The 51730-nt window shown below is 58.4% G+C and carries 46 protein-coding genes; 30 read left to right on the top strand and 16 right to left on the bottom strand.

Annotation, left to right across the window (positions count from 1 at the left end; translation table 11 throughout):
• Positions 1-107: 107 nt before the first annotated feature.
• Positions 108-1442, bottom strand: coding sequence for a methylenetetrahydrofolate--tRNA-(uracil(54)-C(5))-methyltransferase (FADH(2)-oxidizing) TrmFO (gene trmFO / locus JAO32_RS12300; RefSeq protein WP_334240772.1), 1335 nt, complete (start codon positions 1440-1442; stop codon positions 108-110).
• 97 nt (positions 1443-1539) lie between these two features.
• Between trmFO and JAO32_RS12295 the strand changes: the two genes are divergently transcribed.
• On the top strand, positions 1540-1740 hold the full coding sequence (locus JAO32_RS12295) for a hypothetical protein (protein WP_083346597.1): 201 nt from the start codon (positions 1540-1542) through the stop codon (positions 1738-1740).
• Here the strand turns inward: JAO32_RS12295 and JAO32_RS12290 are convergent.
• Both JAO32_RS12290 and JAO32_RS12285 read right to left on the bottom strand, forming a co-directional pair.
• Complete coding sequence (locus JAO32_RS12290) at positions 1734-2228, bottom strand: GNAT family N-acetyltransferase (protein ID WP_334240768.1); 495 nt, start codon at positions 2226-2228, stop codon at positions 1734-1736. The two genes, JAO32_RS12295 and JAO32_RS12290, sit on opposite strands and share 7 nt — an antisense overlap.
• 281 nt (positions 2229-2509) lie before the next feature.
• Complete coding sequence (locus JAO32_RS12285) at positions 2510-3334, bottom strand: hypothetical protein (protein ID WP_334240765.1); 825 nt, start codon at positions 3332-3334, stop codon at positions 2510-2512.
• Positions 3335-3397: 63 nt separating this feature from the next.
• Between JAO32_RS12285 and JAO32_RS12280 the strand changes: the two genes are divergently transcribed.
• From JAO32_RS12280 to JAO32_RS12240, 9 genes are all read left to right on the top strand, one after another.
• Positions 3398-4678: a 3-deoxy-D-manno-octulosonic acid transferase gene (locus JAO32_RS12280; RefSeq protein ID WP_334240763.1), complete on the top strand. Its 1281-nt coding sequence runs from the start codon at positions 3398-3400 to the stop codon at positions 4676-4678.
• A complete protein-coding gene (lpxK, locus tag JAO32_RS12275; protein WP_334240761.1) occupies positions 4675-5679 on the top strand; it encodes a tetraacyldisaccharide 4'-kinase in 1005 nt (334 codons plus the stop codon). The genes JAO32_RS12280 and lpxK overlap by 4 nt, the downstream gene beginning before the upstream one ends.
• 75 nt (positions 5680-5754) lie before the next feature.
• The gene (locus JAO32_RS12270) at positions 5755-6831 is read left to right on the top strand and encodes a glycosyltransferase family 9 protein (protein ID WP_334240758.1); all 1077 of its coding nucleotides are present in this window, start codon (positions 5755-5757) and stop codon (positions 6829-6831) included.
• Between the two features lie 37 nt (positions 6832-6868).
• Positions 6869-7450: a methyltransferase family protein gene (locus JAO32_RS12265; protein ID WP_334240756.1), complete on the top strand. Its 582-nt coding sequence runs from the start codon at positions 6869-6871 to the stop codon at positions 7448-7450.
• Positions 7451-7529: 79 nt separating this feature from the next.
• On the top strand, positions 7530-8339 hold the full coding sequence (locus JAO32_RS12260) for a DUF3108 domain-containing protein (RefSeq protein WP_334240754.1): 810 nt from the start codon (positions 7530-7532) through the stop codon (positions 8337-8339).
• Between the two features lie 76 nt (positions 8340-8415).
• The gene (locus JAO32_RS12255) at positions 8416-8760 is read left to right on the top strand and encodes a histidine triad nucleotide-binding protein (RefSeq protein WP_334240752.1); all 345 of its coding nucleotides are present in this window, start codon (positions 8416-8418) and stop codon (positions 8758-8760) included.
• Between the two features lie 73 nt (positions 8761-8833).
• A complete protein-coding gene (locus JAO32_RS12250) occupies positions 8834-11212 on the top strand; it encodes an OPT family oligopeptide transporter (protein ID WP_334240750.1) in 2379 nt (792 codons plus the stop codon).
• 11 nt (positions 11213-11223) lie between these two features.
• Positions 11224-11742, top strand: a complete 519-nt coding sequence (locus JAO32_RS12245) for a DUF2059 domain-containing protein (RefSeq protein ID WP_334240748.1) — start codon at positions 11224-11226, stop codon at positions 11740-11742.
• A gap of 103 nt (positions 11743-11845) precedes the next feature.
• Positions 11846-12589 carry a hypothetical protein gene (locus JAO32_RS12240; RefSeq protein ID WP_334240746.1) on the top strand — a complete coding sequence of 248 codons (744 nt, stop codon included), beginning with the start codon at positions 11846-11848 and terminating at the stop codon, positions 12587-12589.
• Positions 12590-12597: 8 nt separating this feature from the next.
• On the opposite strand, the gene JAO32_RS12235 is transcribed toward JAO32_RS12240, so the two are convergent.
• The gene (locus tag JAO32_RS12235; RefSeq protein ID WP_334240744.1) at positions 12598-12765 is read right to left on the bottom strand and encodes a hypothetical protein; all 168 of its coding nucleotides are present in this window, start codon (positions 12763-12765) and stop codon (positions 12598-12600) included.
• A 93-nt stretch (positions 12766-12858) separates the two neighbouring features.
• Between JAO32_RS12235 and JAO32_RS12230 the strand changes: the two genes are divergently transcribed.
• Positions 12859-14250 carry a dihydrolipoyl dehydrogenase family protein gene (locus JAO32_RS12230; RefSeq protein ID WP_334240742.1) on the top strand — a complete coding sequence of 464 codons (1392 nt, stop codon included), beginning with the start codon at positions 12859-12861 and terminating at the stop codon, positions 14248-14250.
• Positions 14251-14257: 7 nt separating this feature from the next.
• Here the strand turns inward: JAO32_RS12230 and JAO32_RS12225 are convergent, their stop codons facing one another.
• The gene (locus JAO32_RS12225; RefSeq protein WP_334240740.1) at positions 14258-14974 is read right to left on the bottom strand and encodes a DNA-3-methyladenine glycosylase family protein; all 717 of its coding nucleotides are present in this window, start codon (positions 14972-14974) and stop codon (positions 14258-14260) included.
• Between the two features lie 36 nt (positions 14975-15010).
• Here JAO32_RS12225 and JAO32_RS12220 point away from each other — a divergent pair, with 36 nt between their 5' ends.
• Both JAO32_RS12220 and JAO32_RS12215 read left to right on the top strand, forming a co-directional pair.
• On the top strand, positions 15011-15232 hold the full coding sequence (locus JAO32_RS12220; protein WP_334240738.1) for an AbrB/MazE/SpoVT family DNA-binding domain-containing protein: 222 nt from the start codon (positions 15011-15013) through the stop codon (positions 15230-15232).
• Complete coding sequence (locus JAO32_RS12215) at positions 15229-15621, top strand: type II toxin-antitoxin system death-on-curing family toxin (RefSeq protein ID WP_334240736.1); 393 nt, start codon at positions 15229-15231, stop codon at positions 15619-15621. The genes JAO32_RS12220 and JAO32_RS12215 overlap by 4 nt, the downstream gene beginning before the upstream one ends.
• Positions 15622-15650: 29 nt before the next feature.
• Here the strand turns inward: JAO32_RS12215 and JAO32_RS12210 are convergent, their stop codons facing one another.
• Positions 15651-16421 (bottom strand): sulfite exporter TauE/SafE family protein, encoded by a 771-nt coding sequence (locus tag JAO32_RS12210; RefSeq protein WP_334240734.1) that lies wholly within the window; start codon positions 16419-16421, stop codon positions 15651-15653.
• A gap of 58 nt (positions 16422-16479) precedes the next feature.
• Positions 16480-17733, bottom strand: coding sequence for a glycoside hydrolase family 28 protein (locus tag JAO32_RS12205; RefSeq protein WP_334240732.1), 1254 nt, complete (start codon positions 17731-17733; stop codon positions 16480-16482).
• Positions 17734-18107: 374 nt separating this feature from the next.
• Here JAO32_RS12205 and JAO32_RS12200 point away from each other — a divergent pair, with 374 nt between their 5' ends.
• Entirely contained in the window at positions 18108-19826 is a 1719-nt protein-coding gene (locus tag JAO32_RS12200; RefSeq protein WP_334240730.1) for a DUF885 family protein, read from the top strand.
• Here JAO32_RS12200 and JAO32_RS12195 read toward each other — a convergent pair whose 3' ends face one another.
• Together JAO32_RS12195 and JAO32_RS12190 are read right to left on the bottom strand one after the other, a co-directional pair.
• Positions 19827-20594, bottom strand: coding sequence for a TIGR03435 family protein (locus tag JAO32_RS12195; protein WP_334240729.1), 768 nt, complete (start codon positions 20592-20594; stop codon positions 19827-19829).
• A 159-nt stretch (positions 20595-20753) separates the two neighbouring features.
• Positions 20754-21203, bottom strand: coding sequence for a DUF2251 domain-containing protein (locus JAO32_RS12190; protein ID WP_334240727.1), 450 nt, complete (start codon positions 21201-21203; stop codon positions 20754-20756).
• Positions 21204-21430: 227 nt separating this feature from the next.
• Here JAO32_RS12190 and JAO32_RS12185 point away from each other — a divergent pair, with 227 nt between their 5' ends.
• From JAO32_RS12185 to JAO32_RS12175, 3 genes are all read left to right on the top strand, one after another.
• Positions 21431-22633 (top strand): hypothetical protein, encoded by a 1203-nt coding sequence (locus JAO32_RS12185; protein WP_334240725.1) that lies wholly within the window; start codon positions 21431-21433, stop codon positions 22631-22633.
• A gap of 251 nt (positions 22634-22884) precedes the next feature.
• Positions 22885-24258, top strand: coding sequence for a DUF1254 domain-containing protein (locus JAO32_RS12180; RefSeq protein ID WP_334240723.1), 1374 nt, complete (start codon positions 22885-22887; stop codon positions 24256-24258).
• Positions 24259-24303: 45 nt separating this feature from the next.
• The gene (locus JAO32_RS12175) at positions 24304-25638 is read left to right on the top strand and encodes a DUF1214 domain-containing protein (RefSeq protein ID WP_334240722.1); all 1335 of its coding nucleotides are present in this window, start codon (positions 24304-24306) and stop codon (positions 25636-25638) included.
• Positions 25639-25867: 229 nt separating this feature from the next.
• Here JAO32_RS12175 and fabF read toward each other — a convergent pair whose 3' ends face one another.
• The gene (fabF, locus tag JAO32_RS12170; RefSeq protein ID WP_334240720.1) at positions 25868-27136 is read right to left on the bottom strand and encodes a beta-ketoacyl-ACP synthase II; all 1269 of its coding nucleotides are present in this window, start codon (positions 27134-27136) and stop codon (positions 25868-25870) included.
• Between the two features lie 2 nt (positions 27137-27138).
• Positions 27139-27381 (bottom strand): acyl carrier protein, encoded by a 243-nt coding sequence (locus JAO32_RS12165; protein WP_047490765.1) that lies wholly within the window; start codon positions 27379-27381, stop codon positions 27139-27141.
• A 322-nt stretch (positions 27382-27703) separates the two neighbouring features.
• On the opposite strand from JAO32_RS12165, the gene JAO32_RS12160 reads away from it, so the two are divergent.
• Positions 27704-29014, top strand: coding sequence for a GGDEF domain-containing protein (locus JAO32_RS12160; protein ID WP_334240717.1), 1311 nt, complete (start codon positions 27704-27706; stop codon positions 29012-29014).
• On the opposite strand, the gene rmuC is transcribed toward JAO32_RS12160, so the two are convergent.
• The 3 genes from rmuC to JAO32_RS12145 form a co-directional block, all read right to left on the bottom strand.
• Positions 29011-30609, bottom strand: coding sequence for a DNA recombination protein RmuC (gene rmuC, locus JAO32_RS12155; RefSeq protein ID WP_334240715.1), 1599 nt, complete (start codon positions 30607-30609; stop codon positions 29011-29013). The genes JAO32_RS12160 and rmuC overlap by 4 nt on opposite strands.
• Before the next feature lie 80 nt (positions 30610-30689).
• The gene (locus JAO32_RS12150) at positions 30690-31433 is read right to left on the bottom strand and encodes a 3-keto-disaccharide hydrolase (RefSeq protein WP_334240712.1); all 744 of its coding nucleotides are present in this window, start codon (positions 31431-31433) and stop codon (positions 30690-30692) included.
• A gap of 22 nt (positions 31434-31455) precedes the next feature.
• On the bottom strand, positions 31456-32865 hold the full coding sequence (locus JAO32_RS12145) for a multicopper oxidase family protein (RefSeq protein WP_334240710.1): 1410 nt from the start codon (positions 32863-32865) through the stop codon (positions 31456-31458).
• A 207-nt stretch (positions 32866-33072) separates the two neighbouring features.
• On the opposite strand from JAO32_RS12145, the gene JAO32_RS12140 reads away from it, so the two are divergent.
• Genes JAO32_RS12140 through JAO32_RS12105 form a run of 8 tightly spaced genes read left to right on the top strand, consistent with a single transcriptional unit; the run spans position 33073 to position 47092 of the window.
• Positions 33073-33876 carry a DUF4159 domain-containing protein gene (locus JAO32_RS12140; protein WP_334240708.1) on the top strand — a complete coding sequence of 268 codons (804 nt, stop codon included), beginning with the start codon at positions 33073-33075 and terminating at the stop codon, positions 33874-33876.
• 15 nt (positions 33877-33891) lie between these two features.
• A complete protein-coding gene (locus JAO32_RS12135) occupies positions 33892-36186 on the top strand; it encodes a glutamine amidotransferase (protein WP_334240706.1) in 2295 nt (764 codons plus the stop codon).
• Positions 36183-37106 carry a hypothetical protein gene (locus JAO32_RS12130; protein ID WP_334240704.1) on the top strand — a complete coding sequence of 308 codons (924 nt, stop codon included), beginning with the start codon at positions 36183-36185 and terminating at the stop codon, positions 37104-37106. The genes JAO32_RS12135 and JAO32_RS12130 overlap by 4 nt, the downstream gene beginning before the upstream one ends.
• Positions 37103-39277: a peptidase MA family metallohydrolase gene (locus tag JAO32_RS12125; protein WP_334240703.1), complete on the top strand. Its 2175-nt coding sequence runs from the start codon at positions 37103-37105 to the stop codon at positions 39275-39277. The genes JAO32_RS12130 and JAO32_RS12125 overlap by 4 nt, the downstream gene beginning before the upstream one ends.
• 17 nt (positions 39278-39294) lie before the next feature.
• Positions 39295-40317: an AAA family ATPase gene (locus JAO32_RS12120; RefSeq protein WP_334240700.1), complete on the top strand. Its 1023-nt coding sequence runs from the start codon at positions 39295-39297 to the stop codon at positions 40315-40317.
• A 3-nt stretch (positions 40318-40320) separates the two neighbouring features.
• On the top strand, positions 40321-41211 hold the full coding sequence (locus JAO32_RS12115) for a DUF58 domain-containing protein (RefSeq protein ID WP_334240698.1): 891 nt from the start codon (positions 40321-40323) through the stop codon (positions 41209-41211).
• 38 nt (positions 41212-41249) lie between these two features.
• Positions 41250-43280 carry a BatA and WFA domain-containing protein gene (locus tag JAO32_RS12110; protein WP_334240696.1) on the top strand — a complete coding sequence of 677 codons (2031 nt, stop codon included), beginning with the start codon at positions 41250-41252 and terminating at the stop codon, positions 43278-43280.
• Positions 43277-47092, top strand: coding sequence for a hypothetical protein (locus JAO32_RS12105; protein ID WP_334240694.1), 3816 nt, complete (start codon positions 43277-43279; stop codon positions 47090-47092). The genes JAO32_RS12110 and JAO32_RS12105 overlap by 4 nt, the downstream gene beginning before the upstream one ends.
• 7 nt (positions 47093-47099) lie before the next feature.
• Here JAO32_RS12105 and folP read toward each other — a convergent pair whose 3' ends face one another.
• A complete protein-coding gene (folP, locus tag JAO32_RS12100) occupies positions 47100-48008 on the bottom strand; it encodes a dihydropteroate synthase (RefSeq protein ID WP_334240692.1) in 909 nt (302 codons plus the stop codon).
• Between the two features lie 17 nt (positions 48009-48025).
• On the opposite strand from folP, the gene dacB reads away from it, so the two are divergent.
• From dacB to JAO32_RS12085, 3 genes are read left to right on the top strand one after another with little or no spacing between them, the layout of a single operon-like run.
• Complete coding sequence (gene dacB, locus JAO32_RS12095) at positions 48026-49585, top strand: D-alanyl-D-alanine carboxypeptidase/D-alanyl-D-alanine endopeptidase (protein ID WP_334240690.1); 1560 nt, start codon at positions 48026-48028, stop codon at positions 49583-49585.
• Positions 49551-49703, top strand: coding sequence for a D-alanyl-D-alanine carboxypeptidase (locus JAO32_RS12090; RefSeq protein WP_334240688.1), 153 nt, complete (start codon positions 49551-49553; stop codon positions 49701-49703). Before dacB ends, JAO32_RS12090 begins: the two co-directional genes overlap by 35 nt.
• Positions 49704-49753: 50 nt before the next feature.
• Positions 49754-50431, top strand: a complete 678-nt coding sequence (locus JAO32_RS12085) for an SGNH/GDSL hydrolase family protein (protein ID WP_334240686.1) — start codon at positions 49754-49756, stop codon at positions 50429-50431.
• Positions 50432-50436: 5 nt separating this feature from the next.
• On the opposite strand, the gene JAO32_RS12080 is transcribed toward JAO32_RS12085, so the two are convergent.
• Positions 50437-50994 (bottom strand): HdeD family acid-resistance protein, encoded by a 558-nt coding sequence (locus tag JAO32_RS12080; RefSeq protein WP_334240683.1) that lies wholly within the window; start codon positions 50992-50994, stop codon positions 50437-50439.
• Positions 50995-51070: 76 nt separating this feature from the next.
• Between JAO32_RS12080 and JAO32_RS12075 the strand changes: the two genes are divergently transcribed.
• A complete protein-coding gene (locus JAO32_RS12075; RefSeq protein WP_334240681.1) occupies positions 51071-51697 on the top strand; it encodes an HD domain-containing protein in 627 nt (208 codons plus the stop codon).
• Positions 51698-51730: the final 33 nt, after the last annotated feature.

The following is a 51730-nucleotide window of genomic DNA, read 5'->3' as shown; positions in this document are numbered from 1 at the left end:
CTTCCACTGCGCTTCGCTCCGGTCAGGATGACGGCCTTTGGCCGTATGATCGCGCTTTGCGCGATGCCCGGCTCGCTTCACGAATCCTGGGCACCCACAATCTTTGCTTAGGATAGCGCGGAGGCTTCGAGCCATTCCTTCCATGCGTTGATGCCGCGTTCGCACTGGATGCGGTGGCGTTCTTTTTTGTCGCGGATCTTTTTGCGGAGTTCTTCCTCCAGCGGCAGCAGCAGGTCAAAGGTAACGTTGGCTGGCTGGAAGCGCTTTGCCTCGGCGTGGGTAATGTAGTGAACTAACGATCCGTGTGCGCTGAGGCGCGGCGCGGATGCGGGTGTTTCGCCGCGTGCGATGGCGGCGGCGAAGCGGCCTGCGAGCATGCCTCCGGCAATGGACTCCGTGTAGCCCTCCACGCCGCTGAGCTGGCCTGCGATGAGGATGTTGGGGTGCTGACGCAGTTGCAGCTGCTCGTTCAACAGCGTGGGCGAGTTGATGTACGTGTTGCGGTGAATCTGGCCGTAGCGCAGGAACGTTGCGTTTTCCAGGCCGGGGATGAGGCGCAGGATGCGTTGCTGGTCGCCAAATTTGATGTGGTTCTGGAAGCCGACGAGGTTGTAGCTGTCGGCACGCAGGTTTTCCTGGCGCAGTTGGACGACGGCGTAGGGCGTGATCTCGGTGCCGGGATAGCGCAGACCCACGGGCTTCATGCAGCCAAAGCGGAGGGTGTCGCGGCCGCGGCGTGCGATCTCTTCAATGGGCAGGCAGCCTTCGAAATAGTCGAGCTTCTCCCACTCCTTGGCTTCCACTTCGTGCGCTGCGACGAGCGCGTCGTAGAAGGTGTCGTACTCCTCTTTGGTGAAGGGGCAGTTGATGTAGTCTGCAGAGCCCTTGTCCCAGCGCGCTTTGAAGTAGACGCGATCCATGTTGATGGTGCTGGCGTCGACGACGGGCGCAATGGAGTCGTAGAAGGCGAGCTGATCTGCACCGGTGAGTCGCTGCAGCTCTGCCGCAAGCGCGGGTGAGGTGAGTGGTCCGGTGGCGAGGATGGTCAGCGTGTCTTCTCTGTTTTCGTCGAGCGACGTGACCTCTTCGCGGACGACGGTGATGCGCGGCTCGGCGGCGATGCGTTCGGCGACGCGGCGGGAGAACTCCACGCGATCGACGGCGAGGGCGTGCCCGGCGGGCACGGCGCAGGCGTCGGCTTCCTTCAGCAGAGCCGATCCGGCGAGACGCATCTCCTGCTTCAGGAGCCAGGGGGCGGTGTTTTCGCTCTCACTTTTCAGTGAGTTGGAGCAGACGAGTTCCGCGAAGTCGCTGGTCTGGTGCGCTTCGGTGGAGCGGTGGGGGCGCATCTCGTAGAGGGTGACTTCACAGCCGAAACGTGCGGCCTGCAGGGCGGCTTCCGGGCCTGCGAGGCCTCCGCCGATAACTTTGATCTTCTTCACAATTTCTATTTTCTCGCGAGCGGAACTTTTTCGGTTTCGGCTGCGTAGCATAACCCGTGCGGACGTAGGCTTCTGGAAACCCGCACCGAGGCCCTTCATGCTTTGCCTGATCCTGTTGATCCTGTTCTTCAGCCGCCGCTGCTGGTACTGGTCGGGATACTCACCCTATGGTTATGGCTATTACGGCTGGCCCTATCGCGGATATGCCTATGGAGCGTATCCGTACGGGGCTTACAGCTACTACAACCCGTATTGGCGCGGGTATTACCCGTATTACCGCCCTTACGGCTGCTACTGAGCGGATGAACCGGCGAGCCTTCTGAGCTCCTCGCCGGTCACGCGCAGGTTGAGCCATTCACTCAGGACTTTGGCTCCGCTGGCTTCGTAGAAGTCGAGTGCGGGCTGGTTCCAATCGAGGCATTCCCATTGGAAGCGGGTGCAGTTTTTTTCCAGCGCGATCTGCGCGAGGCGTTGAAATAGCGCTGCGCCGATGCCGCGTTTGCGGAAGGATTCACGCACGAAGAGGTCTTCCAGGTAGAGCGCCGGGCGACCCTCCCATGTGGAGTATTGGAAGAAATAGAGCGCGAAACCTGCGGTCTGGCCTTGCCATTCGGCCATGAGGCAACGGAAATAGGGCTGCGGGCCGAAACCGTCGCGGAGGATGTCTTCTTCTGTGGCGACGACGGCGTGTGGTTCTTTTTCGTAGATGGCCAGGTCGCGGATGAGGGCGAGGATGGCAGACGCGTCGGTGGGTATGGCGTCGCGGAGGATCAGGTCGTTGGGCATGTTGTCTCTTGCAATTGTTACGCAGGAGGCGGGATTAGGGCGTGCCTTCAGCGCTTTGTCGTGGCGGGGCTACCTAGGCCTTCGGCCGTAGGCGAATATCGCCTGAGCCTTTGACGCTTCGAGCGGTGGCTGTGCAGGATTTGATAATTGTCTCGATACATCGTAGTGCGGGATAGGAATGCAGGTCCTTCGACTTCACTTCGTTTCGCTCAGGATGACGAACTTCGTTCGTATGAGCTTCGCTGGTTTCCTTTGCTTTGCCCGACTGAAGTCAGGCAGCCTTACTGCGGTTTGCTGTTGCTTGTGGTGTCGACCTTGAAGTCCTTGTCGTCCTTATCCTTGGAATCCTTCGAGTCTTTGGCGTCGGCTGCCTTGGCTGCTGCGGCTTTTGCGGCGTCGCGCTTGGCCTTTTCCTGATCCAGATATTTGTCGAAGTTGACGGAGAAGGCGAAGAGTTCCGTGTCCTTGCCGTCCTGCTTGGTGTGCATCATCTTCACGTAGAGTTCGGTGCCGCGGAGTGGCGGGTCGTCGAGGTCGCGGATGTCGTAGAAGAGGAAGCCGTTGGCGCTGGAGTGCGGCGGGATGGTGGTTTGGGTGAAGGAGAAGTCCTTGTCGTCGTCGAGGATCTTTTTATCGACCGGCGTGGGGCGGTAGGTGATGGGTGTGCCGGGGATGCGCTTCTGCTTGATGTCGTTGAAGCGGAAGAGGCGGCGGTTCAGCTCTTCGGGCGTGGCGGCGGGAAGCTTGGTGCCGTCGGAGGCGATGAGCTGGATGCGGACCTGATTCAGGTCCAGCGGCGCGTCGCTGTCATTGGCAATGATGAGGCGGATGGGCAGAATGCTGTGACCGCTGTAGTCAAGCCGGAAGAAGTTGCCCTTTTCGCGAGTGTCGAATGGCTCGGCGGCTACGGTGACGTGCTCTTTCTCGTGCGTTTCGTGCGAGACGTAGGCCGTGGCGGCGAGGACGGGTGGCGCTTCTTTTTTAGCTGCGAAAGCAGGTGTGGCGAGTGCCAGCAACAGTGCAACGGCGAACCATTTTTGTGGGACTTGCGGCATATATGGGTAGACGTGTGGTTTACGGCTCAGTTGCGCCGTGCACTTCGTCATTATGAGACGCCATGGCAGACGGGGTAAAGTTGGCTTTGGCTTTCTCTTGATTGCCTTGATGCCATGATGATGTTGCTTTACAGCCTGGGATTGATGCTGGCGCTGGTGCTTTCTGCGCCGGTGTGGGGTTGGCGCATGCTGCGTCAGGGGCGGTATCGCGAGGGGTTGCGTGCTCGGCTGGGTGCTGTACCCGCGCGGCTGTTGGCTTTTGTGGCGGGCAGGCCCGTGGTCTGGGTGCATTGCGTTTCCGTGGGTGAGACGTTGGCGGCGGTACGGCTGATTGCGGAGTTGGAAGCGGCGCTACCGGGGTATGCCGTGGTGATTTCCACGACGACGCCGACGGGGCAGCGGGTGGCGCGTGAGCGGTTTGGCGTGGACCGCGTGTTCTTCTTTCCGCTGGATTTTGCATTTGCGGTGCGGGCGTATCTGCGGGTGTTGCAGCCGAAGTTGCTGGTGCTGATGGAGAGCGAGTTGTGGCCGCGTGTGCTGGTGGAGTGTGAGCGTGCGCAGGTTCCGGTGGCGGTGGTGAATGCGCGGGTGAGCGATCGTTCATTGCCACGATATATGCGGTTGCGGATGTTGTGGAAGCCGTTGCTGGGCAAGGTCTCGCTGTTGCTGGCGCAGAGCGATGAGGATGTACGACGTTGGCGGTTGATTGGTGCGCCGCAGTCTGTTGTACGCAGCACGGGCAATTTGAAATTTGATATTCGGGCTGCAGAGGAGACGCCGTTGACGCGGCTGGTGCGGCAGCATCTGCCTGACGGCGCGAAGGTGCTTGTTTGCGGATCGACGCATGAGGGCGAGGAGTCGCTGCTGCTGGATTGCTGGAAGACGCTGCCGGTGGCGGAACGCGTGATGGTTCTGGCTCCGCGGCATCCGGAACGTGCCGGGGCCGTTGAGCAGTTGATTGTGGAACGCGGTCTGCAGGCGATTCGGCTTACCGTGTGGCGAATGGAACCCTCGCCTATTTTGGGCGGTGCCGTGTTGCTGGTGGATACGGTGGGCGAGCTTTCTTCGTTGTATGCGTTGGCTTCTGTGGCGTTTGTGGGCGGGTCGCTGATTCCGCATGGTGGGCAGAATCCGCTGGAGCCTGCGCGGCTGGGTGTGCCGGTGGTGATGGGCGGCAGCTATCAGAACTTTCGCGGCATGGTGGATGCGATGCAACGTGACCATGCGATTCGCATGGTGACTCGGGAATCGTTGTGCAGCACGTTGGATGAGTTGATGACGCGTGGCGATGATGGCCTGGGGGAACGCGGACGTTTGTTTGCGGCTTCGATGATTGGCGCTACGGAGCGGACGGTGGCGGCTTTGTTGTCGCTGATGAAGGAGCGTGTGCGTTGAAGCGGCCCTGGCTGTTGCCTCTCGTGCCGCTTTGGGCTGCAGGCGCGGCATGGAAGAATCGTGCGTTTGATCGTGGTTCGGCGAAGGTGGAGCGGCTGGAAATTCCGGTGATCAGCGTGGGCAGTTTGTCTGCTGGTGGCGCGGGGAAGACACCGTTTGTGATCGCGCTGGGCGAGGCGCTGCGGCGTGCGGGAATTGGTTTTGATGTGTTGTCGCGCGGCTATGGGCGCACGGTAGATGCGCAGTCTGCGAAGCGTGTGGTGGGAACTGGTTCGGCGGAAGAGTTTGGTGATGAGCCGTTGATGATGACTCGCAGGCTGGGGCGTCGTGTGTATGTTGCGGCAGAGCGTGCTGCGGCTGGACGTATGGCGGAGCGTGAGCATCGTGCGCAGCGGGAGACGGGGCCGTGGGTGCATCTGCTGGACGATGGGTTTCAGCACCGGCGACTGGCGCGTGCGGTGGACATTGTGTTGCTGACGCAGGCGGATGTGCAGGACGCGTTGTTGCCCGCAGGCGATCTGCGTGAGCCACTGCGATCGCTGCGGCGTGCGGACGTGATTGTGCTGCGCAAGGATGAAGCGGCGGCGCTGCGGCCGGTTGTGGAACGCGTTGTGGATTTCGGAAAGAAGCCGCTGGTGTGGGAGATGGAGCGCGGCTTTCATTTTGTTGAGGGTGCGCCTGCTTCTTCTCCGTTAGCCTTTTGTGGCATTGCTCGGCCTGAGGCGTTTCTGCAATCGTTGCGGCTTAGCGGCGTGGAACCCGCGTCGTTTGTGTCTTTGAAAGACCATCAACGTTATGACGATGGCGTGATGCAACAGTTGGTGCAGGCTGCTGAGCGCGTGAAGGCAAATGGCTTTGTAACGACGGCGAAGGATGCGGTGAAGTTGTCGCCAGCGATGCGTGCGATGTTCGAGCGTGTTGGGCCGGTTGCAGTGGCGGATATTGAAGTGACGATCTGCAATGAGGATGGTTTCATTCCGGAACTGATGAAGTTGCTTTGAAATGATTCTTCATACGCCTCACATCTCGTTTCGCCCTATGCTCTTGGATGACTGCAGCGAAGCAGTTTGCTGCGAATGGGAAACAGATTGAACGATGCTCCGAACATTCTGATTGTGCGCGTGGGCGCGATGGGTGATGTGCTGCATGCAATGCCTGCGGTTGCGGCGTTGCGTGCGGCGATGCCGGAAGCGCGGATTGGATGGGCGATTGAACCCCATTGGTCACCACTGTTGCGCACGCATCCTGGTGTGATGTCGCGCGGGGCGGAGATGCCGCTGGTGGATCACGTTCATGCTGTTCCAGCGAAGGAGTGGTCGCGTTATCCGTTTTCGTTTGCCACGCTGCGCAGCATTCGCAATCTGCGGCGTGAACTGCGATGGCAGAGGTATGACATTGCTATTGATCTGCAGGGTTCGATCCGGTCGTCAGTGATTGCGCGGATGAGTGGTGCGCGGCAGATTGTGGGCAGCGCCGATCCGCGGGAGAAGCAGGCAGGCTGGCTCTATCGACAGCGTGTGCAGACGCGAAAGACAAACGTGGTGGAGCAGGCAGCGGAGATTGTTTCAGCGGCGATGAAGTTGTCATTACAGCCGGTGAAGGCGCCATTGCCCGTGTCGCAGCCGTCAGAGCAGTGGTGCGATGCGTTGTTTCGCGAGTTGCCGGAGCGTCCTGCAGTTTTGCTAGCGCCAACGGCGGGATGGGGCGCGAAGGAGTGGCCTGCGGTGCGCTTCGGTTATCTGGCGCGTGCGTTGGATGAGCGCGGCTACACGGTGCTGGTGAATGCGTCTCCGTTTGGGCCGGATGGAGCAGCGGGTATGGTCGTGGCGGCTGCGCAGGGGCGTGGCAGGGCAGTGCCTTGCACCATTCCGCAGTTGATGGCGCTGGTGCAACGTGTGGCGTTGGTGATTGCAGGCGATACGGGGCCGCTGCATTTGGCGGCTGCTTGCGGTGTGTCCGCGCTGGGGTTGTTTGGGCCTACGGACCCGTTGCGTACTGGGCCGTGGGGCATGCGGTCAAAGACGCTGCGACATCGGTTGAGCCAAACGGATCATCGTCGGCATGCAACGGTGGAGCGCGGGTTGGCAGAGATTACGGTGGACGAAGTGTTGGAGTCCGCGCTGGAACTGTTGCCTCAGTCTGCCCGTGGATGACGCGGCTGGGCATCTGTCAGGGCATAATGACAGAGGCATGGCAGTGGAAATGGGCAAAGGCGAACGGTTGGTGCGGAGGATTCGTGTTCCTCTGGGATTTGTCTTTGCGGCGTTGTTTCTTTGGTTGGCGCGGCCTTCGTTTTTGTCGTTGGCGCTGAGTTTGTTGCTGGTGGTGCCGGGGCTGTGGCTACGCGGATATGCTGCCGGTTACGTCAAAAAGAATGCAGAACTGACGCAGACCGGGCCGTATGCGTACACGCGCAATCCGCTGTATCTGGGGTCCGTGATGGCGGCGTTCGGGTTTGCGTTTGCGTCGCGGCGGTGGGAGCTTGTGGTTCTGCTGGCGCTGCTGTTCGTGGTGATCTACGGGCCGGTGATTCTGTCGGAAGAACGATTTCTGCGCGGGCACTTTGCGGATTTTGACGCATATGCTGCGCGCGTACCTCGTTTATTACCGCGATTTACGGCTGCGCCTGCTCCGGCAGGGCAGACGTCCGCAGGTTTTGATGCGGAGCGTTACCGGAAACATCGCGAGTACAATTCGGTGATGGGCGCGGCGGGTATCTATGCCACGCTGTTGGTACTGATGTGGGTTCGCGCGCATTGGGGCGTGCAGTAAGGTCTGAGTTCACGAGAGGGGCTACTTCAGGTTGAATCGGTTTCGCAATGCCCTTCTGGCGATGGCATGTCTGCCGGCCTTGATTTCGCTTCCTGCGATGGCGCAGAAGTTTTCGTTGCCATTCACCTCTGACAAAGAAGGTGTGCCGCCAGCACAGGCGCCGTTGATGACGCCACCCATGCAGGGCTATGTTTTTCCGCAACATCAGACGCTGACATTCACGGTGGATTGGCGCGTGTTCACCGCCGGGCGCGCCGTATTTCAACTGGACCAGGCCGGGCCGCTGATGAAGGTGCAGGCCAGCGCGGATACGGTTGGCGCGACCAACATGATCTACCAGGTGATTGATCGCTTCCAATCGAGCTTCAACATGGCGACGGGCTGCTCTGCGGGTTTCAGCAAGCAGACGCAGGAAGGCCGCCGCAAGGTGAACAGCGACCTGGTGTTCACGCCGGGAGCCACAGCCCCTGCGCCTGTTGAGGGCGGACAGCCGGTGTTGGGAACGCAGGTGTTGACCGAGCGCAACCTGGCGAAGAACACCACGAAGACGCAGCAGGGACAGATTCCTGCGTGCGTGACGGACGCGCTCTCCGGCATTTTTTATGTGGGGTCGCAGAAGCTGACCGTGGGGCAGGACTTCAAGTTGCCGCTGGCGGATGCGTTACGCACTGTTGCTGTAACGATGAAGGTGGAGGCTCGCGAGGATGTGAAGACGCCCGCGGGCACGTTCACCACGGTCCGTGTGCAGCCAACGGCAGACGCCGGTGTGGTGAAGAATCGCGGGACTATCACCATTTGGTATTCGGATGATGCGCGACACTTGCCGGTGCAGATTCGCGCGAAGATGTTGTGGGGAACGATCACGTTTCATCTGCAGTCTGTGCAGTAGTACTTTGTACCGTTCTCGACGCCTTCGGCGTGTTAACTGACATATCCGTCCAGTTACTTCCTCTACACTGTTGCGTATGGCTGCTGACTGCATTTTCTGCCGCATTGCTGCGGGGACCATTCCTTCCACGAAAGTGTTTGAGGACGAGCGAGTTTTTGCGTTTCGTGATCTGCATCCGGTTGCGCCCACGCATGTGCTGGTAATTCCGAAGGAGCATATCGCTTCTACTGCACATGCCGTGGAGACGCATGAGGCATTGCTGGGGCATCTGCTGCTGGTTGCTGCGAAGGTGGCGGAGCAGGAAGGGCTGACAAAGGGATTCCGCGTGGTGACGAACACCGGTGCAGATGGTGGCCAGACCGTGGATCACCTGCACCTGCATGTCCTGGGCGGGCGTTCCATGACATGGCCTCCCGGTTAAACTGCCGCCTCCCGAAAGAGCGTTCTCCTTGCTACACTCGCAGCACTCCGTCCGGTGACGGAGAGGGAGACCCATGGCCACTACCAGCACGCCGCCGCCTGTTTTCAAACCGTTTGTTCCCGCTGAAGAGTCTCGGCCGGAATTGACCGTTCGCGCCATTGTGATTGGCGCTTTGTTCGGCATCCTGTTTGGTGCGGTGACGGTCTATGTGGGTTTGAAGGCGGGGTTGACGGTTGCGGCTTCGATTCCTATTTCGGTGTTGTCGATTTCGATCCTGCGTGTGTTGGGCAAGTCATCGATTCTGGAGAACAACATTGTCCAGACAACGGGTAATGCGGGGCAGTCGATTGCTTCGGGTGTGATCTATACGCTGCCTGCGCTGATCTTTCTGGGATTTGATCTGGAATATGCGCGCATCTTTGCGCTGGCGCTGTTTGGCGGATGGATCGGCGTGTTGTTCATGATTCCACTGCGACGACAGTTGATTGTGGAAGAGCATGGTGCGTTGTTGTATCCGGAGGGCACAGCCTGCGCCGATGTGTTGATTGCAGGCGAGCGCGGCGGGTCATTTGCGTCGCGCATTTTTCTGGGCATGGGGCTGGGCTCGCTCTATACGCTGTTTCAGAATGAGAATCTGTTTGGCCTGTGGCCTTCGACTCCGACCAAGGATTTTGATATCGGCCCGCAACATCTGTTGAAGGGCGGTTCCATTCGCGCGGATGCGACGCCAGAGTATCTGGGCGTGGGGTACATCATTGGCATTCGCGTTGCCGGTGTGATGCTGGCGGGCGGTGTATTCAGTTGGCTGGTGCTGATGCCTGCGATTTACTTCTTCGGATCGCACCTGCAGCATCCTTTGTATCCGGGCACGGTGCCGATCGCGCAGATGAGTCCAAGTGATCTGTGGCGGACGTATGTGCGGCCCATGGGCGCGGGCGCCGTGGCTGCTGCCGGATGTCTTACGTTGCTGCGCACGGTGCCAACGATTGTAGGCGCATTGATGGGATCGCTGAAGGCAAAGAAGGCCGCGGTGACAGCGCAGCGATCGCGAACATCGCATGATTTGCCCAACAGTTTTGTGTATGGCGGATCGGTATTGCTGGTGGCCATCATGTGGGCGTTCCTCTACTTCAAGCCAGTGCCTGGAGCGCAGGTGGGGGCGTGGGCAAATCTGGCGGCGTCACTGCTGATTGTGGTGTTTGGATTTCTGTTCGTTACGGTAAGTGCTCGCATTGTGGGCATTGTGGGTTCATCGGCAAGTCCTGTGAGCGGTATGACGATTGCCACGTTGATGGCGACTGCGGCGATATTCCTGGTGCAGGGATGGACGGCGCCAGCGTTTGGCGCGTTGGCGATTACGGTGGGCGGCGTGGTGTGCATTGCCGCAAGCAATGCTGGCGACACTGCGCAGGATCTGAAGACGGGATTCCTGATTGGCGCGACGCCTTGGAAGACGCAGCTTGCGGTGATGATCGGCGTGGTGGTTTCGATGTTTGTGATCGGGCTGACGCTGAACGGCATGAACAAGGCGCTAGAGAGTTTTCATCGCATGCCTGTTGCAATGACGCTGAATTTGCAGTCGTTGCCGGAAGGGTTTCAGGATAAGGGCGTGTTTCCCCGTCCGCACATTGCGATTACAGACACCGGCAAGCCGCGCGAAGAGGTGAACGATGCCACACGCTATGAACTGGTGAATGCCATTGGATCGCCCACGCTGGAAGACGGCAAGTATCTTGTGGATCGCGCGACGGGCAAAGTGGAGATTCAGTGGGTGCAGGGCATTGGCAGTGAGAAGGCTGCTGCGCCGCAGGGCCGCTTGATGGCGACGGTGATCAACGGCATCCTGTCGCATAAGCTACCGTGGTCGCTGGTGTTGTTGGGAGTAGCACTGGTGCTGGCGGTGGAGCTTGCAGGAGTGCGGTCGCTGACGCTGGCGGTGGGCGCGTATCTCTCGATTGCAACGACGCTGGCGATCTTCTGTGGCGGATTGATTCGGTGGATGGCCGATGCGGCGATTGCCAAGGCGCGTGCACGCGATCGTGCGAAGCGTGAGGCGGAGCTTGTTGCGGCGCGTCTCAGTGCTGCGCATCCCGGAGCGGATGTCGTGGTGACATATGACGCCGCGGGTGTGCCGCTAACTCCGCAGTCTACGAACGATGAGTTGCAGGCGGCAGTGACGGATAATGAGCCATTCACTGATCTGGAGAACGATGAGATCAGTCCGGGTTCGCTGTTTGCATCGGGATTGATTGCAGCGGGCGGCATTACTGGCCTTATGGGTGTGGTGGTGCGGCTCATTGAGGGTGTGAGCGAGAGCAACGGCGGCAACTGGCTGCTGCCGCGTTTCAGTGAGACGAACCCGCTGCATCACGATCCGGTGGCGATTGTGATGTTCGCGCTGCTGGCGTTTTCGCTGTATTACTTTGCACGTAAGCCGCTGGATACGAAGTGAGGATGAAGAATATGAAGAAGATCGTTTGTGTTGCAGCGTTGTTACTGTGCATGTGCCGCATGTCGTTTGCGGATGATGCTTCGAAGCGCGCCAAGATTGATGAGATGTTTACGCTGATGCATATGCAGCAGACGCTGGATCAGCTTGCGGATCAGCAGTCAGGGCAGATAAAGAAAATCATGCCGCAGTTGCTGGCGGGTCAGACGATTGGCCCGGATGACCAGAAAGAGATTGATGCCTTCATGGATCAGATTACTTTGATGGTGCGAGATGCGATTCAGTGGGAAAAACTGAAGCCTCAGTATCAGGAACTGTATGCCGCCACCTATGACGAAGGCACGATTGACGGCATGCTGGCGTTTTATCGCACGGATGCGGGGCGCGCGATGGTTGCGAAGCAGCCGGAGTTGATTGCAAAGTCGCAGTCGATTGCGCAGGCGCAACTGACGACAGTTCAACCGAAGATGCAGGCTGCATTTGTAGAATTTGCGGACAAGATGGCGAAGAGAGCGGCTGCGAAGCAGAAGTAATCTGCGCGAGATGCGTATGACGTGAGATGACGGACGTCGCGTATGGAAATTGTTGTGGCTCTTTTGATGGGGCGGCCTTAGACTGCGCGTGCGAGGTGCAGAGATGCGGCGGTCGTCGTGGCTGTGTGCAGTGGGTGTTGCAGTGCTGGCGGTGAGTTCCGGGGCGCAGATGCAACATGCTCCCGATGGCGGTACGCGAGAGATGATCCAGAGCATTGATGTGCCTACGAAGGCTGGCGCACCGTTTCGGGCGCAGGTGGCTACGTCATGGAAGCGTCGTCTGGAGGATGGCACGGAGACGACGATCTACAACCGCCGCACCATTGCGCGTGACAGTCAGGGCCGTGTGTTTCAGGAGCGCCGCTTCCTCACACCGGATGGCAATCAGCATCCGACGATGGTCAGCGAGATGGATTATCTTGACCCGACGATGAAGACCGTAACCGTCTGCACCACGCGTACGCGGCAGTGCATGGTGTATCACCGGAATTTCATGCCTGCTACTGACGAACCGCAGTTGCCCGCAACGCAGACGTTTCCGAATGGTGTGAAGATTACGCGGGAATCGTTGGGAACGAACACGATTGAGGGATTGCAGACGACCGGCATGCGCGAGATTCGCACGTCCGCGCAGATGGGCGATGCAGAACCCACGGTGAAGGAGTTCTGGTATTCACCGCAGTTGGGGATGAACCTGGTGGTGAAGCGGTTTGAGCCGCGCGGTGGTGCGGAAGACTTCACTGTGGAGAAGATCGATCAGACGGAGCCGGATGCTGCGTTGTTTAGTCTGCCGCGTGCGTACCAGGTGATTGATATTCCTACGCCACAGACGGTGGCGCAGCACTGAAGCAAACGTTAACCGCGCAGCTTCAGGAATCCCGCCAATGCAACGATCATGCCAAGCACGATAAGCGCCAGCAGCACTCCGATGAAGTAGGCGGCGCGGCGTTCGCCTTCGGGGCCGGGTTGGGTGATGCCGAAAGTGTTGATGAACGAGCGTGCGATCAGCAGAAGGAATCCCATGGCGTTTGTGCTCTTAGTGTGCGCCTTTTGTGGGCATAACGTCGAGTCCGGGATCGCCCTGACGTAATTTCATGGCCATGGAGGTGGCAGGCTTTGATCGAAGAATTTGATGTAGTCGTGCTGGGAAGTGGCGAGGCTGGCAAGTATCTTGCATGGACGCTGGCGGAGAGTGGTCTACGCACTGCGATGGTGGAACGCCGCTGGATTGGCGGTTCGTGCCCGAACATTGCCTGCCTGCCCACCAAGAATGTGATTTACAGCGCGAAGGTAGCTTCGCTTATGCGGCGCTCCGCGGAGTTTGGTTTGTCGGCGGGTGAAGTGCATGTGGACATGGAGGGCGTGCGAGCGCGCAAGCGTCGCATGGTGGATGCATTGGTGCAGGTGCACCAGAAACGCTATGCCTCCAGCGGTACGGAACTGGTGCTGGGGCAAGGCACGTTTGTAGCACCGCGTACGTTGCAGGTTGCGTTGAGCGATGGTGGTAGTCGCACGTTACGGGGTGCAAAGGTAATCCTCAGCACCGGAAGTCGTGCGACGATTCCCGATCTGCCCGGTATGAAGGAAGCCGCGCCGATGACACACATTGAAGCGTTGGAGCTGGATGTGGTGCCGGATCATCTGCTGGTGCTGGGTGGTGGCTACATCGGTCTGGAGCTGGCACAGGCAATGCGTCGCTTTGGAGCGCGCGTCACGATTGTGGAGCGGAACCGTCGTGTATTGCCGCGTGAAGATGACGATGCGGTGGCAGAGCTGACGGCGATGTGTCAGCGCGAAGGCATTGACGTGGTGACAGGTGTGGAATTGCAGCGTGTAGAAGGCCGTAGCGGTGAGGAGGTATCGCTCTTTGGCCTGCGTGATGGTGCGGAGTTTTCTATTACCGGATCGCACCTGTTGGCGTCTGCAGGCAGAACGCCGAACACGGATGGCATTGGATTAGAAGCCGCGGGCGTTGCACTGACGGAACGAGGATTTATCCGCGTGAATGAGCGGCTGGAGACCACGGCGGAGAACACATGGGCGGTGGGAGATTGCGCAGGCAGCCCGCAGTTTACGCATGCTGCCTTTGACGACTTCCGCATTGTGCGTGACAACCTGCGGGGCGGGAATCGCAGCACGCGTGATCGCCTCATGCCGTTCTCGTTGTTTACCGATCCTGAGTTTGCACGCGTTGGATTGAGTGAAAACGAGGCGCGGCAACAGGGCATTCCGTATCGGTTGGTGAAGATACCCATGGCGGCGGTTTTGCGAACGCGCACGCTGGGTGAGGAGACAGGATTCCTGAAGGCTCTGCTTCATGCGGAGAACGACAGCATCCTTGGATTCACTGCGGTGGGTGTGGAGGCAGGCGAGATTCTTGGCGTGGTGGAGCTTGCGATGCGAACCGGTGCACCGTACACGGCGATACGCGATGCAGTGCTGCCGCATCCCACCATGGCTGAAGGTTTGACGGTTCTGTTTGGGCAGAAGCCGGTGCTGCACAGTTAGCCAGAGGTTACTCTGGCTGCTTTGCGGCTGCGTCGGGTTTGGCGAGGTCGCAGGCGCGCCACATGTACCACGTTGCCAGGGAGCGCCACGGACGCCAACGTTCGGCGCGTTTGATCATCTCGGCGGGCTTGGGCAGGTCGGCGTTCGTTACTTTGTCAGTGGGTTTGAGCTTGCCGAAGGTGAGTGCAAAACCTTTGCGCACGCCGTAGTCGTCCACGGGAAGAACGTCCGGTCGGCCAAGGCGGAAGATGAGCATCATCTCTACTGTCCATTTGCCGATGCCGCGCACCTGCGTCAGATGCTCAACGATGTCGTCATCGGACATGCGGCGAATCTTCGCCAGCGTTGGGACGGTACCGTCGAGTGTCTTTGCGGCAAGATCGCGTAACGCGAGCGTCTTGTTTGCGGAGAGGCCTGCGGAACGAAGTTGAATCGTGGGGCAGTCGAGCAGATGCTCCGGCGAAGGATGGACGCCGAGGCCGCAGACATCTTCAAAGCTGGCGATCATGCGCGCGTGGATCGTGGCCGCTGCTTTGCCATGGAGCTGCTGGTAGATGATGGCTTCCGTCAGCGCCTCAAAGGGGCTCTGCGAACCCGCGATGCGTATGCGCGGTGGGCCGACCTTGGCGATGAGTTTTGCCAGCTTCGTGTCGGCTGCGGAGAGGGCTGCTGCGGCCTCGTCGGCGTCGTAGGGCGGCTTGCGTGTGCGGGCAGGATGAGCCATGGAGGTGTTATAACATTTGTTATAAGGAGGTGGGCAATGCAGCTCAAAATCCGAAAGATTGGCAATGGCTACGGTGTCCTGTTTCCCAAGCAGATGCTGGACGACATGAATCTGCAGGAAGATTCCACCCTAAGTGTTTCCAAGGTGGACGGCGTATATCAACTGACGCCGTTTGATGAAGAGTTTACGGCGCAGGTGGAGGCTTTTCTCCAGACAGAAGCCGCACATCGCAATACGTATCGTGAGCTTGCGAAGTGAGCATCATCTTCGTTCGTGGTGATGCTCTACGCAACGTGCAGAGCCGCCTGATCGAACGGTATGGCGGCATTCCCGGCGTGCGTGACGAAAACCTGATTGAGTCCGCGCTTGCCCGTCCGCGTCATCTGGAACATTATCAGGGTGAAACCAGCATCGCTCGTCTTGCTGCGGCACTAAGCTGGGCAATTCTGCGCAACCATCCATTCAATGATGGGAACAAGCGTGCTGCTTTTGCAGCTCTCATGATCTTCCTCACCCGTAATCACCATTCCCTCACCTGCTCTGAAGTTGAAGAGACAGCCATGACATTGCGTGCCGCGGCGAGTGAGATCACCGAAGAGGAATGGACGGCGTGGCTGGAGCGCGTGGTGCGTCCTTCCACGGAGTAGGCGATCTTTGTGTTTGGATGTGCCGCTGTTTATACGCGGTGAGTGATCGTTCCCACAAAGAGGATTGCACCAATCAGGATCAATCCTACGTAGACATACTTCAGGAATCCTGTGCCGGAGAAGCGGCGATTGAGCGCTCGTCCAGCGAAGACTGCGGGGAGCATCGCTGGCAGTGAGTACAGAAACTCGTTTGTCACAGTGCGAGTCCACAGGCCGGCGCTCCAGTAGCCAATCATGCCCAGGATGCTGGCAGGCAGAAAATACGCATGGATGGTGGCGCGGAAATGCTGAGGCGACCATCGGCGGAGTGAGCCGTAGACGACCAATGGCGGGCCGTTCATGCCGTATGCGCCGCCGAGAATGCCTGCCAGAAATCCTGAGAGAAGAAGCAGGGGCCGATTCTCATGCTTGAGATGAAATGTGCCGGAACTCCGCAGCGAATAGGCCGAGAACAGCATGATCAGTATGCCGAGACATGCTTTCACGATTTGCTGGTGAGGATTGGTCAGCAGCCACAGGCCGATGGGAATGCCGAAGACGGTTGCCGCGAGCAATCCGGCAGCACTCTTCAGGTGAATATGTTTCCAATCCTGGACGACAACCACGGCTGCGGCTGCGATGGAGAGCAGTACGGCCAGTGGCGCAGCTACCTGCAGTGGCATCACGAACGACAGCAGGGGGACTGCGATCAGAGCTTCGCCAAATCCAAAGGTCGATCGGACCAGCGTGGCAACAAAAACGATTGCCAGAACGAATACAAGTGAAGCGTGAATGACCGTCTCCGAATCAGCGCTTTCCATGCTGGCATGCAGCATGAAAAGCACTGTTCTAAGGATACTGGCCTGATGCGGGCTGCCATCAGCGAAGGGTTATATTGGCGCCTTCTTCTTTGGTGATCGGTTCGCCTGTTTGCGGTGTGACGATGACGTTCTTCATCGTCACGTCGGCGTTGCGGATCTGGAGACCTTTTTGGCTTTCAATCTTCACGTTGGTCAGCGTGAGATTGCGGATGGGCATCTCCGGGATGCCGATGATGATGGCGTCCTTCGCTCCTGTGGCGGTGATGCCTTCGAGCGAGATGTCATGGAAGCGCGGTGTGTGTGCGTCGACGGGTTTCGGAGTGTCGGTGCCTGCGGCGGGCCACTTGGGGTAGTACTCGGTGATCTGGATGGGCTGGCCCACGCCGGTCATGGTGATGTTCTTGTAGTGCAGGTCGTGGATGTCGTTGCCGCGGGTGCGATTGCTCTTGATGCGGACGCCTGCTTCGGTATGTTCCATGGTGACGTTTTCCACGCGCACGTCGCTGATGCCACCTGCGAGTTCGCTGCCCACGCTGAGGCCGTGGCCGTGGCGGAAGATGCTGTCGTGGATGTAGACGTGTTCGACGGGGCCGATCTTCGGGTCGCGTTCGACGAGTCCGCTCTTGAGGGCAATGTCGTCGTCGCCGGTATCAATGTCGACGTTGCTGATCTCAATGTTCTTTGAGCTGAATGGATCGATGCCGTCTGTGTTGGGCGCGCCGGTGGCGGGGTTACGGATGATGGCGTGGTCGATCTTGATGCCGTCGCAGAAGAAGAACGTGAAGTTGTACATGGGGGAGTTCTGCAGCGTGATGTGATCAAACGTCAGGTGCTGCGACTCCGTGATGTCGAGGAGCATGGGGCGTGGGAAGCCACCGGAGCCGCTGGTGTCGCCTGCAATGCGGTGGGTGTGGGCCAGCTCCCAGAACATGTCGCCGCTGCCGTCGATGACGCCGCCGCCGGTGATGCGGAGGTTGCTGACGTGGTCGGCGTGCAGCAGGGCGACGCGGCGCCACTTGGCATCTTCGCGGATGGGGTAGTCGTCCAGGTTGCGCGAGCCGAGAAGCTTGCTGTCCTCGGCGATGGAGAGTGTCAGGTTGCTGCGCAGTGTCAGCGGTGCGGAGACGAAGGTGCCGCCCTTGAGGACGACAGTGCCGCGCTTGGGCGCGCAGGCGTCAATGGCCTTCTGGATTGCGGCTGTGTCGTTGGTTTTGCCGTCGCCCTTTGCGCCGTAGGTGTGCGCGTCGCAGGTGGTTTGTGCGGCGGCGGTTGTGGTGGCGAGAGCGATGAGGACGGCGGGAAGGTAGCGCATGGGATGTCTCCTGACGGAGTACAGTGTCGCCGAAACGTTTTTATTTTGTCGAGGGGTGGATTCAATATTCCGTGGTGGGGCGAGTCCCTCAGGGCTAAGGCCCTCCTTGATGAGACTTTTACGCAAGGGCTGAAACCCCTGCTCTTCCGAAAGAAGACGCACTGTGCGTTGGAACTTCGCTTTCGCGAAGCTGATTGGTGTGTGGCCGGAAGAGTGTGGACGTGTCGTGGGCAGAGGATGCGTTGGGATTCTTCGCTGCGCTCAGAATGACGCGCTTTGCTCATGATTGACTGTTGTCTGCTGGTTCCGGGCAGAGTTTGGTTAGGCAGATGAACTGCTTTCCACTTCGGCTGGGATGCGGTAGTGTTTTGTGCATGCCTACATCCAAGCTGCTTTGCCGCGTTGCTGCCGCGTCCTTTGCTGTTGTTTCCTGCGTGTTTGCGCACGCCTCCGCACAGGCAGATGTGGAACGCCTCAGCGCGAAGTTCTGGGAGTGGCGTGCCACGGAGCAGCCGTTTACCAATGACGATATTCCGCGGCTGGATCGAGCGCCGGGATTTGTGGCGCATTGGTCCGCGGCCGATGTGGCGGGATATCGGAAGCAGATTGCTGCGTTTGAGAAGGAATGGCGTGCGCTGGATGTAAGCAAACAGCCGGTGAGCACGCAGGTGGATTATCGCCTCGTTGGATCGGCGATTGCGCGCGTGTATTGGGAGTTGGATGTGATTCCTGTGTGGCAGCGGAATCCTTTCTTCTATGTGGACCAGGGGCTGACGGCGACATACACGCTGTTGCTGCAACACAGAAAATTCACGCCGCAGATGCAGCATGACGTGGTGTTGCGGTTGGCGAGTCTGCCGCGGTTGCTGGATGAGGGCAAGACGAACCTGACGGATATGCGGCAGCCGTATGCCGTGATCTGCATGGAGAACCTGTCGAAGATTGAAGATCGCATGGCACGTTTCAAGGACGGCGTTCATGCCGAGGCTGGCTTTGATGCGAAGGAACTGGCCGAGTTCGACAAGGCCGAAGATGCTGCGGTGAAGGCGATGATGGCGTATCGCGAATGGCTGCGACCGCAGGTGGCGGGTATGAAGCAGCAGACGGCCGTGGGGCGCGATGGCTACATCTGGTTTCTGAAGAACGTTGCGCTGATGAGCTATACGCCAGAGCAGATTGTGCAGATCGGCAAGCTGGAGTTTGATCGCGCTGTGACGTTTGAGGCATTGGCGCAGGCGGCGAATACCGGGTTGCCGGAGTTGCCAGTGTTTCCCGATGTTGCCTCGCAGATTGCCGATGAAGAGAAGCAGGAAGTGGCGATGCGGAAGACCATGCAGGCGCATGGTGTGTTGAGCGATCCTGCTGAGGTAAGGCATTACCACTACGTGGCGATCCCGGCGTACATTGCGTCGCTGGGGTTCCTGGGTGTTGAGGATGACCTCACGGGGCCGGATCGTTTGAACGAAGAGGGTTCCAGCTACAAGGGCAAGCCGCGCACGGATGGCGGGTTCTTTGGCAACATTACGGCGCGCGATACGCGGCCGTTGACCATTCACGAAGGGGCGCCCGGACACTATGAGCAGATGGCGTGGGCGTGGCATAACCCTGATCCTGTGCGCCGGCATTATTACGATTCGGAGACGCAGGAAGGCATTGGCTTTTATGCGGAAGAGATGATGCTGGTGGCGGGCGAGTTCGACAAGACACCGAAGGTGAAAGAAGCCATCTACAGCATGATGCGTCTGCGTGCGTTGCGTGTGCTGGTGGATGTGAGGTTGGCAACCGGAGAGTACACGCTGCAGCAGGCGGCGGATTATCTGAAGACCACCGTCCCGATGGATGAAGGCACGGCGCGCAGCGAAGCTGCGATGTTCTCCTCAACGCCGGGGCAGGCGATCACGTATCAGATTGGCAAGAGCGACATCATGAAAGGGCTGGCTGCTGCGAAGCTGAAGCAGGGTTCTGCTTTCTCGTTGCAGAAGTATCAGGACTTTGTGTGGAGCAATGGCAGTGTGCCTTTCAGCCTGCAGCGGTGGGAGTTGCTGGGGGATGTGAGCGATGTGCCGCCGGTTCCGGCAAGTTTTGTGAAGTAGCTAGTTTTCGGGCTTTTCGGCCTTGTCGATAACGAGCGTGTCGATGGGGCCGCGGGTGGCCTTCATTTCCAGGCCGAGTTGTTCGCGCATGGCGACGAGCAGCGGTGGGCTCTTGGAGTCCTGCGGAACGGGAATGGCGCCACCGAACTGGGTTTCGTCAGGTGCCCAGTCCAGATCGAAGTCGTAGCGGCCGGTGAGGCCGGTTTTGTTGACGACAGGACGATCGAGGATGGCGCGCTGCATCACGCGTGCGAAGTCGTCCATGCTGGCGTTGCGTGCGGGCATTTCAAGATGGTCGGGGTAGACGACGCTGGTGACCATGGGGTCGCGGTTGGGTGCGCCTGCAGTGTCAAACTGGATGCCGCCCTTGGCCACGGTGATCTCGTAGATGTAGAAGACCTTGGGCACGCGGTGGAAAGCCAGATGGAAGCGGTCATGCAGCAGCGTGCGCAGCATCGCCATCTGTTGGTCGTGGTCAGGTCGCTTCTCGCCGGGTGTGAGGGCTTCAATGGTGAACTTGTCAGCGTCAACCCAGCCGGGGCCACCAGAGATGGTGCGCGGGTTCAGGTCGTAGGCTGCGGCGATGAGCAGCTTGAGAGTGAAGTTGGTGGCGAGGAAGCGGTGATCGTTTTCCATGCGGAGGAACCGGCCCGCCTTAGGGCCCGGATCCACCGGCTTGATGGTGGCCACTTCAAAGCTGGTTGCGGGAGATTGCGCCGCGGCAACGCCTGCCGCCAAGACGATACCCAATGCCACAGCCCTGATCATGATGCCTCCACCTCTGGCCGCTTCTACAGAGAAGGACGCCGGTTGTGGAGTTTGGGCTTCCAGGAATCTCTGTGATGGCTGAGAAAGACAGAATAGCGGCGGGTATAGTGCGCTTTCGAGGCCCGGAAGACCCAAGCCCCGTGTATGGCGCGATACAACCTACTGCGCGGCTAGAGCGGCTTCTTCGAAGCGGGACATGGCCGCGTCGTCCCAGGCATGGGTGGTAGTGCGCCAGCGATGGCTGCCGTCGTCCATGAAATTGGGAAAGTCGCTGCGGCAGAAGCTTTCGCGGCGCTCAAAGTCGACCAGCACCTGCGGCACACCGTCGAGGCGCAGGGCGGCCTGCTGGCCGTCGCGGCTCCATTCCACGGTGAGAAGACGCTCACGGTCGCCCTCGGGCTCGCGGCGCATGGCAGCCACGTTGTAAACGAGCATGGAGTCGAGGACGGTGATGTCGAACTCGTCTTCCACGGTGGCCAGGCGGCCGTCGCAGGCATAGCAATAGGCGGCGACGCCTTCATCTTCAAAGACCACTCGCCAGGGGAGTTCGCGGGTGGGTGAATAGCTGACGAGACGGCCGGAACCTACGCGGAGGGTGAGGGAATCCATGTCTTTCAGGGTACGAGGATTTTAGGGAACAGGGAACAGGGTGAGTGGTAACGCGTGCTGATTTACCGAAGCATCTTCGTGAGGGAGAGGAATGCAGGTCCTTCGGCTTCGCTCAGGATGACGGCCTTTGGCCGTATGAGCTTCGCAAACCGACCTGAGGCACCCGTTTTGATCGCTGACTTGCTGAGTTTCGCTCAAGCTGCAACACTCGAAGATGCGTATCGACCATGAAATTTCGTATCCACTTCGGCAGGCCGCAACGGGTTGCGGCGCTGATCCTCCTGTTCTTTTTTGCGGAATGTCTCTACCTGATTGGGCGGACAGAACTTACTGACCGCGACTACCGCTATGCGCTGTGTGGACGCGAGATGTGGGAGAAGCCGGTGCCCACCGCCGGGTATTTCACCACCTGCGGGAACATGCAGGGCGACGGCACGCTGGCGTATCGTGCGGCGGGCCTTCCGCTGACGGTGTATGTAAAGGCTCTGCAGGTTGCCGATTGGGTGGATGCGAAGCGGCATGGCGCTGATGCGCAGACCGAGCCCACCGGAGGCTCGATCTATGATCTGCGGCACCAGATCGTCGGGACGCGGTTCCTGCTGCGTGTGCCGTTTGCGCTGGCTGCGGTCCTGCTGGGAGCAGGGCTGTGGTGGGTGAGCCGCAGGCTGTTTGGGAATATTCCGGGTGCGTTTGCGTTGGGGCTGTATTGCCTGTCACCGGTGGTGCTGCGGTACGCGACGACTCCGAATAACGAGATTCTGGCGGCCTGGGGCCTGTTTGCCGTGGTGTATACGGCCATTGGCATTGCCCATGCCATGTATGGACCGCCGCGGAAGTGGCGTCCGCGCATAGTGCTGTACACGGTGGCGCTGGGACTTACGGCTTGTTCGCACATCCTGGCGGCTTTGGTCGGCCTGATTGCTTCTGCCGTCTTCATGCTGTGGATTGCGGAACGGCGCAGGACGCTGGTGTTTCCGCTGTTGCTGGTGTCATCGTTCGGCGCCATGCTGATGGTGCTGGCGTCGTACGTGTTCCACGTGAGCCTGTTCCTGTACGTGTTTACGGCAGGCGCGGCGCGGTTCACGCTGGATTATCATCCAGCGCTGGAGCTGCTGCGTGATCCCATGCAGGTGGCCGTAACGGGCATCCTCGCAATCGCAGTGGTGCTGTTTGTGCTGATGCGGCGGTCGCGCTACTTCGGCAATGTGGTGCCGTTGCTGGTGGCGTTGGCGATGTTGCCCATCGTTACAACGCAGGTGACGACGGTGCCGGTGATGTGGGCATATCCGTTTCTACTGACGTTTGCGGCAGGTGTGCTGGCCGATGCGAGCGAAACACCTCAGCGGAAGCTGTTCCTGGCGACCATGCTGACGGCACTGGTGTCGCAGGCGGTTTGCTGCGGGACATGGATGTTCCTGGTGAAGGGATAGCTGGAATCGCGTCGCCGACGGGAAGCGCGTTTCCCGGTACAAATCCCTTTCGCACCACCCTGAGCGGTGCAGGTGAGTGCATTGGCCCGTTTTCACCAATCAATGGCCTCTCACTGTTTCTCGATTCAATCCTCTCCCTGTCAGAAGCAACAGGTTGAAGACGCCGTGCGGTGCTCTATCTTGGCCATCAAGTGAGGTCGTTGATGAGAGTGGATCTTAGGCGTAGAGCATCGTGGGCTGGTTTATCCGCTTTGATCTTGTTTACTGCGATGGGATGCAATAACGCAAAAAAGCCAACCGAAGGCGGCATCTCTCCGACCGAGGCGCAATCGATCGCGAAGGATGCCTATGTGTATGGCGTTCCCATGGTCGCTCAGTACAAGACGATGTACGCCTTCTCAGTTGATAAGGGCAACCCGCAATACAAGGGACCGTTCAACTCCATCCTGAACATTGCGCGTGTCTTTACGCCAGCCGACACTGCCTTTGTTACGCCCAATTCTGACACGCCCTATTCCTTCGGCGGCCTCGACCTGCGCGCCGAACCCGTCGTGATCACCATTCCGAAGATGGAGAAGAATCGCTACTTCGTCTTCCAGTTGCTGGACCTGTACACCTTCAACTTTGCTTACATTGGCAGCCGCACCACGGGAAATGATGGGGGCACGTATCTGATTGCAGGGCCAGAATGGAAGGGCGAGGTGCCCAAGAACATTACCCGGACGTTCAACGCCGAGACAGAGTTCGTGTCCGTCGTTGGCCGCACGCAGCTCTTTAATCCTGCCGATCTGCCCAATGTGAAAAAGATTCAGGCTGGGTACAAGATTGAGCCGCTACACGAATTTGCCCACACGGCTCCACCTGCTCCTGCGCCGCCCATCGACTGGCCGAAGCCCATCTCACAGGCCGAGCAGACATCGCTTGCCTTCTTCAACCAGATGGCCTTCCTGCTGCAATTCTGTGTTCCACCGCATCCCAGTGAAACAGCGTTGCGGCAGAGCTTTACAAAGATTGGAATCGCGCCGGGCAAGCCCTTTGACGCATCTGCTTTTTCGCCTGACGTTCAAACGGCGATGAAGGCCGGAATTGAAGATGGACAGAAGGCCATTGACGCGAGTCGCGCAGCCACTGGCGGCAAGACAGACACGCTGTTCGGCACCCGTGAGTATTTGAAGAACAACTTTCTTGCACGCGCCACCGGCACACAGATGGGCATTGGCGCCAACTCCCGCGACGAAGCCCTCTATCCCATCTTGGACAAGGACGCGGATGGCCAGCCCTTTGACGGCAGTAAGGGCAACTACACTTTGCACTTTGCCAAAGGACAGTTTCCGCCGGTAAACGCCTTCTGGTCGCTGACGATGTATAACCTGCCGAGTCAGCTTCTGGTGCAGAACCCCATCAATCGCTACCTCATCAACTCGCCGATGCTGCCGCAACTCAAACTCGATCCGGACGGCGGCCTCACCATCTACATTCAGGCCGACTCTCCGGGAGGTGCGAAGCAGGCCAACTGGCTCCCCGCGCCCAAAGGTCCATTCATGCTGACCATTCGCTACTACTGGCCCAAGCCGGAGCTACTCAATGGCGATTGGACGTCGCCCTCCGTGCAACGCGTGCAGTAAAGAGCTTGCCCAAAATCGGAAGTGGTGTTCAGGGGGAACCATCGTATGAAGCGACTTGTACTTTTTCTTTGTTGTGCATTGATTGGCTTCGCTTCGCTTACGGCGTGCAACAAGCCGCAAGTGGAATCCGCCAGCCCTGGTCCTGCTGATCAGCAGATCGTTGATTCCTACACCTATCTGTATGGTCGTTACCTCGTGCTCCAGCAGGAGAACCTGGACATTAAAGTCGAGAAGGTGGGGTACAACAAGATCAAGTACAACCCGCTCGGCTCGGCAGCGTTCGTCAATCCCAACCTTGACGTGGCGTATCTCGAAGCATGGCTTGCAGTGGACCCCACGCACGCCGTCATACTGAACGTGCCGAAAATCACCGGCCGCTACTATACGGCTGAGCTGTTGAACGGCTGGGGCGAGGTCATCACCAACATCAACGAGCGCAACTACCCGAAGACTCCATACGGCAAATTCGCGCTGGTCATGAAAGGCACGAACCCCGACATTCCGGCAGGCGCGGTAAGGGTAGAGGTTCCGTGCACGAAGACGAAGATGCTAGCTCGCGTAGAGCTGAAGGGAACTCCCCTGATCGCGAAGAAGCTCCAGGAGCAATTCACACTGACTGTTCCTGAAGACATCAAGATCGATCCTCCCATCACAGTACCTAAGTTCACGAACGCGAAGCCCATCGGCGGCGAGATCTTCGACAACGTAGAAGAGGTCGTAGCTTCATGCGAAGACGCCATGCCCAAGGCATCCGAGATGCAGGCGCTGGCAAGACAGGTTGAAGCCTATCGCAAATCGAGTGAGCAGGCGAAGACGCACGTCGATGAGGTCGTCAACACAAAGGCAATCCCCGCGTTCCTCGCCGGCGCAAAGGGCTTCGGCACGCAGAAGGGCGGCTGGTCAGTCAGCTACAAGGCCGGCAAGTTTGGCGACGATATGATGGCCCGCGACATCATCAACTATGGCGGCCTTTGGGCAAACGAAATTAAGGAGGCCATCTATTTCGTCGGCCTCACCGACTCGGACAAGGGTCTGCTGAACGGTGATAACGCCTACCAGATTCGCTTTCCGGCCGATGCCTTGCCCTCCAGCGAGGTGAACGCCTTCTGGTCGATGACGCTCTACAGCGTGCCCGACTACCGCGTCGTCGACAACCCGATGAAGCGCTACAACCTCAGCAGCCAGTCGCCGCTAAAAAAGAACGCCGATGGTTCGCTCAGCATATGGGTCGGTTCTTCTATGCCGAAGGGAGCCCTTGCTTCAAACTGGCTGCCAAGCCCTGCAGGCAAGGGATTCGCATTGACCCTACGGATGTACGTCTCGAAGGACGATGTACTGGACGGGAAGTGGTTTCCTCCAGAGATCAAGCACGTGCCATAGATCAGCCACAAGGACGCTTCTTGAATTGGCCGGCACGACTCCAAACTTCCGTGTCGTCGACTATCGCTTCTAGTTAGAACCCGTTACTTGATGCCAAATCGCCGAGTCATTCATCTGAGCCGGATTGGGAATGATAAGTCGGCTTGTCGTCGGCGCGTCAGAAAAACAAATAAAGAAGCCCGGCTTGCGCCAGGCTTTCATGTATTTCACGTCGAAGACGTACGAAGTACTATTCTTCCGTCCAGCGCTTGAAGATGAGCGAACCGTTGGTGCCGCCGAAGCCGAAGGAGTTGGAGAGAGCGTAGTTCAGCTCCCTTTCCACGGGCTTGTTGGGCACGTAGTTCAGGCGGCATTCGGGATCCACTTCGTCCAGGTTGATGGTCGGTGGAGCAATGCCCTTCTGCAGCGCCATGAGGGTGATGCCTGCTTCCAGTCCGCCTGCGCCGCCCAAAAGGTGGCCGGTCATGGACTTGGTGGAGCTGACGAGCAGCTTGTGGCTCAGAGCGTGCTCGCCGAAGATCGTCTCCATGCCCTTGCTCTCCATTGCGTCGCCAAGCGGCGTGGAGGTGGCGTGGGCATTTACGTAGTCGATCTGTTCCGGCTGCAGATCCGCAGACTTTAGAGCGTTCCGCATGGCGCGTGCGCAGCCCTCACCTTCGGGGGCCATGCCGGTCATGTGGAATGCGTCGGAGCTCATGCCGTAACCGACGACTTCACCCAGAATCTTTGCGCCGCGTGCCTTGGCAAACTCCAGCTCTTCCAGGATGAGGATGCCTGCGCCTTCGCCGATGACAAAGCCGTCGCGATCCTTGTCCCAGGGACGCGAAGCCTTTGTGGGAGCGTCGTTACGCGTGGAGAGCGCCTTCATGTTCGCGAAGCCGCTGACGCCCAGGGGCGTGATGGCAGCTTCTGCACCGCCCGCGATCATGGCGTCGGCATCGCCGCGCTGAATGATGCGGAAGGCGTCGCCAATGGCGTGCGCCGAGGTGGTGCAGGCGGTTGCCGTGGCTTCGTTGGGACCTTTCGCTCCGTACTTGATGGAGACGTGGCCCGCGGCGAGGTTCACGATAGACGCCGGGATGAAGAAGGGCGATACCTTGCGCGGGCCACCGTTCATCAGGTTGGTGTGCTCGCGTTCGATGATGTCAAATCCGCCGATGCCGGAGCCGATGTGGACGCCGATCATCTCTGCGTTTTCCGGCGTGACCTGCAGGCCGGAGTGGGTCATGGCCTCAGCCGCCGCAGCCATAGCGAAGTGGATGAAGCGGCCCATCTTACGGGCCTCCTTCTTCTCCACGAACACGTGCGGATCAAAGTCCTTGACTTCCGCGGCAAACAGCACGGAATGGCCTTCGAGGTCGAAGGCCGTGATCCCTGCCATACCGCTCTTGCCAGCCATCAGCGATTCCCACACAGCCGGAGCCGTGTTGCCGATGCCGCAGATCAGTCCGATGCCCGTTACGACTACGCGCCGTGCGGGAATTGTTGCTTGTGCCACGATTACTTTGCCTTTGCGTGCGCTTCGATGTAGTCCGTTGCGTCCTTGACGGTCTTGATCTTCTCAGCGTCTTCGTCAGGGATCTGAATGTCGAAGGCTTCTTCAAACTGCATCACGAGCTCTACCACGTCGAGCGAGTCCGCGCCCAGGTCTTCCTGGAAGCTGGCGCCGGGGGTTACCTCGGCCTCGTCCACCTGGAGCTGCTCCACGATGATGCTTTTCACCTTCTCGTCAACCGATGCCATTGCTTTCTCCTAAACAGAACCTATTAAAAATGATTGCTGCAAACCCTTTGGATGCGGAATCCGGACAACCAACGTTCCGGACCTCCGGATGCCCTTTTCGGCATGCTGAACCGCTAACCAGTGTACAGAGCGCGGAGCCGCGTTACCAGAGAGGAGGCATTTTCCGAACGGCTTTTTACCACGCGGGTACTGTAAATACATTTTTACAAAGCGTCATCTTACGGCATCTAAATTAATCTGCGAGTGGGTTTTGAGGCGTTCGAGGGCGGGTTTTTCTGACCCTTATCGGTGGATGAATGAAGAAAAGCCATACAGAGACGGAATGAACTACCTCTTGCTGCCCGATTTTTTTGCGATGTCACTGCTCGTGGGGGTGCTGCTGGCAGTGCGCCAGCGGCATCGCGACCGCGAGGGGCTACGGCTGTGGATTGGCGGATTGATGCTGATCCTGGCGGAATGCGCCGCGCACATTATCTACATGCTGCGTGACGCACCTCTGTCGGTACATCGTGCGGCACATGCAATTGCTCTGGATTCGTACCTGTTGGCGGGAATTTTGTTTGTGTTTTCGGCGGTGCCATCGCTGCGGGAAGTTCCGCGCCGGATGCTGGTGGTCTGCACCAACTCCATTCCTTTGCTGGTGATGCTGGCCTACTACGGAATGGATGGAAGAAAGCCGTCCGTTTATTGGGGATGCATCGCCGTCGGCGCCCTGGTGAAGGTCAACTCCTGCTTCCGGATGAAAAGCTGGCTCCATTTTGGGGTGCTCACCATCCTGTGGGGCTCGATTGCCTATTTTGTTTTCGAGGCGCAGTTCCGGAACGCCGTTTATGTCGGTCTGGCGCTGGTTTACCTGCTATCCGCGATTGCCTTCTATCACTTCCTACCCAGAAGCAGCCGTGGAAGCGTAGCCGTGATTGGCGGGTTTGCCATGTGGGCGCTCTGTTTTGCTGTACATCCCTGGATTTCGCAGAAGCACCCGGAGTGGACCGACTTTGCCCGCGAAGTGTGGGACATGCAGAAGTTCATCATCACAGTGGGACTGCTGGTGGTGATGCTGGAAGATCAGTTGTTGAACAGTGAGCGGCTGGCGCTGCACGATGAACTGACGGGACTTCCGAATCGCAGGCACTTTGATGATCGTCTGCATGCGTTGTTGCTGCATGCGGAACAGGAACGCCACAGCGTCAGCGTATTCACGCTGGATCTGAACGGGTTCAAGCAGGTGAATGACTCGCTGGGCCACGACGCAGGCGACATTCTGCTGAAGGCAGTCGCCGTGAATCTGGGAATGACGGCGAGGCCGCTTGGTCTGGTGGCGCGGCAGGGTGGTGATGAGTTCTCAGTGATCGTGGCTGGTGCGGACGAGATGGAGAAGCTACACATCCGCAAGCTTCTGCTGGAGGCCGTGGAAGAGCCGGTGAACCTGGGGCCGAGCTATGCAGAGCGCGTAGTGCGAGTCTCCGCAAGTATTGGGGTTGCCACGTTCCCACTGGACGCCGAGGAGCAGGGCGCGCTGATGCGTCTGGCGGACCAGCGCATGTATGAACAGAAGGCCATGCGAGATTCGCTGCGCCGCAGCCGTGCGTCGTCAGAGCGTGCGGCGGTGCAGTTGCGATCGCAGTCGGCTTAGGATTCGTCTTCTTCAGTTGCGAAGAGAACGGGAGCCACGCTGGCGGTTTCAAACGAGAGCAGGCCACTTTGGGGGGCAGCTTCCAGCGCTGGTAGCTCGCTGACATCGTGGAGTTTGCGATTGATCTGGCGAGTGCGTGTGCCTATGTCGCCAAGCGTGTTCTGCACGGTCTTGACGTTGTTCTGGACCTTGTCCATCAGGAGTTCGAATTTACCGAATTCCTTTTTCACGTTCGCAAGCACGTTCCAGACTTCGCTACCTTTTTGCTGAATGGCAAGTGTGCGGAAGCCCATCTGGAAGCTGGTAAGAATTGCCATGAAGCTGGACGGCCCCGCCACGGTGACGCGGCACTGGGACTGTAATTCTGCCTGTAGTCCTGGGCGGCGCATTACTTCCGCGTATAGCGCTTCCGTGGGAAGGAACATGATGCCAACGGGCAGGGTCTTGGGAGGGTCGATGTACTTGTCGCAGATGCGCTTGCCTTCTGTGCGAATGGCGCGCTCAAACGCGGTTCCCGCCTTGTCCTGCTCTTCCTTCGTCCCGTGTTCGTATGCCCATTCCAGACGCTCCCAATCTTCACGCGGGAATTTGGCGTCGATGGGGAGAAGCACGTGATTGTTGTCGCCCTCGGGGATTTTGAGGGCGAACTCCACAGCTTCGCCGGAGCCTTCCTTAATCTTCGCGTTCACCAGGTACTGATCGCGGCTGAACATCTGTTCGAGCTGCATGCCGAGTTGGAATTCACCCACAACACCGCGTGACTTCACGTTGGAGAAGACGCGCTTCAGGTCGCTGACGCCGGTAGCGAGTTCCTTCATCTCACCCAGACCCGTGTGGACCTTGGTGAGCTGATCGCTGACTGTACCGAAGCTGGCAGTGAGGCGCTCGTTCAGTGTGGATTGCAGCTTTTCGTCGACGATGACGCGCATTTCGTCGAGCTTGGCGGCGTTGTCGGTGTTCAGGGTGCGCAGGCCGGACTCGACCGTGCCACGGAGCTTTTCACCAGCTTCACGCTGCTCCTGGCCGATCAATGCAAGCGAGCGCTGCAGCGTATCGCGCAGGTTTTCGTTGTTCGCTGTGTTCTTGGTTGCGAGGTCAGAGAGTGACTGGTTCAGCGCAACGCGGGAGTCGCGTTCCTGCTTTGCGGCTTCCGCGAAGAAGGTTTCAAGACGCTGGCCGATGCGGTTGAGTTCGCCGGTGACGGCTTCGCGAAGCTTGTTCGCAGCTTCAGTGTTGTCCGTGCGGAAGCTGCCGAAGGCGGTCGCGTTTTCTGTGCGCGAGGCGCTGATGCCATCGTTGATGGCTTTCGAGAGCGTGGCGATGGAGTTGCTGACTTCTTCGCGCAGGTTACGGCTGGTCTGCTCGGCGGCATGGCGCGCCTGCGTGGCGTTCTCTGCCTGTTCTCGCCGCAGTTCGATGACATGGTTGCGCATGGCGGCATCGCTCGCGTCGAGCTTGGCGGCCAGCTGAATCATGGCATCCGGCAGCGTGGCAAGGCGCGGATCGGCAGTGGTGTTTGCGCCGGATTTACGCGTCAGCAGAACGACCAGAAGAACAAGAAGGATGAGTTGTAGCGCCAGGACGGCCAGCAGCATGTTTTCGCTTTCCCTTCACTTTCAGCATACGCCGCGGTTGGGGTTGCTGCTGCTGTCCCGGCTGCGGAAAACTCGTCGCGCTACGGTAGTTCGCGCAGCTTGATATTGCGGAACTGAACCGGGAACCCGTGATCCTGCAGAAGGATATAACCGTGGTCCGCTTCGCCGAAGCCAGGGTAAATGTGGTACTTGCTACCGGCCACGAGCTCGCGGAAGGCTGGAGTTTTGCGGTCGTACTCGACGACCTTCACGCCGTTGAGCCAGTGTTCGCCGTGGGTGCCGCGAACGACGATACGGGCGGTGTTCCATTCGCCGATGGGGCGCGTGGGCTTGTTCGCAGCGGCGGGAATCATGTCGTATAGCGAGGCGATGGTGCGGTCGCCATCCTTGCCTTTCTTGGCGTCGGGATGAACGGCGTCGTCCAGCAATTGATATTCGAAGCCAATGTTGGAGCCGTGGCCTTCGTGTCCGGGCGTGTCGTTCAGGTCGACGAAGTACTTGATGCCGGAGTTGGCGCCGCGTGTGAGGCGGAAGTCGACCGTGAGCTCGAAGTTGGTGTATTCACGCGTGGTGATGATGTCGCCCGCGTTGCCGCCTTCTTCGCCTCCTGATTCCGTCACGGCAAGCACGCCGTTTTTCACTTCCCAGCCTGAAGAGGGGAAGGCATTCGAACGCGTGCTGCGCCAGCCTGTGCTGTCGTGACCGTTGAAGAGCAGCTTCCAGCCAGCGGCCTTCTCTGTTGTGGTGAGCGTGTTGGGGGCCTGAGCGGGAGCGGCTTGCACGCTCAGAATGGCTGCTGCGACGAGGAGGCTGAAGATGCGCATGGCAGGAACGATACGCTTGCGGCTACGTGGTGCGGAAGAGCGCCTTGAAGCCGTAGTCCATGTGCTGCTGAATGTGGCAGTGGAAGAGTGACAGGCCAGGCTGATCTGCGGTGAAGTCGACGACGGCGCGGCCGTAATACGGGACGACGACCGTGTCCTTCATCAAGCCGCCCATCTTCTTGCCGTTCATTTCGACGACCTCCCACATATGCCGATGCAGGTGCATGGGATGCGCGTCGTCGGTCCAGTTACGCATGATGAGGCGATAGCGCTCACCGCGTTGCAGGACGTATTCGTTTTCGTGCGGGTAGGGTTTGCCGTTGATGGTCCACACGTTGAATTTGCCCATACCGCGGGGCAGTTTCTCAAAGTGCATGTCGATGATGTTCTTCGGCGCGGGTTGTGAGGATTGCGGTAGCGCGAAGTTGGCGTAGTCCCACGGTTCTTTTTTCGGATCGATCCACGTGGGTTGTTTCCTTTGTCCTGCGTATTCCACGATGCAGCCAAGGCCGCCTTCACGCACCATCTTCTCCGTGCCGCCCAGAATCCAGACGCCGGGGTTGTTCATGGTGACTTCCACATCGATGCGTTCACCTGCGCCGATAAAGACGCTGCTGCGCTCTGCGGGCTTTGGCACCGGGTTACCGTCCATGCCGATAACGCGCATGGTGTGGCCCGCCAGCGCGACGCGGCGGTTTTCAATGGGGCTGGCATTGCAGAAGTGGATGAGCAGCTTCTGTCCCTGGCGGACGCGGATGGGATCGCCTGCGCCTAACGCCTTGTCGTTGATGCTGTAAGTGACGGAGACGACTTCGAGGCCGTTGGGGTCGTTGTTGATCTTAGGCGGCTGTTCCAGCATGGGGGCGTCGTGGGTGTCGTCATCATCGTCTTCCATGCTGCCGGAAAAGAACGGCTCCCAGTCGCGCAACGTCAAAAACAGCTCCTGATCGTAGCTACCCTTGTCGTTGCCGTCTTCCACGTACACGAGGCCGAACTGGCCGGTGTAGCCGCCCTTGTGCAGATCGTCCATGGCCATGGCGTGCGAGTGGTACCATCGCAGACCACTGGGGCCGGGCGTAAATGTGACGCGGCGATGTCCGTGCGGCGGAACGAAGGGGGATTGCTCCTCTTCGGTGCCGTCGGCTTCGGCAGGGATAGTCATGCCGTGCCAATGGACGAGTTCGGGCGTGTCGGTGTCGTTAAAGATGTCGACGGTGACTGGTTTGCCCGCTTTCATACGCAGCAGAGGGCCGGGGGCGGAACCGTTGTAGCCGATGGTGGAGAGCGATCGCTGCTGGTCCAGGTCAACCTGTACGGGGGCGATACGGAGTTCGTAGTCGGCTTTGGGCTGTTGTGCCAACAGGGGCAAAGGCCGCGCCAGATGGCTGAGTGCGGCAAGAGAGCCCATCTTTAGCAGGTTGCGCCGGTCCAAACGTCGCTCCCTCACATTTCTTTGGAAATGCCGCTCACGTGCCGGGTGGCTGCATCGTCTCATGCGCCAGATAGACGCCGCAACTGTTTCGATTGGGCTGCAACAACTGCGCGACGTCGTTCGTCTGTATGGGTAAGACGCAGGCGATTTCTGTTAGTCTCAGCCGCACACGCACGCACACCGCTTTTGATTGGAGGACGCCTCCCGATGAAGCTTTCGCGCATTGCTTTGCTCGCCGCACTTTGCGGAACCGTGTGTGCTGTTGGCGTTCGCGCGTGGCAGCGTGTAGGCAACTTCGGCTTTGGCAGTGATGACTCGCCATCGAATGTGAAGTCAGAGTTTTACTGGTCACGATTGTCGTATGCGTCATCCCTTTCCAGTTATGGAGGATATGGCGGCGGGTACTTCGGACGCTCTTCCTGGGCACGCGATTATCCCAAGGCAGACCGGCAATTTCTGATTGCCATGCATCGGCTCACGCGCATTGACGGGCGACCGTATGAGCAGGTTGTGAACCTGGATTCCGATGACATCTTCAACTATCCGTGGATTTACGCGGTGCAGGTACAGACGTGGACTTTTACAGACGCAGAGGCGAAGCGGCTGCATGACTATCTGCTGAAGGGCGGCTTCCTGATGGTGGATGACTTTCACGGCACGGAAGACTGGGACAACTTTATGCGTGGCATGCGACAGGTGTTGCCCGATAGTCCGGTGGAAGATCTGCAATCGAACGACGAAATCTTTCACACGTTGTACGACGTGGACGACAAGATGCAGATTCCCGGGGAGCACTACATCCGCACACATCGCACCTATGAGAAGGATGGTTATCAGCCGAAGTGGCGCGCCATTCGCGATAAGGATGGCCGCATCATGGTGGCCATCTGTCACAACATGCATCTGGGCGATGCGTGGGAGTGGGCCGATGATCCTTACTATCCTGAACCGTTTGCCTCCATGGCGTTTCGCGTGGGGTTGGACTACATCCTGTATGGCATGACGCACTGAGGCGCTCTCCCAAACATGTTTCCGCTGCTCTTCAAGTATCCGAGTACGGTGTTTGCGAAGGGACACCTCGTGTTCCTGTCGCGGTGGCCTGTGTGGCTGTTGCCGTTGCTTGTCGTACTGGCGGTGGTTGGGCTTGGGTTGTTGATTCGCTATCGGCTACGGCAGATCAAGCCGTATCGCAACGAGACTCCGGCAATGACACATCGTCGTGCGTGGAGCGTGTGGGCGCTGCAGTCGGCGTTAGTGACATTGATTCTTCTTTTGCTGTGGCAGCCTGCATTGTCTGTCGCGGAGTTGAGTTCGCAGCAGAACATCATTGCGGTGGTGGTGGATGATTCGCGTTCCATGGCTACTGCGGATGCGGATGGAAAACCACGTATCGATGGCGCACTGAATGCATTGCGCGGCGGTGTACTGGATGGGTTGAATAAACGTTTTCACACGCGGCTGTACACGCTGGATAGCAAGTTGACAAAGGTGGATTCACTGAATGGCGTTGTTGCTTCGGGCAGTGCAACGCACCTGGGCGATGGGTTACAGCAGCTTGCCACGGAGACGGCGGATCTTCCGGTGGGAGCTGTTGTGCTGCTGACGGATGGCAGTGAGAATTCCGCCGGTCTTGGTGGCAGCGGGATATCACTAGCAGCGATGCAGGCTTTGCGCAATCGCCGCTTGCCAGTGCATACCGTTGCGTTTGGTTCGGACAAACCGCTGCACGATCTTGAGATGGAAGATGTCAGCGTCGCGCCGAATGCAGTGGTGAATGCACGTACCACTGCTTCGTTGACGTTTGTGCAGCATGGCTATGCAAATCGGCAGGCGACGTTGACGATCCGTGATGGCGATCGGACGCTTGCGGCAAAGAGCATTACGCTGCAGCGCGATGGCGTAATGCAGACGGAGCCGCTGTTCTTCTCCGCAGGCGAGGCTGGTGCGCGGACGCTGGTGTTTTCCGTGGAACCGTTCGCGGATGAGAGCAACGCGAAGAACAACGCGTTGACGCGACCTGTGCTGGTGCGTGATGCGAAGCGCCGCATTCTGTATGTGGAAGGCGAACCGCGATGGCAGTTCCGTTTTCTGCGTCGTGCGGAGGAAGATGATCCTTCTGTGCAGATTGTGTCCATGCTCCGCACCAGCGAGAACAAGATTTATCGGCAGGGCATTAGTGGCCCCGACGAACTTGCTGAGGGATTTCCAACCAAGGCCGAAGACCTGTTTGCGTATAGCGGCATCATTATCGGCTCCGTTGCAGCAGACTATTTCACACCGGCGCAGCAGGAGTTGATTCGCGAGTACGTGGATCGTCGCGGCGGGGGTGTTTTGTTTCTTGGTGGACGGCAGTCGCTGAGCGATGGTGGATGGACCGCGTCGAGCCTGAATGAATTGATGCCGACGTTCCTTCCCGCAGGAACGAATCATTTCAAACGCAATGCGGCTGTGGTGAACCTGACGGATGCAGGTGTGGCATCGCCGATGACGCGGCTGCTGGAAGATCCGCAGAAGAATGCAGAACGCTGGAGAAAGCTGACGTACCTGGCGGACTTCGAAGATCCCGGTAGTGCAAAGCCGGGCGCCACGGTGCTTGCGGAGATGAGTAGCGGCGGCAAGCGTATGCCGTTTCTCATCACGCAGAACTATGGCAATGGGCGCACCGCGATTCTGGCAAGCGGTGGTACATGGCGATGGCAGATGAGCGAGGCGCTTGGTGATCCATCGCACAATTTGTTTTTTCAGCAGTTGCTGCGATGGTTGGTGGCGGATACGCCGGGTGCTGTAAGTGTGAATACGTCAGCGCGCACGTTGTCGGATACGGGGCACATCGACATTGCGGCCATCGTGCATGACAAGCAGTTTCAACCGGCGCGTGATGCGCATGTGATAGCGCATGTGACCGGGCCTGCAGGCGTGGATGCTGCGTTGGAGATGAAGCTTTCGCAGGAGACACCCGGCTTGTATACCGCGAGTTATACGGCAGAGAAGGCTGGGCCGTATCTCACGGAAGTTACGGCAACTTCTGACAAGGACGAGCTTGGACGCGATACAGCGACGTTTCAGCGTGAGGATGGCGTTGCCGAAGCGTTCCATACAGAGGCGAATCCGAAGCTTCTGGATCAATTGGCACGCGATACGGGTGGCAGCGCGTGGGCGGGGAATAACTTGAAGAATCTGCCGCGGGACATTTCATATTCCGAGGCAGGCATTTCCGTTCGCTCGATCAAAGAGCTTTGGAATATGCCGATTGTGTTTGTGCTGTTGCTGGCATTGCCACTAACGGAGTGGTTGATGCGTCGGAAATGGGGTGTCGTATGAAGCGGCTCCTCTTGTTGCTTGCAAGTTTCATTGTCACGCTGCATGCCGCGGCTGCAACGTATTACGTGACTGTTGCGGGGCTGGGCGGTGAGCCGGATTATGAGCAGCGCTTTACGGCGAACGCAAAAGATCTGGATAAGGTATTTCGCGGCATCGCAGGTGCGCATGTTTTGACATTGACCGGCACACAATCTACAGCGGCGCAGCTACGCACGGCGCTCGCAGGCGTGGCGCAGCAGGCTACCGCGAACGACGACTTCGTGCTGGTGTTAATCGGACACGGATCATTTGACGGAACGGAATACAAATTCAACTTGGTGGGGCCCGATTTAACTGCTGTAGACATTGCTGCCATGTGCGATCACATTGCATCGAAGCGGCAGTTAGTGGTGGACACGACGAGCTCAAGCGGTGGAGCTATTGCAGCGTTCGAGCGCAGTGGCCGCATTGTGATTGCAGCGACAAAGTCTGGCACAGAGAAGAATGCGACAGTCTTTGCGCGGTACTTTGTCGAAGCTTTGCAGGATACCTCCGCGGATGTGGACAAGAATGATTCGCTGACAGCGGCTGAGGCTTACACCTACGCGTCGCGCAAGACTGCGGCGTTCTATGAGTCGCAGAAGCGGTTGGCGACGGAACATGCCGTGTTCAACGATACCGGCCGCGGCGAAGCCGTACGTGATGCAGGTGGTGGGCAGGGACAGTTGATGGCCAGCTTTACGCTGCTGCGTTATGGCGCCGCGCAGAAGGCTGCAAGTGATCCCGCGAAGCAGTCCCTCCTGGCGAAGAAGGAAGAACTGGAACAGAAGATCGATGTGCTGAAGTACAACAAGGCTGCGATGGATCCTGCGGATTACAAGAAGCAGTTGACCGCGGCTTTGTTGGAACTGGCGCAGGTGCAGGGGGAATTGGATAAATGAAACTCCTCCTCGGCTTCGCGCTGGTCTCTTCGCTTGCACATGCGGCATCGCCCTCTGATTGTTGGACGCTGGTGCATCACGGGCAGAATGCGCGTGCGTGTTTCACACAATTGACGCAGAGCAGCAGCGCGTATGAGCGTGCAGAGGGAGCCTGGGGCTTAGAGGATTGGCAGGCAGCGAATGAGAATTTTCGCGATGCAGCGAAGGTTGCCAGTAGCCATGCGTTGGTCAAGGTTCGTTGGGCTTTGTTGCTGCACGAGCGGTTTAACAATGCTGAGGCCGCCGATCTTTTTCGGGAGGCAATCGAGCAGGACCCAAACTTTGCGCCGGCATATCTGGGGCTGGCCACGGTCCAGGCGGAGGATTACAGCGGCAATCCGAATGAGGCGATTGCAAAGGCGCTTGCGCTGAATCCGAAGCTTGCGGGGGCGCATGAGCTTGCTGCGAAGATTGCGCTGGATAACGACAATCGTGAACTTGCTGAGAAGGAAGCGGATGCTGCGCTGGCGATTGAGGGGGAGGCGACGAGCGCGATGGCTACGCGGGCCGCGCTGGAGTTGATTGCGGACCGTCCGCCGGACGTGTGGTTAGCGAAGATTGCGGCAGTGAATCCGCACGATGGTGCGGCATACATGCAAATGGCGCATCACCTGGAGCTGCATTATCGGTTTAATGATGCGGCTACGTATTACCGCAAGGCGGTAGAGAAGCAGCCGGAATTGTGGGCGGCGCATTCGGCTTTGGGCATTGAAGAGATGCGGTTGGGGCGTGCGGAGGAGCCGCAGAAGGAACTGGAGCTTGCCTATAACAACGGCTATCGTGATCCGGCAACAGTGAATAGTCTGCGGTTACTGGATTCGTTGGCGAAGTTCAAGACGGTGAAGGATGCGAGCACTGTGCTGATCCTTGATCCGAAGGAAAGCGATCTTCTGGCGCCGTATGTGCAGGAGGAACTGCACACCATTCTCGCTACGTATTCGAAGAAATATGCGATGGAGTTGCATGGGCCGGTGCAGGTGGAGATGTATCCCAACCATGAAGACTTCGCGGTGCGCACCATGGGTATGCCTGGGTTAGGCGCATTGGGTGTGACATTTGGGCAGGTGATTGCGATGGATTCTCCATCGGGACGCAAGCCCGGTGAGTTTAACTGGGGCGCAACGCTGTGGCATGAGATGAGTCATGCGTACATCATCACAGCGACGAATCAGCGCGTGCCGCGATGGTTCACCGAAGGGCTTGCGGTGCATGAAGAGGGGCAGCGTTCGCCTGAATGGAGAGACCGCGTAACGTCGGATATTCTGCTGGCCATTCGCGACAAGAAACTGATGCCCGTGGACAAGCTGGACCGCGGATTTGTGCACCAGGAGTATCCGGGGCAGGTGTTGGTGAGTTACTTCCAGGCCGGAGCTATTTGCGATTACATCAGCAACACCGCTGGTGAGGCGAAGCTGTTGGAGATAGTGCACGCATATGCTGACGGGCAGGATACGAAGCAGGCATTGCAGTCGGTGTTGCACCTTTCACCCGAAGCGTTTGACACGCAATTCCTCGCTTCAATCGATAAACAATATGGCAAGGAAGCGCAAGGTTTTGATGTCTGGCGTGCGAAATTGAAAGCACTCGTTGCAGCCTCTGAAGCGAAGCAGTATGACGATGTGATTGCGAATGCACCTGCGGTGATTGCGTTGTATCCCGAATACGCCGGTGATGCGAACGCGTATGAATTGCTTGCCGACGCGCAGCACGTGAAAGGCAATGCCACGGAAGAAGCGAAGGCACTGAGCGCCTACATGCATGCTGGTGGACAGCAGCCGGAGTTGCTAAAGCGTCTTGCTGCGTTGCAGGAGAAAGCGGGTGATGCGTCCGCGGCCATTGCTACGCTGACGCGCGTTCTCTATATCTATCCAGTGCGCGATACGGAGTTGCACAAGCATCTTGGAACGCTGTTGATGGCAGCGAAGCAGTATGACGGTGCGGTGCGCGAATACGCGGCTGCAGTCACAACGCGCCCACTGGATATGGCCGGTGCGCAGTATGACCTGGCATCTGCATATATGGCAGCAGGGCAACGCGATAAGGCGCAGGAAACAGTATTACTGGCGCTTGAAGCCGCGCCAGATTTCCGGCCTGCTCAGAAGCTCTTACTTGAATTGCAACAAACGAAGTGAAAGGAACGCGAGACTAGATGGCCTTCACCGATCTTCCACCGGATGCAGCGCAACTTCAGCAGCGCATTGAGCGGTTTCATGCTGTGCGCGACGGCATTATTCAGCAGGTTCGCCAGGTCATCGTCGGACAGGACGATGTGATTGAGCAGGTGCTCATTGCACTGTTTGTCGGCGGCCATTGTTTGCTGACCGGCATGCCCGGCACCGCGAAGACGCTGATGGTGCGCACCGTGGCAGAAGCGTTAGGGCTGGAGTTTCGGCGCATTCAATTCACACCAGACCTGATGCCTTCAGACATCACAGGCACGGACATCATTGAAGAAGATGCCGTGACGGGACATCGCCGATGGACGTTTGTGCAGGGGCCAATCTTTGGCAATGTGATCCTGGCGGATGAGATCAATCGCACACCGCCGAAGACGCAGGCCGCATTGCTGGAAGCGATGCAGGAACGATCCTGCACGGTGCGTGGACATATCTATCAATTGCCCGCGCCGTTTTTTGTCCTGGCTACACAGAACCCCATTGAGTTGGAAGGAACGTATCCATTGCCGGAGGCGCAGTTGGATCGATTTCTCTTCAACGCGGTATTGGACTATCTGAGTCCAGAAGACGAATTGAAGGTGGTTGACCTAACAACGGCAACGCGCGTGCCAACGATCGCGGCTGTTACCTCGGCGGATGAGTTGCTTGATTTTCAAAGGCTGGTGCGCGAGGTTCCCATCTCAGAAACGCTCGCGCGTTACGTGGTGGACCTAGTGCGTGCGACGCGGCATAAGAGTGACAACGCACCGGAGTTTGTGAAGAAGTATGTGAGTTATGGCGGCAGCATTCGCGCGGCGCAGTTTATTGTGTTGGCCGCGAAGGCGCGCGCATTGTCGCGGCAGCGGTATCACGTGGCGCAGGAAGATATTACGGCGGTTGTGATTCCGGTGCTGCGGCATCGCATTTTGTTGAACTTCCATGCGGAGTCAGAGCGGGTGGATGCAGACAACATTCTTACGCGATTGATTGCTACTGTGCCAAGGCCAAAGGAGTAGCGGTTGCAACGATTTCTACAGCCCGCGGTGTTGTCGGCCATCTCTTCGCTGGATTTGTTAGCGAAGACGGTGGTGGATGGTTTTGTGGCTGGCCTGCACCGGTCGCCGGACTTCGGCTTCTCGCAGGAGTTTGCGGAGTATCGCGCGTATGCGCCGGGCGATGATCTTCGGCACGTGGACTGGAATTTGTTTGGGCGCACGGATCGAACCTATATCAAGCGTTATCGCGGTGAGACGAATTCACAGTTAACTGTGCTGCTGGATGCGAGCAACAGCATGCAGTTGGCGAATGCCGACGTTTCCAAGATGGACTATGCGCGGTATCTCGCGGCGTCGTTGTTTTATTTGGCAATCAAGCGGCAGCGCGATGCGGCGGGTCTGATTGTTTTTGACGACGAGGTTCGTGAATATGTGCGGCCTTCTGCCCGGTCAGGACAAATGGCGCGATTACTGGCTGGATTGGAGCATGCGGAGCCTCGTGCGCGCACAGACTTTGGTAAGCCGCTGCATCATTTTCAGCAATTGCTGCACCGGCGCGGCATCGCCGTAGTGGTTTCGGATTTTTATGAAGAACCGGAATTGATTGTGAAGATGATTGAGCCGTTGCGCTTTCATGGCAACGAAGTGGTGCTGTTTCATGTGCTGGATCCGCAAGAGGTGCGGATGGAGTTGAAGTCGGCTTCGGTGCTTGTTGATCTGGAGACGGACCAGCGTATTGAAGTGATTCCGGAATATGCAAAGACAACTTACCGACAGAAGATGCAGACGCATATTGAATCACTGCGGTCGAAGGCTCGTGCTGCGGGATTGGGTTATCGGCTGCTGTTGACGGATCAGCCGTTGGATCACGCGCTGCGTGAGTATTTGACGTTGCGACAGATGGGGAACGCATGACGGAACGACAACAGCGCGGAAAGGAGATGCGTTAAGCCGTGGGATTTCTTGCGCCGTGGTTTCTGGGTGGATTTCTTGCGTTGGGTGTGCCCGTGTTTGTGCACCTGCTGCGGCGTCATGTCACGGTACCGCGGCCTGTCGGGTCGTTGATGTTCTTTGAGCGTGGCACGCAGAGTTCCACGAAGCATCGTCGATTGAAGCATCTGCTGTTGTTTGCGCTACGTGCGGCGCTGGTGTTGCTCGTGGTATTGGCGTTTGCCAATCCGTTTGTGAAGCGGCCTGCGGCTGATCCTGCAGGGCGGTTGTTGATGATTGTGCTGGACAACTCGTACAGCATGCGTGCGGGAACGCGTTTTGAAGATGCAAAGCGCGAAGCGTCCGAGATGTTGGCGAAGCGACCTGGATCGCAACGGGCACAGGTGATTGCACTGGGTGGGCAAGTGCAGGTGCTAACGCAACCTACGGATGATGGCACGCAGTTGCGATCCGCGCTTGAAAGTATCCAGCCAGGCGATGGGCATGCAAGTTATGGCGAGCTAGCGCGGACCCTGCGTTCGTTGCGCGAGGGAAGCCGGCAGCCTGCGGATCTGCACTTATTCAGCGATGTGCAGAAGTCAGCAATGCCGGCGAGCTTTGCGGATATGGTGATGCCGGACGTTGCATTGACATTGCATCAGGTAGGCAAAGGAGGTTCCACAGAGAACTGGACAGTCGCCAGTGTGGATGCGCCTGCGGAGATTGCCGATGTGAAGGATCCAAAGCAATCGCGTGCGCGTGTAACGGTGACGGGGTTTCATGCGCGAGCTGCAAAGAAGAGCGTGTCACTGCTGGTCAATGGGCACGTTACTGTCACGAAGCAGGTGGATGTTCCGGAGAATGGCAGCGCTACCGTGGAGTTTGCGCCGCTGGATGTGGCGTATGGATTCAATCGTTGCGAGGCGCGCATTGATGGCGGTGATGCGTTCGGCGCGGATGATGTGAGTTACTTTGCAATTCGTCGCTCTGACCCGGAGAAGGTGCTGTTTCTGCATGGTATCGGTGATGGGCGGTCGGAGTTGTATTACGGTTCGGCTCTTGCGGCGGCTGCGCATGCTTCGTTTACATTGCAGAGCACCAGTGCGGCTGTTGCGAATGATCTTGATCCTTCACGTTTTGCGTTTGTAGTGCTGTCAGATGCGGTGACGTTGCCTTCCATTTTTGAACACAATCTGCAGGATTATGTGCAGAAGGGCGGCAACGTGTTGGTTGCACTGGGTACGGCTGCAGGGCATCATGCGCCCATTCCGCTATGGGGAAGCGATGTGAAGGACACACGCAGCTATAACGCAAACGCGCCTGCAACGGTGGGACAGGTGGACTTTACGCATCCTGCGCTGCAGGATGCGCAGCCGGGTCGTGACAATGGCGGATGGGCAGAAGCGAAGATTTTTTATGCGGCACAGGTGGATGTTGCGAATGCACGTGTGCTGGCGCGGTTGAATGATGGAACGCCACTGTTGATGGATCGCGCAATGGGTGAAGGGCATGTACTGCTGCTGAGCACAGGGTTAGATAACCTGACGAACGATCTGCCATTGCACCCGGTGTTCGTGGCATTCGTAGATCGCAGTGCGCGGTATCTCGCTGGTGCAGAGCGGTTGGCTGGTTCGCGCATGGTGGACAGTTTTGTGACGTTGCGTTCGGGGAATGAGTCGACGGCGAGTGTTGAGGTGATCGATCCCGATGCGAAACGCGCGCTCTCATTAGAGGAAGCACGCACCGCGCAGACGTTTCGTTTGGAGCGCACGGGGTTTTACAACGTGCACTTTGCCAGTGGCCGCGATGCGGTGATTGGTGTGAATGCGAATCGGCTGGAGAGCGATCTGGAGCCGATGCCGCAGGATTTACAGCAGTTGTGGGCTGGAAGCAACAGTGGTGAGGCGCAGAGCCAAACTGTTGCAGCGACTGGCGATGCGAAATTTCAGCGCGTGAGCTTGTGGTGGTGGGTTATGCTGCTGGCACTCCTCGTAGCGATTGCGGAGACAGCGCTCTCCGGCAGCTACATGGCCACGCAGCGGGAGGATGCATGAGTTATCAGGGCGAACTCCGCAGTTATATTGCACGTATCCGGCAACGGTTGCAGTTACATGCAGGCGTGCGTGGCGTGGCGATCTTTCTGGCAACAGCACTGATGATGACGCTGGTGCTTGTACTGCTGCTGAATCACTATGCTTTTCCTCATGCGGGTACAGTACAGGCGCGGGTCGTGTTGCTTGTTGTGCTTGTTGTGGCTGCGTGTGCAGGCATCGCGTGGCCGTTGTGGCGGATGACGGCTTCGCGCGCGATTGCGCATGTTGAGACTGTGCATCCGGAGCTTGAGGATCGGCTGACGACGTTTCATCAGCGCGAGGAAGCGTCGAATGCATTCGTGGAGTTGTTGGCTGCGGATACGCTGTCGAAGACAGAATATGTAGAGCCGCACTCGGTTGTACCTGCAACAACGCTGGCGATGTTTGCTGGCGCGGGTACGGCTTGTGTTGTGGTTTTGCTGTGGATGATTTTTGCAGCGCCGGGATATGTGGGCTATGGCGCTTCGCTGTTGTGGCGCGGCGAACGGAAAGCTGCGCAGCCGCTCTATGCAATTGCGGTACAGCCCGGCGATGTGACGGTGCGGCGGAACAGCGATCAGTTGATCACAGCCGAGATTACGAATCTGCATCCGGAACGTGTGGAGTTGTTTGCGCGCTTTCACAGCAGCAATGGATGGGAGCCAGTGGCAATGCAGGCGATTCCGTCTGCCACAGGCAATGCAAGTTATCAGTTTACGTTTACTGGTTTGCCGGAGGATGTGGAGTATTACGTGACGGCTGGGCCGCTGACCTCGGAACATCACACGGTGCGTGTGGCTGATCTTGCTGCAGTCAAGTCAGTGAAGGTGACGTATCACTACCCCTCGTGGACGGGGCTGAAGACGGAGACACAGGAACATGCGGGCGATCTGCGTGCGATTGAGGGCACACAGGCAGAACTGCAGATTGAGATGGATCGTACGTTGAAAGACGGCAATCTTTCACTGGACGATGGGCGCACGATTCATCTGGAGCCAGTAGAGCGCAATCGTTACAAGGGAACGATTGCGATGGCGAAGGATGGTGCGTATCACGTTGCGGGAACCGCTGATGGCAAGCAGGTGCGTTTGAGTGAGGACTACTTTATTGCAACGGATAAAGCGGAGCCGCCTCAGATTGCGATTGAGAAGCCGGGACGTGATTATCGTGCGAGCCCGATTGAGGAAGTAACGATTGGTGTGAAGGGTGGCGCGCAATTTGGACTGCGTGATATGCACCTGCATTACAGCGTGAATGGTGGCCCGGATAAAGACATTGCCATGTTGAACAAGCCGGGTGCGCATGATGCAGACGGGAAGTACACGCTGCGACTGGAGGATTTCAAGCTGCAGCCAGGTGATCTTGTCAGCCTGTATGCGACAGCACGCGACGGTCATGCGGAGTCGCGCACGGATATTTCATTTATTCAGGCGGACCCATTTGAGCGTGAGTTTTCGCAGTCGCAACAAGGCGGCGGCGGAGGCGGTGGTGGAGGCGGGCAGCAGGGCGGCAATCAAACAGATATTTCGCGGCGACAGAAAGAGTTGATTGAGCAGACGTGGAAGCAGATCAACGACAAAACTGCGACGGAGAAGAGCGCGAAGGCGCAGGGCGATTTTCTTTCCGGCGCGCAGATCAAGCTGCGTGATCAGGTAAATGCATTAAGTGTTCGCGTGAACAGCCGTGATCTTTCTGAAGCGAATGAAGAGTTCACCACCTTTGATAAAGCGATGCAGGAGGCAGCGAAGAATATGCAGCCTGCGAGCGAGAAGCTTTCCGTGACGAAGTGGCAGGATGCCTTGGTTTCAGAGCAGAAAGCATTGCAGGCTCTGCTGCGTGCGGAAGCGACGTTCCGACAGATTCAGGTGGCATTTGGACAGCAGGGTGGCGGAGGCGGAGGTGGTGGGAACAGCACCGGGCGCGATCTGGCTTCGCTGTTCGATTTGGAGTTAGACACTGAGAAGAACCAGTATGAGACGGCACGCACGTCGTCGCCGCAGGAGGAGCACCAGAAGCAGGTGGAAGATGCGCTGGCTAAGTTGGATGCGTTGGCAAAGAGACAGGAAGAGTTGGCGCAGCAGCAGAAGAATCCTCAGCAGGCGTTTCAGGAGCGTTGGCAGCAGGAGATGCTGCGGCGCGAAGCGGAACAGTTGCAGCGGCAAATGGAGCAGCTTGCGCAGAACAATCAGAACGGCCAGCAGGGATCATCGCAGAGCGGCCAGCAGGGCCAGTCTTCTTCACAGAGTGGACAATCTTCCTCTCAGCGTGGGCAACAGGGAGGCCAGCAGAGTGGACAGGATTCTTCTAGCAACGGTCAGCAGCAAGCTCGTGACGGTAGTAGTGGATCGCAGCCGAGCACGGACCAGCGCATTGAACAGGCTTTGAATCGTGTGCGTTCGGCCAGCGATGCCATGAAGCGTGCGGGAACGCCGGGTGCGAATAGTAACAGTGCAGAGGCTCAGCAGCAGGCAGCGCAACGCTTGCGCGAGGCGACAGGTTTGCTTGGTGGGGCGCAACAGAATCTTGCGGGCAATCGTATGGGACAGCTTTCACGCGAGGCTGATCGCATTCAGCAGGAGGAGAAGGCGCAGGCGCAGCGCATCGACGACTTCACAAAGCAGACGCAGAATCGCAACTTCAATCCGCAGGATATTCAGAACTTCATGCGGCAGCGTAACCAGCTTGCGGGGGATCGGCAGGAGTTGTCGGATAGCTTGTCGAAGCTGCAGAAGAACATGCGCGAGGCGGCGTCGGGCATGGCTGCAAATCAGCCGGATGCTGCGAAGAAGGTGCGCGATGCGCTGTCGGAGATGGATAACAGCGATCTCGACAATCGCGTGCAACGGAGCGCGGACTGGTTGCGCAGCGGCATCAATCCCAACGGCAATGGCACAGAGAAGGGCATTGCCGATGGGTTGTCGAAGTTGTCGCAGCAATTGCATGCTGCATCCGGCGCGGTTGGCAGTGGCAATGGTCAACGTCAACAAGATGCAGGGAAGCAGGATCCGACCGCTGCACTTGGCCAGGTCGCGCGGTTGCGCTCGGAGTTGCAGGCAATGCAGGCTTCGCGGCAGGGCAATGGTTTGAATCGTGGCAACAGCGGGCAGCAGGGAAATGACTCGCAGAGCCGCAACGGGCAACAGGGGAACGGTCAGGGCTCGCAGCAGGGACGCGGTGGCCAGCAATCGTCAGGTCAACAAGGCGGTGGGGCGCAGTCCGGGCAGAATGGTGGCGGCCAAAACGGCAATGCGCAAACGGCGGGGAATCGCAATGGCGGTGCTTTGACGCGAGGTAATGGACGCGATGGCGCAACGGATGATCGTGGTGGCCAGATGGGCGATTTAGGCAATCGCATGAATGCTGGAGGAGGAAATAACGGCACGGTCTTTGGCGGCACGAATACGGGTAACAATACGTATGCCGCAGGCGGGACGCCGTTTGGTGCAAAGGATACCTCTGACAATCCTGCGGATACGGAACGCAACTTCCAGCAGAGTTTGCGGCAGCTACAGGCATTGCGCGGCATGGTGCAGGGTGATCCGCAAGCGCAGAAAGATCTTGCTGAATTGACGCGGCAAATGCAGAACCTGGACCCGAAGCGGTTTCCGGGAAATCCTGCAATGGTGGAGCAGATGCACAGCGAGGTGCTGCGTACTGTTGACCGGTTGGAACTGGAGTTGCAGCGTGGTGGCGAAACCACGGCTCATACAGGCACCCCGCAAACTATCCCGGCTGGATATAGCGATTCTGTGGCGGATTACTACCGGCGGTTAAGTAAGAACGGCAATCGCTAAACGCGGTTCAAAGTGCTGCGGTGCGAACTGTGTCGGCGATAGTCACTGCTTTGCGCGTGCGTGGCACATCGTGGACGCGGACAACATGCGCACCTGCGAGTACGGCGATTACGTTTGCAGCAGCGGTAGCTTCATCGCGCAGATGTGGCGCAGGAGATTCTCCGCCTGTGTCGTTGCGCAGCGTGTTGCCAAGAAATCCTTTGCGCGAAAGCCCTATAAGCAAAGGGAAATCGAGTTCGCGGAGATGATCCAATTCGCGCAGCAGGGTCCAGTTCTCATTGCCCACTTTGCCGAAGCCGAAGCCGGGATCAAGAACAATGCTGGATTGTTCGCATCCCGCGCGCATCAGGCGCGATGCGGTCTCGCGTAGCTCGGTCAGAACCAGGGGAATGATTCGCTTCGGTTCCAGGCTTGCTTGCGTGGCCCATTCGGAGGGCAATCCGCGCGTGTGCATGGCAACAATGCCGCAGCGCAGTTCCGCGCAGGTAGCGGCCATGTCGCTGTCCCATAACGTACCGCTGACGTCGTTGATGATCTCCGCGCCCGCTTCGATCGCGAGTCGCGCAGTGGATGCGCGATAGGTGTCTACGGAGATGATCGTGCTGGGCCGCGCCTGTAGAAGGCCGCGAATCAGCGGCAGGATACGTCGCTGTTCCTCATCGGCACCGATGGCATCGGGTGTGCCCGCGGCTGTACCAGGGCGGGTGGATTCGCCACCAATGTCGATGATGTCCGCACCGTGATCCAACATATAGAGCGCGTGTTGCAGAGCTGTGTCGGCAGATGTGTATTCGCCGCCATCCGAGAAGGAGTCCGGCGTGGCATTGAGGATGCCCATGACCAGCGTGCGTTTCCCCAAAGGCAACGTGCGTGTACGCAATTTCCACTCGTATTGGCCGCGGGGCGCAATCTGCATGGTTTCCATTGTAGGAAATGAAGCGGTGGCTTGCCGTTGGAAACGCAGCAGAACGCGGTACACTCAGCCGCATGAGCTTCCGGTTTCTGCATGTTTTGTTGCTTTCAGTGTCGATTGCGTCCGCCTGCGCGCAGACGCAGGCGTTGCCCACGTATGACGGGCTGCCGCTGGCGGAGCGCGTGCAGCGCATTACCAGCGAACCGGGTGTAGTGCGCGCGCACTGGGGGGTGCGTGTGACCAAGCTGGATGGAACGCCGGTGTTCACCATGAACGATGTGCAACTGTTTCAACCGGCGTCAAATGCGAAGCTGTTCACCACCGCCGCGGCGATGGCGTTGCTGGGACCGGATACCACCTTTGAAACACGCGTGATTGCGAGTCCTCTGAAGCCGATCCACGAAGGCAATCTGGACGGCGATCTGGAACTGGTAGGCGATGGCGATCCGAATCTTTCCGGCACGACGCTGCCATATCTTTCACCTGCTCAGAGGCCGAAGGTTGATCCCAACGCGCCGCCGGTGGATCCTTTGCGATATCTTGCGCAGCTTGCGGACAAAGTTGCTGCAACTGGATTGAAGCATGTTGCAGGGAACATCGTTGGCGACGATACGCTGTTTCCCTACGAACCATATCCTGAGGACTGGAGCATCGACGACGCGGTCTGGGGTTATGGTGCGCCAGTCTCTGCGCTGACGATCAATGACAACCTGATCAACATCAAATTGAAGCCGGGTGTGAACGTAGGTGACCCCATCACGTATGAGCTTTCGCCTGCTATGCCTTGGTATTCCATCAATACGGTGGATGCGAAGACCGGTGACGCGAAGAGTGGATCGCACCTGGCGATTGAAGGTATGCCAGATTCGCGCAACATCCGCATCTACGGGACGATCGCCGTGGATAGCGCACCGGATGCTGAAGAGTTAGCGATCAATGATCCTGCGGACTATGCCGCGACTGCGTTCAAGATGCTGCTGGAAGAGCGAGGCGTCAAGGTGGATGGAAAGCCAGTGAGCAAGCATCGGCTACCGCAGAATGAAGGCAGCTTTACCGTAGAGGCGCGTAAGCCGGTGACTCTTCCGGCTGCGGGGGAATTGGCGCATCGGGCAACAGGTGTTTCTGCTTCCGGTGCGGATCCGACAAGTCACACCAAGTTGGCGTCGCTGACGTCGCAGTCTGTTGCGACGGACATGATGTTGACCAACAAGATTTCGCAGAACCTGCATGCAGAGATATTTCTGCATCAGTTGGCCGCGGCGTTTGGCAATGGCTCCACGCTGAGCGGTGCGCGTGTGGTGCGGACATTTGTGACACAGCGCGCAGGTGTAGATCCGGAAGACTTTATCTTCTTCGATGGGTCGGGTCTGAGTGGGCATGACCTGGTAACGCCGCGTGCGATCACTACGCTGCTGCAATATGCTGCCACGCAACCCTGGTTTGCCACATGGAAGGCGACACTGCCTGTCGGTGGTGAAGACGGCACGCTGCGCGCGCGTTTCCCCGGTGCTCCCATGAAAGACCACGTTTCGCGAAACAGGAACGTTGAGCGAGGCGCGTGCGCTGTCGGGTTACATTGATTGCGCCAGCGGGCAGACGCTCATCTTCTCCGTGATGGTGAATGCGCATACGCCGCGCACCAGCGATGACATGAAGGCGATGGATCGGATTGTGTCTGCGATTGCTGCCACGAATTGACGGTGTGATTCAGTTGCCATGGACGCGGCGGGAATGTGACCATCGTTCGCATGAAATTGACAACACATGTTCTCGCTCTGTGTCTCCTCCTGCCTGTTGCAGTCAACGCTCAGGCAAAACATACGCCGGATTTGCGTACAGAGAAGATTGAGTGGACATGGGCCGATCGACCTGAATCGCCCAATCCTGCGCTGCCGAATGTTCTGTTGCTGGGAGATTCCATTACGCGTGCCTACTACCCTGCGACTACGAAGGCACTGGACGGTGTTGCGAATGTGTATCTTTTTGCTACTTCCGCATGCAGCGCAGACCCGCGTTATGCGGGGCAGTTGAAGGACTATATCGCGCTTGCGACCGTGCCGTTTGCGGTGATCCATTTCAACAACGGTATGCATGGATGGCGATTTACTGAAGCGGAGTATGCCGCATCGTTGCCGGGCGTTGTCAGCACGCTGAAGAAGCTGCAGCCGCAGGCACATCTTGTATGGACGAATACCACGCCTGTTCGCAAGGACTCGGATACGGGGGCCACGAACGCCCGCATTGACCAGCGCAATCGTGACGCGGCGCAGGTGATGCAACGACTTGCCATTACGACGGATGATCAACATGCGCTGATGCTGTCGCATGTTGATATGCACGCAGACGATGTGCATTGGAATACGGCAGGCAGCGACCTGCAGGCTGCACAGGTCGCTGCGTCGATAGGGAAACAGTTAGGCCGCTAAAGCTGTTACGCGATGGCTGTTTTGTATGACCGCTTCACGCTCAGCAGCAAGAGCAGACGCGAGAGGCCGGTGAACAGAATCGAGAATCCCAGCAGAGTGCCGATGACCCATGTGGCGGCGGCCAGTACGTGTGCCCAGATGATGCATGCCAGCACCAGCGAAATAATGCCGTCCAGCAGTAGCCATCCAGAACCAGGAATGCGTCGACCCACAAGCCCGCCCACAATTTCCATGATGCCCTTGATCAGCAGGTAAATACCAAGAATTGCTGTCAGCCCCACCAGTCCGGCGAGCGGGTGCATGAAGGTATAGATGCCGCAAAAGAGATAGACCAGTGCGACGAGGAACTCCCACAGGTGTGATCCCACGCCGCGCACCTGCCATGCGAACACCAGGTGCAGGAATCCCACCAGGATCAGGCCCCACGCGAAGATGGCCGTCACCGCCACGCCCGCTACCAGGGGCATTGCCAGGGCCAGGAGTCCAACGATAATCATTAGCACGCTGATGGCGATGGATACGCCGTGAGACCGTTCCGTTGCGACAACTTCCGTTTCAGCCATATCAAAATCCCTCCCGGCCCTCATGGTGTGCCATCCCGTGGCACAAGTCCACCGTAAAAACATGTAGTCTGCGACGATGGAAACCTTTGAGACGTACCAAGGCTGGCGCGACATGCTGGTGCAGCGCATTCGCACGGAGGCTCTGCCCCCGGAAAAGTTCTCGCACCAGGCTCGGCTCCATGCTCTGACTCAGGAAATCGCCGCCAGCTTCACCGAGCCGGTGGATGACGATGTCCTGTTTGGCGCGGCATGGGCACATGATCTTGGGGTGTTTCTTGGCCATCGGCCCTCAGAGCCGGAGGCGTTGAAGCGATGGGATTCCACGGCCTACACCGTGGCGCACGCTGGCAAAGTCCTGCGCGAGTGCGGATTCCCGGAAGAGAAGGTCGCGGCGACCATTGAATGCATTCGCACCCATGAGGCTCATGGAAACCCCATCACGGTTGAGGGGACGATTCTTCGTGACGCCGATCTGCTGGAGCAACTGGGCGCCGTGGCTGTGATGCGGACGACCGCAAAGATTGCGCAGGACACGCGCTTCATCACATTTGCCGATGCGGTGCGCTCGCTGGAAAAGGCTTTGGGCACGGTGCCCCCGCAGATCCGGTTGGAGAAGACGAAGGAGTTAGCTGAGCCACGCATTGCCACACTGCGGAGCTTTCTGGATTCGCTGCAGTGGGAATCGGGTGGATTACTGGATTAAAGGGCGTGGTTAAGCCCTCTCACAGAAACCGTG

The organism is Terriglobus sp. ADX1, assembly GCF_036877645.1.
Lineage (GTDB): Bacteria > Acidobacteriota > Terriglobia > Terriglobales > Acidobacteriaceae > Terriglobus.
Note: the sequence above shows the minus strand (reverse complement) of the source record. Positions and strands in the feature narration are given on the sequence as shown.

Bases quoted from the DNA above. Each gene is read 5' to 3' on its own strand.
- JAO32_RS12150 (WP_334240712.1), bottom strand. From the start codon at position 31,433: ATGCGCATCTTCAGCCTCCTCGTCGCAGCAGCCATTCTGAGCGTGCAA.
- JAO32_RS12270 (WP_334240758.1), top strand. From the start codon at position 5,755: ATGGGAAACAGATTGAACGATGCTCCGAACATTCTGATTGTGCGCGTG.
- JAO32_RS12255 (WP_334240752.1), top strand. From the start codon at position 8,416: ATGGCTGCTGACTGCATTTTCTGCCGCATTGCTGCGGGGACCATTCCT.
- JAO32_RS12190 (WP_334240727.1), bottom strand. From the start codon at position 21,203: ATGGATTCCCTCACCCTCCGCGTAGGTTCCGGCCGTCTCGTCAGCTAT.
- JAO32_RS12235 (WP_334240744.1), bottom strand. From the start codon at position 12,765: ATGGGATTCCTTCTGCTGATCGCACGCTCGTTCATCAACACTTTCGGC.
- JAO32_RS12185 (WP_334240725.1), top strand. From the start codon at position 21,431: ATGAAATTTCGTATCCACTTCGGCAGGCCGCAACGGGTTGCGGCGCTG.
- JAO32_RS12250 (WP_334240750.1), top strand. From the start codon at position 8,834: ATGGCCACTACCAGCACGCCGCCGCCTGTTTTCAAACCGTTTGTTCCC.
- JAO32_RS12080 (WP_334240683.1), bottom strand. From the start codon at position 50,994: ATGGCTGAAACGGAAGTTGTCGCAACGGAACGGTCTCACGGCGTATCC.
- JAO32_RS12130 (WP_334240704.1), top strand. From the start codon at position 36,183: ATGAAGCGGCTCCTCTTGTTGCTTGCAAGTTTCATTGTCACGCTGCAT.
- JAO32_RS12220 (WP_334240738.1), top strand. From the start codon at position 15,011: ATGCAGCTCAAAATCCGAAAGATTGGCAATGGCTACGGTGTCCTGTTT.
- JAO32_RS12105 (WP_334240694.1), top strand. From the start codon at position 43,277: ATGAGTTATCAGGGCGAACTCCGCAGTTATATTGCACGTATCCGGCAA.
- JAO32_RS12265 (WP_334240756.1), top strand. From the start codon at position 6,869: ATGGCAGTGGAAATGGGCAAAGGCGAACGGTTGGTGCGGAGGATTCGT.
- JAO32_RS12200 (WP_334240730.1), top strand. From the start codon at position 18,108: ATGCCTACATCCAAGCTGCTTTGCCGCGTTGCTGCCGCGTCCTTTGCT.
- JAO32_RS12195 (WP_334240729.1), bottom strand. From the start codon at position 20,594: ATGATCAGGGCTGTGGCATTGGGTATCGTCTTGGCGGCAGGCGTTGCC.
- JAO32_RS12240 (WP_334240746.1), top strand. From the start codon at position 11,846: ATGCGGCGGTCGTCGTGGCTGTGTGCAGTGGGTGTTGCAGTGCTGGCG.
- JAO32_RS12135 (WP_334240706.1), top strand. From the start codon at position 33,892: ATGTTTCCGCTGCTCTTCAAGTATCCGAGTACGGTGTTTGCGAAGGGA.
- JAO32_RS12280 (WP_334240763.1), top strand. From the start codon at position 3,398: ATGATGATGTTGCTTTACAGCCTGGGATTGATGCTGGCGCTGGTGCTT.
- JAO32_RS12205 (WP_334240732.1), bottom strand. From the start codon at position 17,733: ATGCGCTACCTTCCCGCCGTCCTCATCGCTCTCGCCACCACAACCGCC.
- JAO32_RS12285 (WP_334240765.1), bottom strand. From the start codon at position 3,334: ATGACGAAGTGCACGGCGCAACTGAGCCGTAAACCACACGTCTACCCA.
- JAO32_RS12245 (WP_334240748.1), top strand. From the start codon at position 11,224: ATGAAGAAGATCGTTTGTGTTGCAGCGTTGTTACTGTGCATGTGCCGC.
- JAO32_RS12295 (WP_083346597.1), top strand. From the start codon at position 1,540: ATGCTTTGCCTGATCCTGTTGATCCTGTTCTTCAGCCGCCGCTGCTGG.
- JAO32_RS12075 (WP_334240681.1), top strand. From the start codon at position 51,071: ATGGAAACCTTTGAGACGTACCAAGGCTGGCGCGACATGCTGGTGCAG.
- JAO32_RS12085 (WP_334240686.1), top strand. From the start codon at position 49,754: ATGAAATTGACAACACATGTTCTCGCTCTGTGTCTCCTCCTGCCTGTT.
- dacB (WP_334240690.1), top strand. From the start codon at position 48,026: ATGAAGCGGTGGCTTGCCGTTGGAAACGCAGCAGAACGCGGTACACTC.
- folP (WP_334240692.1), bottom strand. From the start codon at position 48,008: ATGCAGATTGCGCCCCGCGGCCAATACGAGTGGAAATTGCGTACACGC.
- JAO32_RS12210 (WP_334240734.1), bottom strand. From the start codon at position 16,421: ATGGAAAGCGCTGATTCGGAGACGGTCATTCACGCTTCACTTGTATTC.
- JAO32_RS12140 (WP_334240708.1), top strand. From the start codon at position 33,073: ATGAAGCTTTCGCGCATTGCTTTGCTCGCCGCACTTTGCGGAACCGTG.
- JAO32_RS12125 (WP_334240703.1), top strand. From the start codon at position 37,103: ATGAAACTCCTCCTCGGCTTCGCGCTGGTCTCTTCGCTTGCACATGCG.
- JAO32_RS12165 (WP_047490765.1), bottom strand. From the start codon at position 27,381: ATGGCATCGGTTGACGAGAAGGTGAAAAGCATCATCGTGGAGCAGCTC.
- JAO32_RS12160 (WP_334240717.1), top strand. From the start codon at position 27,704: ATGAACTACCTCTTGCTGCCCGATTTTTTTGCGATGTCACTGCTCGTG.
- JAO32_RS12290 (WP_334240768.1), bottom strand. From the start codon at position 2,228: ATGCCCAACGACCTGATCCTCCGCGACGCCATACCCACCGACGCGTCT.
- rmuC (WP_334240715.1), bottom strand. From the start codon at position 30,609: ATGCTGCTGGCCGTCCTGGCGCTACAACTCATCCTTCTTGTTCTTCTG.
- JAO32_RS12175 (WP_334240722.1), top strand. From the start codon at position 24,304: ATGAAGCGACTTGTACTTTTTCTTTGTTGTGCATTGATTGGCTTCGCT.
- JAO32_RS12225 (WP_334240740.1), bottom strand. From the start codon at position 14,974: ATGGCTCATCCTGCCCGCACACGCAAGCCGCCCTACGACGCCGACGAG.
- JAO32_RS12120 (WP_334240700.1), top strand. From the start codon at position 39,295: ATGGCCTTCACCGATCTTCCACCGGATGCAGCGCAACTTCAGCAGCGC.